Source organism: Komagataeibacter saccharivorans (assembly GCF_003207825.1).
GTDB classification, from domain to species: Bacteria; Pseudomonadota; Alphaproteobacteria; order Acetobacterales; family Acetobacteraceae; genus Komagataeibacter; species Komagataeibacter saccharivorans.
In genome coordinates this window covers 1-57,671 of record NZ_NKTY01000009.1, presented here as the reverse complement: position 1 = coordinate 57,671, position 57,671 = coordinate 1, and the positions used below count along the sequence as shown (strand labels likewise).

41 protein-coding genes and 1 pseudogene (1 of these 42 running past the window's edge) are annotated in these 57,671 nt (G+C 58.0%); 26 read left to right on the top strand and 16 right to left on the bottom strand.

All coding sequences use genetic code 11. The annotated features are described in order from the left end of the window. The 5 genes from CFR79_RS07355 to CFR79_RS07335 all read left to right on the top strand — a co-directional run. Window positions 1-699 carry the 3' portion of a VIT1/CCC1 transporter family protein gene (locus tag CFR79_RS07355; RefSeq protein ID WP_110547443.1) on the top strand. 9 nt of this gene lie to the left of the window's left edge, so 699 of the gene's 708 nt are visible here — the last part of the coding sequence; its start codon lies beyond the left edge, outside the window; its stop codon occupies window positions 697-699. A 444-nt stretch (window positions 700-1,143) separates the two neighbouring features. Next, on the top strand, window positions 1,144-1,332 hold the full coding sequence (locus CFR79_RS07350) for a YtcA family lipoprotein (protein WP_258373453.1): 189 nt from the start codon (window positions 1,144-1,146) through the stop codon (window positions 1,330-1,332). Next, on the top strand, window positions 1,332-2,381 hold the full coding sequence (gene mdtN, locus CFR79_RS07345; protein WP_110547441.1) for a multidrug transporter subunit MdtN: 1,050 nt from the start codon (window positions 1,332-1,334) through the stop codon (window positions 2,379-2,381). The genes CFR79_RS07350 and mdtN overlap by 1 nt, the downstream gene beginning before the upstream one ends. Continuing rightward, on the top strand, window positions 2,362-4,185 hold the full coding sequence (locus CFR79_RS07340; RefSeq protein WP_110547440.1) for an FUSC family protein: 1,824 nt from the start codon (window positions 2,362-2,364) through the stop codon (window positions 4,183-4,185). The genes mdtN and CFR79_RS07340 overlap by 20 nt, the downstream gene beginning before the upstream one ends. Further along, window positions 4,182-5,804, top strand: a complete 1,623-nt coding sequence (locus CFR79_RS07335; protein WP_110547439.1) for a TolC family protein — start codon at window positions 4,182-4,184, stop codon at window positions 5,802-5,804. Before CFR79_RS07340 ends, CFR79_RS07335 begins: the two co-directional genes overlap by 4 nt. A gap of 457 nt (window positions 5,805-6,261) precedes the next feature. Here CFR79_RS07335 and CFR79_RS15630 read toward each other — a convergent pair whose 3' ends face one another. The 3 genes from CFR79_RS15630 to CFR79_RS07320 all read right to left on the bottom strand — a co-directional run bounded on the left by CFR79_RS15630 (window position 6,262) and on the right by CFR79_RS07320 (window position 9,071). Next, window positions 6,262-6,522, bottom strand: coding sequence for a hypothetical protein (locus tag CFR79_RS15630; protein WP_146220120.1), 261 nt, complete (start codon window positions 6,520-6,522; stop codon window positions 6,262-6,264). A gap of 81 nt (window positions 6,523-6,603) precedes the next feature. Next, the gene (locus CFR79_RS07325) at window positions 6,604-7,860 is read right to left on the bottom strand and encodes a Zn-dependent hydrolase (RefSeq protein WP_110547437.1); all 1,257 of its coding nucleotides are present in this window, start codon (window positions 7,858-7,860) and stop codon (window positions 6,604-6,606) included. Between the two features lie 5 nt (window positions 7,861-7,865). After that, window positions 7,866-9,071: a diaminopropionate ammonia-lyase gene (locus tag CFR79_RS07320; protein ID WP_110547436.1), complete on the bottom strand. Its 1,206-nt coding sequence runs from the start codon at window positions 9,069-9,071 to the stop codon at window positions 7,866-7,868. Window positions 9,072-9,181: 110 nt separating this feature from the next. Between CFR79_RS07320 and CFR79_RS07315 the strand changes: the two genes are divergently transcribed. Together CFR79_RS07315 and CFR79_RS07310 are read left to right on the top strand one after the other, a co-directional pair. After that, on the top strand, window positions 9,182-9,670 hold the full coding sequence (locus CFR79_RS07315) for an Lrp/AsnC family transcriptional regulator (RefSeq protein ID WP_110547435.1): 489 nt from the start codon (window positions 9,182-9,184) through the stop codon (window positions 9,668-9,670). Between the two features lie 184 nt (window positions 9,671-9,854). After that, window positions 9,855-11,033, top strand: a complete 1,179-nt coding sequence (locus CFR79_RS07310) for a M24 family metallopeptidase (protein WP_110547434.1) — start codon at window positions 9,855-9,857, stop codon at window positions 11,031-11,033. A 141-nt stretch (window positions 11,034-11,174) separates the two neighbouring features. On the opposite strand, the gene CFR79_RS07305 is transcribed toward CFR79_RS07310, so the two are convergent. Then, window positions 11,175-13,418 (bottom strand): prolyl oligopeptidase family serine peptidase, encoded by a 2,244-nt coding sequence (locus tag CFR79_RS07305; protein ID WP_181417388.1) that lies wholly within the window; start codon window positions 13,416-13,418, stop codon window positions 11,175-11,177. Between the two features lie 285 nt (window positions 13,419-13,703). Here CFR79_RS07305 and CFR79_RS07300 point away from each other — a divergent pair, with 285 nt between their 5' ends. After that, window positions 13,704-15,398: a DUF885 family protein gene (locus tag CFR79_RS07300; protein ID WP_110547432.1), complete on the top strand. Its 1,695-nt coding sequence runs from the start codon at window positions 13,704-13,706 to the stop codon at window positions 15,396-15,398. A gap of 111 nt (window positions 15,399-15,509) precedes the next feature. On the opposite strand, the gene CFR79_RS07295 is transcribed toward CFR79_RS07300, so the two are convergent. The 4 genes from CFR79_RS07295 to CFR79_RS07280 are packed head-to-tail and all read right to left on the bottom strand — an operon-like array spanning window position 15,510 to window position 20,564. After that, window positions 15,510-16,340 (bottom strand): ATP-binding cassette domain-containing protein, encoded by an 831-nt coding sequence (locus CFR79_RS07295; protein WP_110547431.1) that lies wholly within the window; start codon window positions 16,338-16,340, stop codon window positions 15,510-15,512. Next, window positions 16,340-17,362, bottom strand: coding sequence for a FecCD family ABC transporter permease (locus CFR79_RS07290; RefSeq protein WP_110547430.1), 1,023 nt, complete (start codon window positions 17,360-17,362; stop codon window positions 16,340-16,342). Before CFR79_RS07290 ends, CFR79_RS07295 begins: the two co-directional genes overlap by 1 nt. Then, on the bottom strand, window positions 17,359-18,288 hold the full coding sequence (locus CFR79_RS07285) for a heme/hemin ABC transporter substrate-binding protein (protein WP_258373452.1): 930 nt from the start codon (window positions 18,286-18,288) through the stop codon (window positions 17,359-17,361). The genes CFR79_RS07290 and CFR79_RS07285 overlap by 4 nt, the downstream gene beginning before the upstream one ends. After that, complete coding sequence (locus CFR79_RS07280; protein ID WP_110547428.1) at window positions 18,288-20,564, bottom strand: TonB-dependent hemoglobin/transferrin/lactoferrin family receptor; 2,277 nt, start codon at window positions 20,562-20,564, stop codon at window positions 18,288-18,290. The genes CFR79_RS07285 and CFR79_RS07280 overlap by 1 nt, the downstream gene beginning before the upstream one ends. 234 nt (window positions 20,565-20,798) lie before the next feature. Here CFR79_RS07280 and CFR79_RS07275 point away from each other — a divergent pair, with 234 nt between their 5' ends. Beyond that, window positions 20,799-21,404, top strand: a complete 606-nt coding sequence (locus CFR79_RS07275) for a biliverdin-producing heme oxygenase (protein ID WP_110547427.1) — start codon at window positions 20,799-20,801, stop codon at window positions 21,402-21,404. 151 nt (window positions 21,405-21,555) lie between these two features. Here CFR79_RS07275 and CFR79_RS07270 read toward each other — a convergent pair whose 3' ends face one another. After that, the gene (locus tag CFR79_RS07270; RefSeq protein WP_102324205.1) at window positions 21,556-22,233 is read right to left on the bottom strand and encodes a GntR family transcriptional regulator; all 678 of its coding nucleotides are present in this window, start codon (window positions 22,231-22,233) and stop codon (window positions 21,556-21,558) included. A 176-nt stretch (window positions 22,234-22,409) separates the two neighbouring features. On the opposite strand from CFR79_RS07270, the gene CFR79_RS07265 reads away from it, so the two are divergent. From CFR79_RS07265 to CFR79_RS07250, 4 genes are all read left to right on the top strand, one after another. After that, window positions 22,410-23,165, top strand: coding sequence for an aspartate/glutamate racemase family protein (locus tag CFR79_RS07265; RefSeq protein ID WP_258373451.1), 756 nt, complete (start codon window positions 22,410-22,412; stop codon window positions 23,163-23,165). Between the two features lie 145 nt (window positions 23,166-23,310). Further along, window positions 23,311-25,803, top strand: a complete 2,493-nt coding sequence (locus tag CFR79_RS07260) for a TonB-dependent receptor (protein WP_110547425.1) — start codon at window positions 23,311-23,313, stop codon at window positions 25,801-25,803. Window positions 25,804-25,891: 88 nt separating this feature from the next. Beyond that, on the top strand, window positions 25,892-27,391 hold the full coding sequence (locus CFR79_RS07255) for an NCS1 family nucleobase:cation symporter-1 (RefSeq protein ID WP_110547475.1): 1,500 nt from the start codon (window positions 25,892-25,894) through the stop codon (window positions 27,389-27,391). 735 nt (window positions 27,392-28,126) lie between these two features. Then, entirely contained in the window at window positions 28,127-30,037 is a 1,911-nt protein-coding gene (locus tag CFR79_RS07250) for an HAD-IIIC family phosphatase (RefSeq protein ID WP_110547424.1), read from the top strand. A 199-nt stretch (window positions 30,038-30,236) separates the two neighbouring features. Here CFR79_RS07250 and CFR79_RS07245 read toward each other — a convergent pair whose 3' ends face one another. Continuing rightward, complete coding sequence (locus CFR79_RS07245; protein WP_110547423.1) at window positions 30,237-32,504, bottom strand: TonB-dependent receptor; 2,268 nt, start codon at window positions 32,502-32,504, stop codon at window positions 30,237-30,239. A 519-nt stretch (window positions 32,505-33,023) separates the two neighbouring features. After that, window positions 33,024-33,680 carry a TetR/AcrR family transcriptional regulator gene (locus CFR79_RS07240; RefSeq protein ID WP_110547422.1) on the bottom strand — a complete coding sequence of 219 codons (657 nt, stop codon included), beginning with the start codon at window positions 33,678-33,680 and terminating at the stop codon, window positions 33,024-33,026. A 100-nt stretch (window positions 33,681-33,780) separates the two neighbouring features. Between CFR79_RS07240 and CFR79_RS07235 the strand changes: the two genes are divergently transcribed. Then, the gene (locus tag CFR79_RS07235; RefSeq protein WP_110547421.1) at window positions 33,781-35,202 is read left to right on the top strand and encodes a coniferyl aldehyde dehydrogenase; all 1,422 of its coding nucleotides are present in this window, start codon (window positions 33,781-33,783) and stop codon (window positions 35,200-35,202) included. A gap of 120 nt (window positions 35,203-35,322) precedes the next feature. Here CFR79_RS07235 and CFR79_RS07230 read toward each other — a convergent pair whose 3' ends face one another. Further along, window positions 35,323-37,830, bottom strand: coding sequence for a TonB-dependent receptor (locus CFR79_RS07230; protein ID WP_220030252.1), 2,508 nt, complete (start codon window positions 37,828-37,830; stop codon window positions 35,323-35,325). Between the two features lie 284 nt (window positions 37,831-38,114). Here CFR79_RS07230 and CFR79_RS07225 point away from each other — a divergent pair, with 284 nt between their 5' ends. The 4 genes from CFR79_RS07225 to CFR79_RS07210 all read left to right on the top strand — a co-directional run bounded on the left by CFR79_RS07225 (window position 38,115) and on the right by CFR79_RS07210 (window position 41,945). Then, window positions 38,115-38,978, top strand: coding sequence for an ABC transporter permease (locus CFR79_RS07225; RefSeq protein WP_110547420.1), 864 nt, complete (start codon window positions 38,115-38,117; stop codon window positions 38,976-38,978). A gap of 38 nt (window positions 38,979-39,016) precedes the next feature. After that, a complete protein-coding gene (locus tag CFR79_RS07220) occupies window positions 39,017-39,733 on the top strand; it encodes an ABC transporter ATP-binding protein (protein WP_258373458.1) in 717 nt (238 codons plus the stop codon). Between the two features lie 36 nt (window positions 39,734-39,769). Then, window positions 39,770-40,714, top strand: coding sequence for an aliphatic sulfonate ABC transporter substrate-binding protein (locus CFR79_RS07215; RefSeq protein ID WP_258373450.1), 945 nt, complete (start codon window positions 39,770-39,772; stop codon window positions 40,712-40,714). A gap of 736 nt (window positions 40,715-41,450) precedes the next feature. Beyond that, window positions 41,451-41,945: a hypothetical protein gene (locus CFR79_RS07210; protein WP_146220119.1), complete on the top strand. Its 495-nt coding sequence runs from the start codon at window positions 41,451-41,453 to the stop codon at window positions 41,943-41,945. 248 nt (window positions 41,946-42,193) lie between these two features. On the opposite strand, the gene CFR79_RS07205 is transcribed toward CFR79_RS07210, so the two are convergent. After that, the gene (locus CFR79_RS07205; RefSeq protein ID WP_102323667.1) at window positions 42,194-43,795 is read right to left on the bottom strand and encodes a B12-binding domain-containing radical SAM protein; all 1,602 of its coding nucleotides are present in this window, start codon (window positions 43,793-43,795) and stop codon (window positions 42,194-42,196) included. 408 nt (window positions 43,796-44,203) lie between these two features. Between CFR79_RS07205 and CFR79_RS07200 the strand changes: the two genes are divergently transcribed. Further along, window positions 44,204-44,509, top strand: coding sequence for a plasmid stabilization protein (locus CFR79_RS07200; RefSeq protein WP_110547416.1), 306 nt, complete (start codon window positions 44,204-44,206; stop codon window positions 44,507-44,509). 182 nt (window positions 44,510-44,691) lie between these two features. Then, window positions 44,692-45,492, top strand: a complete 801-nt coding sequence (gene ku, locus CFR79_RS07195; RefSeq protein ID WP_110547415.1) for a non-homologous end joining protein Ku — start codon at window positions 44,692-44,694, stop codon at window positions 45,490-45,492. Here ku (CFR79_RS07195) and ligD read toward each other — a convergent pair. The 3 genes from ligD to ku (CFR79_RS07180) form a co-directional block, all read right to left on the bottom strand. Continuing rightward, on the bottom strand, window positions 45,489-46,406 hold the full coding sequence (gene ligD, locus CFR79_RS07190; protein WP_110547414.1) for a non-homologous end-joining DNA ligase: 918 nt from the start codon (window positions 46,404-46,406) through the stop codon (window positions 45,489-45,491). The two genes, ku (CFR79_RS07195) and ligD, sit on opposite strands and share 4 nt — an antisense overlap. A 148-nt stretch (window positions 46,407-46,554) precedes the next feature. Further along, on the bottom strand, window positions 46,555-47,136 hold the full coding sequence (locus CFR79_RS07185) for a DNA polymerase ligase N-terminal domain-containing protein (protein WP_181417387.1): 582 nt from the start codon (window positions 47,134-47,136) through the stop codon (window positions 46,555-46,557). Then, window positions 47,045-47,986: a non-homologous end joining protein Ku gene (gene ku, locus CFR79_RS07180; protein WP_220030250.1), complete on the bottom strand. Its 942-nt coding sequence runs from the start codon at window positions 47,984-47,986 to the stop codon at window positions 47,045-47,047. Before ku (CFR79_RS07180) ends, CFR79_RS07185 begins: the two co-directional genes overlap by 92 nt. 779 nt (window positions 47,987-48,765) lie before the next feature. On the opposite strand from ku (CFR79_RS07180), the gene CFR79_RS07175 reads away from it, so the two are divergent. From CFR79_RS07175 to CFR79_RS07150, 6 genes and pseudogenes are all read left to right on the top strand, one after another. Continuing rightward, entirely contained in the window at window positions 48,766-49,467 is a 702-nt protein-coding gene (locus CFR79_RS07175) for a response regulator transcription factor (RefSeq protein ID WP_258373449.1), read from the top strand. After that, window positions 49,464-50,840 (top strand): ATP-binding protein, encoded by a 1,377-nt coding sequence (locus CFR79_RS07170; RefSeq protein WP_110547412.1) that lies wholly within the window; start codon window positions 49,464-49,466, stop codon window positions 50,838-50,840. Before CFR79_RS07175 ends, CFR79_RS07170 begins: the two co-directional genes overlap by 4 nt. A gap of 170 nt (window positions 50,841-51,010) precedes the next feature. Next, the gene (locus CFR79_RS07165) at window positions 51,011-52,081 is read left to right on the top strand and encodes an MdtA/MuxA family multidrug efflux RND transporter periplasmic adaptor subunit (protein WP_258373457.1); all 1,071 of its coding nucleotides are present in this window, start codon (window positions 51,011-51,013) and stop codon (window positions 52,079-52,081) included. Continuing rightward, complete coding sequence (locus tag CFR79_RS07160) at window positions 52,081-55,251, top strand: efflux RND transporter permease subunit (RefSeq protein ID WP_110547411.1); 3,171 nt, start codon at window positions 52,081-52,083, stop codon at window positions 55,249-55,251. The genes CFR79_RS07165 and CFR79_RS07160 overlap by 1 nt, the downstream gene beginning before the upstream one ends. 1 nt (window position 55,252) lies before the next feature. After that, window positions 55,253-57,496 (top strand): efflux RND transporter permease subunit, encoded by a 2,244-nt coding sequence (locus tag CFR79_RS07155; protein ID WP_258373448.1) that lies wholly within the window; start codon window positions 55,253-55,255, stop codon window positions 57,494-57,496. Window positions 57,497-57,513: 17 nt separating this feature from the next. Further along, window positions 57,514-57,671 (top strand): annotated as a pseudogene (locus CFR79_RS07150) (IS5/IS1182 family transposase); the annotation flags it as partial.

Below are 57,671 nucleotides of genomic sequence, written 5' to 3'. Positions count from 1 at the left end.
ATTGATAAGGGCATATCTGGTTCGGGAGAGGTACATGCAACAGCCCGTCTGGGCTGGCTGCGGGCTTCCGTTCTTGGGGCAAATGATGGAATACTGTCTACTTCCAGCCTTATTATTGGCGTTGCAAGTGCCCATACATCGCAGGCTGGAATACTACTGTCTGGCATATCCAGTCTGATAGCTGGTGCCATGTCCATGGCCGCGGGGGAATATGTGTCTGTCAGTTCCCAGGCAGATTCGGAAAAGGCGGATCTGACCCGTGAAAAAAGGGAACTCGGTAGTAGCTGGGATTCTGAAGTCAGCGAACTGGCTGGCATATATCGTCAGCGTGGACTTGATGATCTTCTGGCGCATCGGGTCGCCGTCGCCTTGATGAAACATGATGCGCTGGGTGCCCATGCCCGTGACGAACTGGGTATTTCCGAGGCAACGGCGGCGCGTCCGATACAGGCTGCCCTGGCATCCGCATGTGCCTTTGCGCTTGGTGCCATACTGCCGGTGCTTACGGTCGTGGTATCACCGCTCAGGCTGGTATCATGGAGTGTCTCTATTGTTTCGCTGATCTGTCTTGCAATTCTGGGGACTGTCGGCGCTCTGGCTGGAGGTACGCCACCCTGGCGTCCAGCGTTGCGGGTGATATTCTGGGGCGTGATGGCTATGGTTTTTACATCAGTTATTGGAAACGTATTTAATAATTAAAAAATGTGTTTTATTTTGAAATTGGTATTATTGATTATTTAAATATTTATTGTATTTAAAAATTATGATTACCGCAAGGTATCTGGCAGGACAGCATATCTGGGCGTTGCAGTCATAACGCGTTGCGATACGGTGCGCTGTATGGTTGGCGACAGAATGTTTCAGCACTGCTTTGCGGATGGTTTTTGGAAAATCGTTCTTAACAAAATGACGCTGGTCAATCCATTCAATGGACTGAATTAACAATTTGTTTATATTTAAATAATCTGGAATAGAAATATTTTTGTGACTATTTTTTAATAGAAAATATGATAACAGGGAATTTCCGACACGATTGAGGAAGATTTTTCCCCTGTCATGATATCAGTGCGTCCACTAACGACCTTGCCATTTTTTCCCCTGTTGCTTGGGGGATGTGCATTCCGGGGGGCGCCCTCTTTTCCAGTGGTGGGCGCCTATTTCCCGGCATGGATGGTGTGCGGGCTGACCGGGGTTGCGGTGTCGCTGGGCCTGCGGGTGGTATTTGTGCTGACCGGGGTGGATGCCATCCTCAGCTTCCGGCTTTTTACCTATGTTGCACTGGGTATCCTTGCCGCGCTGGCGGTCTGGCTGGTGGCCTTCGGACCCGGATGATGCAGCGCGTCCGTATTTCAGGCAGGAAGCCGCTTGGCATGCTCATTGCCGCAGGCTGCATCGGTGCTGCCGTCGTGCTGGGTTTTTATGTGGCTCACCGGGAAAATGCCTATCCCGGGTCCGATAGCGCAAGCATTGATGCCGAACTGGTTCATATCGCCTCAACGGTTGGTGGACGGCTGGCAGACCTTCCGGTTCAGGTCAACCAGCATGTTCATAAGGGCGATGTGCTGTACCGTCTCGATCCCGAGCCTTACATGCTGGGCGTGCAGCAGGCACAGGCCAATCTGGACCTTGCCAGCGCGGAGGTGGAGAACCAGAAGCGTCTGGTTGGCGTTAAAACGGCAACCGCCGCCGCCGCGCGTGACCAGGTGACCCGCGCCCGGACCAACCGCGATCTTGCAGCCCGTACGACCGAGCGCCTGCAGCCGCTGGCCGGTAAGTCCTATATTCCATGGCAGGAATACGACCAGGCCCGCGTTGCCCTGCGTGATGCCGAAGTCTCGCTGGCACAGGCGCGACAGCAGTCGGAAGCGGCGGATATGGCCGTGGGTGATCTGAAAAGCGCACAGGCCGCACAGGCCGCAAGCCAGGCGATGCTGGATCATGCCCGTTACGAACTGCGCCAGACAGTTGTCACCGCGCCTGCGGATGGGTACGTGACCAGCCTTAGTGTAAAGCCGGGCGAAGTGCTGGCCCCGTCACAGGTGCTGTTTACGTTGATTGTGGATGAGGCATGGTACGTGACCGCCACCATCCGGGAAGTCGACCTTGCCCCCGTGCATCCCGGTGACTGTGTTACGGTCTATTCCATGATCGACCGCCACACCCCCCTGCGGGGCCATGTGGAAAGCATTGGGTGGGGCGTCATGTCCGCCGATACGACCGGCCTTGCACGCACGCTGCCCCTCGTGCCACGGCAGATGGACTGGGTTCACGTCGCCCAGCGTTTTCCGGTCCGGATCCGGCTCGATGACATCCGCCCTGCCCTGCTGCGCATGGGCGCCACCGCTACCGTCGAGATCCGTTATGGCGCCGCCTGCCACTAACGTCCCTACCGCACAGGGGGCGCGCACGGGCATGCCCCATGGTTTGTCCCTGTCGCGCCTGTGGGCGCTGGTCTGTAATCCGGCACCCGGTCGGCTGGGTTATGCCCTGCGTATGGCGGCGGGGTGTACCACCACCGTGCTGGTGGGGGAAATATGGCAGGTGCCCGATCTGGCCGTGCCTGCTCTGGTGACCATGGCGCTGTGGCAGAAAGACCGGGTGACGAATGTGCTGGCGGCAGTGGGCCTCAACATCTTCGTCGTGTTCCTGCTGGCTTTCGTGTTCGGGCTGGTCCGTCTGACGCTGGACCACCCGATGGGACTGGTCATCATCATTGCGCTGCTGTCGTTCGGCTTTTTCTTTCTCGGCTCGGCAAGCAGGCTCAGGCCAGTCGCCTACGTGCTCGGCCTGACCGTCGTGTATGCGCTGATCGCCATTGATCAGGTACCGGTGGGTGAAATCGTGACCCGTGCCGTGCTGTATACCGATCTGTTCCTCGCCGTGCCCGGCGCGGTGATGATTGTGCTCGGGCTGCTGATCTGTCCTTCGCCCAAAACGCTTCTGACCGACGGCATTGCAGCGCGTCTCAACCTGTCCATTAGCCTGCTGCGAAACCCTGATGACAGGCTGATCGACCATGCCACGGGTCTGCTACGCGCCGGGTCTGCCGAAATGATGGGCAATGTGAAAATGGCGGGACTGGAAAAGGTCTGGTCCCCCCATGATCTTGCCTGCCTGCAGCAGGCCGCCAATGCCAGTGTCGCGATGCTGGCGCTGTCGATTGATGCAGCACGCGCGCAGGCCACAGCACCGCCCGAACTGGTCGCAACACTGGGCGATATGGCGGCCATGTTCGAAGAAGGCGACTATCCTGTCGATATCCCCCTTCCCGCTCCCATCGGGGACAGCGCCATCCTGCATGACCTTGCGGCCCTGTTGCCGACATTTACAACGCCTGCGGGAGCGCAACCGGAAAAAACGGGCGGTCCTGCAGGTTTCTTTGCCCCTGATGCATTCACCAGCCCCACTCATGTCCGCTTCGCGGTCAAGGGCACGGCTGCGGTCATGAGCAGCTATCTTTTGTTCAAGATGCTGGACTGGCCGGGCATCCATACCTGCGTCATCACCTGTTTCATCGTGGCGCTCCCCACTATGGGCGAAATGATCTCCAAACTGACGCTGCGCATCACCGGGGCGCTGATCGGGGGTATGATCGGGATCTTGGGCATCATTTTCGTCATGCCGCACCTGGATGGCATTACGGGCTTTCTGGTTCTTGTCTTTGTCGTTTCCCTGCTCGGAGCATGGATCAAGACAGGTGATGCACGGATCGCCTATGCCGGTTTCCAGATTGGTCTTGCCTTCTACCTGACCGATCTCAAGGGCTATGGACCAACCAGTGATATGGCGACGGCGCGGGACCGTATTGTAGGCATCATGATCGGCAATTTCATCACGTACGCCATCTTCACCAGTTTCTGGCCCGCCAGTGCGCGTGATGCGATACCGGAGAAACTTGCAGCCCTGTTCGGCCTTCTGCGCCGGCAGGCGGATGCGCCTGTTCTCCAGCATCGCGAAGCCCTGTTTGCCCGGGTACAGGGCGCGATGGAAACTGCGGAGCTGGCGGTAGAATATACGTGGGCCGAACCAGTGCCCCCGGGCGACGATGCGGACCAGCGCAATACCCAGCTTATAACATGGCGCGACACGCTGGCGCAGGCCGGATGCCTGGGCACCATGCTGCTGGGCCACGCCCCGTCTGATACGGCCGCACGGATCGAACAACTGGAACACAGCGCCCGATGAACCGTCATGCTTTTTCCATACTGGCCGGCTGCGCGATTGTTGTCCTGTGCGGGTGCGCCACGCATGAACTGGCCAGTGCCCCGGCCAGTCCGGACAGCCCATGGCAGCCCGGTCAGACCGCCAGCGGCGAAATCCAGCCCGGTCGTGCGGCCCGACATGGGCTGCTGATGCCACCGGGTTTCACCCTGCCCTCCAACAGCCAGATTCAGGTGCGCCCCCCTGATACGGCCATTACCGCACAGGCCGGGCATGCCTACGGGCTGGCGGAACTGATTGACATTGCCCAGTCGGCCAACCCCGATACGCGTCGGGCGTGGGATACGGCGCGCGATGCGGCTCTGGCTGTGGGCATTACCAGAAGCACCTACCTGCCCCGGCTGACGGCAACTGTGGTGGGTGGCTACAATCACACCCGCAACAATGGTGACAACCCTTCCATCAGCAATGGCGGCGCGGCGGGCGATGCTTTCAATGGCGGGGTGACCAGTTTCAACAATCTTGTCGGTGGCGTTCGCAACGCCGGTTCAGGTGCGGGTGAAATCCAGACGGTAGGACTGGAATGGCTTCTGTTTGATTTTGGCAAACGTGAAGCCGTGCTGGCCGCGATGCGGCAGGGACAGATCGGGGCCAATATCCTGTTTACCGCCGCCCACCAGAAAATCATTTATGGTGTTACCATCGCCTTCTATGCCCACGCGGCGGCGGCTTCCCGCGTGCGCTGGCTGGAACAGGCGCTGGAAAATGCCCGGCGGGTGGAGGATGCCGCACAGGCGCGGCTGAAACATGGGCAGGGCACGATCGTGGATGCGACACAGGCCCGCCAGGCCACGGCCCAGACCGAACTCCGTCTTGTGCAGGCGCAGGGCGATGTGGAAAATACCTATCTGGAACTGGTCAATGCGATGGGCATTTCCCCCCGCACCCGCCTGCAGACCGAGAATGTATCGGACCGGCCCCTTACGCTGGATGATACCCGACTGAGTGATGCCTTTGTCCAGCAGGCGGTTGCACGCCGGGCGGATGTACTGGCGGCTTACGCCAGCGTAAAAGCTACCCAAAGTGAGGTTACCGCAGCCAGGAGCGAATTCCTGCCCAAGATCTTCGTGACTGGCAATGTTGCCTATACCACCGGTCGGCTGGCGCTGTCTTCCGTGCCGGGGGTCGGCAGTGATAGTCCGCCCACCCTCAACCTGTCTTCCAATGCGCTCAGCAGCGTGATTCTGGGCGGGATCAGCGTACCGATCTTTGATGGCGGCATGCGGGCGGCCCAGCTCAGGCAGGCACAGGACCGGGCGGATAGCGCCAGCGCCACATTACAGAAAACGGTGGATGCATCCGTCAAGCAGATCGTGGCGGCAGAAAACGCCCTGCATACCAGCCTGAGCGCCTACAGCGCATCCGGCAGGCTGGAGGCTGCGACACGGACAGCGTTCGATGCAGCGTATGCTGCCTATCGCAATGGTGTGGGGTCTATCATACAGACATCCATGGCCCAGAACGGCCTTCTGGATGCGACCCTCAGTCATTCCGATGCCTATTACGCCGCCCTGATCGCGGCGGCCAGCCTGGCATTTTCTACCGGGTCACTTGATCAGGCCCCGGCTGAATATGCCCCCTGAGCGTGGGGACGGAGCACGGTCCCTGAGATGAAAAAAAACGCTCATTTACCGACAGGCGCTGCCTTTGCTGGGCCTGTCCGCCTCGGGTATCAGAACGGCAGCGTTCCGTGGAGCAGAAAGGGCGAGAGGAGTGCGCCGGATGGATACGGTCGTAAACCGTGCTCAGGTCATGGATTCATCTTTAGTCGCTCTCCACGAAAGGCAGCCGCTTTAGGACCAACCGACATTCAGGCGGTGCGAGTTGAATGTAGCGTAATGGCGGCGGATTGCGCCTCTGCTTCCCGGCTGGGGTGGGGATGCAGGCCCAGTGGGGCAGACGTGCCATGCGTTTGAATAAACGATTGAACCAGAACGTATTTTCTTTCGAATGACCGCATGGGCGTCCTGCTTCCCGCATCAGGGATCATCACGGTATGGGCGCGTCGGCACGCTGGAGGAGTTGGAAAACGGCGACTTTTCAGGCAACACCCCGGCCTCTTTTGTCTTTGCGATGTCCGCCGAAATAGCTTTCATCGACTTCGACCTTCCCTTCGAGAGACCCTTCCAGGGCATTGTGCCCGACGATAATTTGCCGACTCTTACTACAGGATAGGGTCGCGGTATTGCGATTGACACCGATAATCTCCGTAGCACTGCGCGCGGGCGTACCTGCAACGAAATGCTCCAGAAAGTGTCTTGGGGTGGAAAGTGCCAGACGGCTGCGGCGACGTGCTTTCATATGACATATCAATACATCATTTGATTACCTAAGCCCGCCTCTAACTTAATGCTGTGATAGTCGTCTCCCCCTTTATGTATTTCATTCGCTCTTTCGGTATGATGACGCGTCTGCAAGATGCTGAGTCACATCAAGCAGCACGTTCGCCCCTGCAATCAGCCCTTCGTTCGATGTAAATTCGGCCGGGTTATGGCTAATGCCCTTGTGGCTGGGAACGAAAATCATCGCAGTTGGTGCCATGCTGGCGATCATCTGTGCATCATGCCCTGCACCGGAAGTCATGCGCCGGGCGGTCAGGCCGCGTTTCAATGTCGCCTCTTCGATCAGGTCAATAATACGGGCATCAAATGTAACGGGTCGGGAGCGGGCAAGTATTTCGACGTGGATTTTTACATCTCCCGAGGTCTCCAGATCAGACAGGAATGCGGCCAACGCATTTTCCTCCTCCTGCAGTCCCGTTTCATCGGGATTGCGCAGATCGACTGTCAGGGTTGCCCGGGCGGGGATGACATTTATGGCGTTGGGTTCAAAAGCAACGCTGCCCACAGTGGCAACACCAGACGGTTCTGAAGCCATGGCGCGGTCATGCACGAAGGTCATGATCCGTGCTGCAGTGTATCCGGCGTCGTGCCGTAGGGCCATGGGGGTTGTACCCGCATGGTTGGCCTGCCCTTCTATCGTGATGCGCTGCCATGAAATGCCCTGCAGATCCTCCACCGCGCCGATGGGGATGCCGGAATATTCCAGCACAGGCCCCTGCTCGATATGAAGCTCTACATACGCATGGGGACGCATGAAACCGACAGCATGATCGCCAGCATAACCAATACGGGCAAGCTCCTGCCCCAGCACCGCACCATCGGTGCTGCGTGTGGCAAGCGCCGTTTCCAATTCCAGTTCCCCTGCGTAAACCAGCGATCCCATCATGTCCGGTGCAAAGCGGACCCCTTCCTCATTCGTAAACGCGGCCACGGCGATGGGCCGATCGGGAACGAAGCCTGCTTCGCGAAGTGTCTGGATAACCTCCAGCCCGGCGAGAACGCCGTAACACCCATCATAAATGCCTGCATCCATGACGGTATCAATATGCGAACCCAGCAGGACCGGTTGCTGGCTACCATATTTGTTCCCACCCCATATGCCAAAAATATTGCCAATCCGGTCTATCGCCACTTCCAGACCCGCAGCCCTGATCCACGCAACAAGGTGATCACGGGCCTGTCTGTCAGCATCGGACAGGGCGAGGCGCGTCAATCTGCCATCCGCGTCTCTGCCAATACTGCCCAGTTCCTGAATGCGGGCCAGAAGACGGGTGCTGTTGACTGATAACGGCTTCATGATTTTCAGGCCCGGACGCTTGCGGCAGGACGGATCTGATCGGGGTGGCATCCCACAATTTCGCCATATCGCACGGGGTCCGTAGCGCCTTCGGTATTGATGACAAAAATACGCGATGCAGCATCAAGCCCAAGTACAGTACGTATTTCGGGCGAGGTCGCTGCACGGATAAGCCCCGCAAGCCCGACGCCTCCGCTTTCCCCTGCCACGATAGCCGGATCACGCCCCTGGGGATAAGCAAGGCGCTTCATGACATTTACAGCATCATCCTCATCGACCGTCATGAAGGCATCCGCCGTATGGGACAGGATGCGCCACGCGGCGAGAGAGGGACTATAACATTCAAGCATGGCCATGATGGTGGGCTGCGTGGCCGGAACCGTCACGGGTTCGCCTTTCAGTGCTGATTGATAAAGACACGCGGCGCGGGCCGGTTCCACTACCGTGAAAACCGGACGCGCCGCACCCATGACAACCGCCAGATGGCCAGCAACGGCGGCTGCAATTCCCCCTACCCCGGCCTGTACGAATACATGCGTAGGCGGAGCGGGCATCTGACGCAGCGCCTCACGCACGAGGTTCATGTAACCCTGCATGACCAGACCGGGAATATATTCGTAACCCGGCCATGACGTATCCGATATCGTGATCCAGCCCTTCTCGGCCGCCGTCTGCGCCGCCACTGTCACAGAGTGATCGTAGGTTCCATCCACATGTACGATTTCCGCGCCAAAGCGGGCAATGGCCGCAATGCGGTCGTGACTGACACCTTTATGAACAAAAATGACCGCTTTCGCCCCGACTGCCTGCGCGCCCTGTGCGACCGCGCGCCCGTGGTTTCCGTCTGTGGCGCAGGCGAATGTCATTCCCATGGCTACCGCACGTACCATCGGGCTATGCAGTTCGGATACATCCACCTTCCGCCCTTCCTGCTGGGCTGCTTTTTCCAGCACGAGCCGGGTGACCGCGTAGCCACCGCCAAGCGCCTTGAAGCTGCCCAGTCCCAGTCTCTGCCCCTCATCCTTTACGTGAATGACACCCACTTTCAGCGCCTCCGCCATCTCTGGCAGGTTGTAGAGTGGTGTGGGCGCGCTGTTTTCCCGGTAGGTCAGGAAGCGTTCCACGTCCTGCGCTGCCTCTTTACCCAGCAGCGCCGCATCAGATACAGGCAGAGGTTGCTTATGGAGCGTACTGTTGTTTTCAAGAAACATTTTTACACGATCCCTGTCATGATGCGTGCAAATATATTGCAACGTCACTGAAATATCTGCTGTATTATACAGTGTATTTTGCACATTTTTTGCATGAAGGACGCTGTTTTATGTCTTCATCTACAGGTCGGTCCGATCTTGACCAGTTTGACCTTGCCATTCTCGATATACTGCAGCGCGACAATACGACGCCGCAACGTGTCATAGGCGAAGCGGTCAACCTGTCCGCCCCATCGGTGCAGCGCCGGATCAGGCGACTGGAGGAATGTGGCGTGATCGAAGCGAATGTATCGGTAATCAATCCGGTTTCAGTCGGACGCACCATAACGGTTCTGGTGGAAGTAGAAGTCATAACCGAGACCGTCGAACTGATTGCGGCAGCCAAGCAGAGCTTTGCAACATGCCCACAGGTCCAGCAATGCTATTATATAACTGGCAATGCCGATTTTTTCCTCGTCATGCTCGTTTCGACCATGGCTGAATATGAAGAACTGACCAAAACTCTTTTTTTCGGGAATAACAATGTGAAGCGGTTTCGTACGACCGTGGTCATGGACCGGGTCAAGACCGGCATGGCCGTATCGCGCCCCGATGCCTGACAGACCTGACGATAATTACGTATTTTTGGGTTGATACCGAAATAAAGTTTCATATCTCCATCAAAAATAGAGCGCTTTTCTTGTCTGTTCTGCAATATTTATAAAGGCGGGACATGTCCGCCGCATCAGGCAGAATATCATATCCGTACATGAAATTTATATATCCATGCCAGGGTGAAGATAGATGACAATACTTCGTAATCCCCCCCGCAGAGGGTTCTGCGCCGATGAGTTCGCCTTGCGTGTACACAGGATGCAGTCCATCCTGCGGGCAGAAGAACTGGACGCGGTATTTGTCACGTCACCATCGAATATTCGCTATTTTACGGGTTTTGATTCCCAGTTCTGGGAAAGTCCAACCCGCCCGTGGTTTGTGGTTGTCCCGCGTGAAGGGGCCATTATTGCCGTAATACCGGAAATTGGCGCACCGGAGATGGCGCGAACCTGGGTGAATGACATCCGTACATGGCCCGCGCCATGCCCGGAAGATGATGGTGTTTCCCTTTTGGCAGACACGCTGTCTGCCGTTCCGCGCCGTTTCGGGCGCGTCGGGGCGGAAATGGGGCGCGAGATGGCGCTGCGCATGCCGGTTTCGGATTTTCTGGACCTGGGCACCCGCATGCCCGAAATGAAGATTGTGGACGGGACACCGGCTCTATGGCAGGCCCGCATGATAAAGACGGAGGCGGAAATCGATCATATCCGCTTTATCTGTGAGGTGGCGAGTGACGCCTATATCGGATTGCCAGACCTGATTTCCATTGGCGATACCGAGCGGACGGCCGTCAAGCGCCTGCGGGCCGATATGTGTGCGCGGGGTGCTGACAGCGTGCCCTTCATGCCTGCGATTTCCGGTCCCGGTGGTGTTGCGCAGATCGTCTGTGGTCCACAGGACCGCGTGCTGACGCAGGGCGATGTCCTGTTCATCGATACCGGTGCAACCTATGACGGGTATTTCTGTGATTTCGATCGTGTCTATGCCGTGGGCAGCATTGATGATGCCGCGCGCCGCGCCAATGAGGCCGTCTGGCAGGCGACGGAGTTGGGAATTCAGGCCGCCCGGCCCGGTGCGACGATGGAATCCGTATGGAAAATAATGGCCACCGCGCTACAGGATGCCGGATCAATCGGTAATAATGTGGGCCGACTGGGGCATGGGCTGGGGATGCAGTTGACGGAGCCCCCGTCCTTCCGGGAAGGCGAGGAAACCATCATCCAGCCGGGCATGGTCCTGACAATCGAACCGGGCATGGAATACGCCCCGGGTAAGATGATCGTTCACGAGGAAGACGTGGTGATTACGGAAGATGGCGCACATCTCCTGACCATTCGTGCGCCACGGGAAATGCCCGTCATTTCCTGACCGGGACCTGTAAATGCAGTGGAATGCCTTCATCAGCGCATACGGTAATATGGAGGCATTCCATGACATGCAGATCAATTACAGTGAAGTCTGCCTGATGTAAAAGCGCAGGCAGATCGCTGAAATCGTGATCTGTTTCATCTACTGTGCCGGGCTGACGGCTGCCGCCGGATGCAGATAAAGGTCTAAAAACCGCACCAGTCTGGTATAGGCAAAGCGTGTCTGTGGCAGATTTTCCGTATCCCATGGATGGTTTGCACCGGGTAGCGTGACCAGTTCGAACATTCGGTCCTGTGCGATCATGCGCTGTGCCATGGCCATGGTATCGGCATACAGAACGACCTCGTCCCGCGTGCCGTGGATGATCATCAGCGGGTCACGCAGGCCATCCGTGTGGTAGAGCGCCGACTGCCGCTGGTAACGGGCGGGGAAATCCCGGCCCGATGGTGGGCCCATGATCCATTCCTGTTCGGGATAGGCATGGGCCACGTTGCTGGCCGGTGCGCCCGCTACCCCTGCGGCATAGAAACCGGGTTTGGTGAACAGCGACATCAACGTCATCAACCCGCCATAGCTTGATCCCCAGATGCCGATACGCGCCGGATCGGCATAGCCCTGATTGATCATGAACTGCGCTCCGTCCTGCAGGTCATCAATGTCAAGCACGCCGTATTTACCCAGCATTGGCCGGTTCCATGCCTTTCCTCGGCCAAAGCTGCCCCGTATGCCCGGATTGATCACGATATACCCACGCGACACCAGATACTGATCCAGTCCCCATGTCGGATGGGCGGTCCGTCCACCCCACTGGTCGCGCACCGCGTCGGAATAGACCGAACCGACGATCAGGGGATAGCGGCGGCTGGAATCATAATCCGGGGGCAGCATGACACGCATCGTCAGCAGTGCGTTATCAACATGGCTTCTGTAGTCCATGTAGCGCACGTCCGCCCATGTTCGTGTATCAAACGATGGCAGCGGCGAATGTGTCACACGGATGGAAGGCGGCGTATTGGCGTCCAGCGCCGTGACATACAGGTCCGGCGGCGTGGTATCGTTGCTGAACCGGTCGGCCATATGGTCGAACCGGGGTGAGAAGACGGGTTCGTGGGTGCCATGTATCTGGGTGATGCGTTCAGGCATCCCGCCATCCAGACCGATGCGATAGACCTGGCGCTGTGCATACCCTGCTTCGTTAGAAGTAAAATACAGCCGCCCATGTATCGGATCGGGTACGAAGGATTCGATTTCCCATGTTCCCTGTTTCCCGGCCCTGCCCGTGATCGGATGCGGTCGCGCCCCTGCGGTGGGGATGTGGTAAAGCTGGTTATACCCGTACCGGTTTGTCAGCAGTACCAGTCCCCTGCCCCGTGGCGCCCATGCGGCCTGCCAGTCGGGACGGATCTGGGTGGGGTCGGCAAATTGGTAGAACCTTTGCCGATGTCCGGTGGATACGTCATAGACATCAAGGGCATGATGCTTGACCGTCAGGTCGCTGGCATTCACAAACAGGGATCGACCGTCCGGCGACAGGCCGAAATTCCATACCGGGTCCTGCTCGTTGTCGCGTGCCATCCAGCGCGGTGGTCCACCCGCAACATCGACGACGCCAACAGGGAACCCGGTATTGGAATCGCCGGGAAAGGCGCGGGTCACGTGGTCGTGGTGGTTCTGCCCATCAAGGGTATAATCGATCTCCACCTTATGGACGGCGCGGTTGTCAGCCATGACGAAAGCTATGCGGTCGGATGTGGGACTCCATTCCATCCGGTCCACACCGAAATCAGCAGATCCCGTAACCATGATGTTCGCGGGCATCCGTGCCTTCATGTCACGCAGCCACAGTGATCCATCGGATACGAAGGCCAGCCACCGCCCGTCCGGTGAGGTCGACAGCAGTCTGACCCCATGGTGTGCCGCTTCCAGCACGCTTACATGGCCCTGCATGTCCGTAACCCGTAACATGCCATCGGTTACAAAGGCGATGCGTCCGTCCGGCAACCATGCAAGCTGTGTCACGCCCGGATCAGGCGCGGGCGTTTTCGCCGTATTATGGCCGTCTTTCGCATCGTCCAGATGCGTTACCTGCCGTTTTATGTCCGATGCAGTATCGTAGACCCAGATATCACGAAACGTGGTTGCGTGATCATTCCATGCAAAAGCCAGTCGTGCGCCGTCAGCGGACCATGCGTAATGTTCAGGTGAGGTGCCGATTATGCTGTGATCCGCATACAGTCCTGCAATCGTCAGCGGTGCCGGTGATTGATTACCCGATGACCGTGCCGCAGCGACAGATGTCGCAGGCGTGGCGGACAGGACGGGCGTTGTTGCCGCAACCGATGCCAGTAGCAGCAGCCCTGCGGACAACCGGCATGAGGCCTTCACGCTCCCCATCCCGTTTCATGACATTTCGTTTCCATCATGATTCATCTAACGGCCCGCTGGCCCGGATGGCAATATCGTTTCTTTCTTGTCGGGTATCGTACTTTTCACGCTATGCCCCATCTGGAGTGGGTCCAGGATGTTGTGGTTTCGAAAAGACACACCAGACATCTGGTATAGGCCGGGGCAGAATTGACAGTCCGCGTGTGGTGCGGGCAACGTGAAACAAAGCTGCCGCGGGCGATGCGTCACGGTGGAGGGGAAATACCGCAGAGATCGGGAACACGAATGCTGCAAGAAATTCTAAAGCACCGCACGACGGTCCTGCTATGTGCCGGTGCCATGGTTCTGTTGCCGCAATGCAATGTCATGGCCACCTCGGCGCAGGCCGCCAGTCCGCAGTTGCAGACACTGTTTTCCGACTGGCGCACGTTTGCCGCGCCAGAACAGCGCGATGGCGCGCCAGACTATGATGTGAAGGCGCTGTCACATAAAAAGGACGGCCTGAAGCGGATGCAGAAGCGTCTTGCCGCGCTGGATCGAACGGGCTGGACTACCGAGGATGATATCGACGCGCGCCTGATCGCTGCGGAAATGAACGGGCTGGATTTCGACCTGCGGGTGCGTCGTCCATGGGCGCGTGATCCCGGTTATTTCGCCACCATCTTTGCCGAGGAAAGTGACGTGCCTGCGCATGAAGGTCCGTCGGCGGATACGATCGACCTGTTCCGCTACAGCTATCCGCTGTCACCGCAGGCGGCACAGGATCTTGCGACGCGTCTGTCGGGTGTGCCGGTGCTGTTACAGCGTGCGCGCGGGTGGCTGGCGAAAAGCAATACCGCCGATCTGTGGAAATATGGCGATCGAGAATTCCGCCGTCAGGAAAAAGTGCTGTCCGCATTGCTCGACGGTTCCCTGAAGATGCGCACGCTGGAGGGACAGAAGGCGGCCACTTTGGAAGGTGCAGGGCCACAGGTGCGTGATGCCGCGCAAAAAGCGCTGATCGCAACACGGGACTTCGCGGACTGGATCGAAGCCGAAGCCCCGCACAAGACCGGCCCATCGGGCGTGGGCAAGGTGAATTATGACTGGTACATGAAGAACGTCCAGCTTGTTCCCTACACCTGGGATGAGCAGGTCAGTCTGTTGCGGCGCGAACTGGAGCGCGCGCAGGCCTCCCTGCGGCTGGAGGAACTGCATAACCGCGACCTGCCGCAGTTGAAGCCTGTTGATGATGCCGTGGCCTATCGTAAATACGCCACGACGAAGATGCAGCAGTTCACTGATTTCATCATCAAATCAGGTCTGGTGCCGGATCAGCCCTATTACCGCGCGGCGATGGCGGCGCAGACGCTGGATTACACCCCGCCGGATGAGCGCAACTTCTTTCTGAAAGTTACGGCGCTGGACCCGTGGCCGCTCTATTCCCATGACATTCACTGGACGGAACTGGCGCGGATCAAGGATGACCCCAATCCCGACCCGATCCGTCGTGGCGCGCCGCTGTTCAACATCTATGCCGCCCGGTCCGAAGGGTTTGCTACCGCGTTCGAGGAAATCGTGATGCAGGCGGGGCTGTATGACCATGAACGGCGCGGGCGTGAACTGGTCTGGATCATGTTGGCCAACCGTGCCGCGCGCGGTCTGGCATCGCTGTATGTGCAGGCGAACCAGATGGACCTCGCCACGGCGGGACGGTTCCATGCGACATGGACGCCACGCGGCTATTCTGATCCCAACAATGCGCTGGTTGGTTTCGAGCAGCTTCTTTATCTGCGCCAGCCCGGCTATGGCACCAGCTATGTGACCGGAAAACTGATGCTGGACCAGTTGATATCGCGTCAGGCACATGATGCGGAGGCCGCAGGCCGCCCGTTTGATGTCCGCACCACGTTTGCAGGCATCGCGTCAGCGGGGATCGTCCCATGGCCACTGGTGGAGGAAGCGCTGCTGCCCGCAAAAACACTCGCTACCGCGCCGTAAAGGCGCGTTTCGGAAGTGAGCGGGTATGGAGGGCGGCGCGGATCGCGGTGGCAGTCGGATAAAGTCGTTCTCCTTGATCTACCTGCCTGTGCGCCTGATCGTGCAGGTAGGTTATGACGATGCACGGATATTGGCTTTCCTACCAATATTATCATGGGGAAGGATGAAGGGGCGGCCCGTTTTTGCATGAAGATGGATGCAGCCATCCTTGAGACCGAAAATGGAGCAGGCCAGATCCTGTGTCATTACAGCTTCGACGGTATCATACGCATGGACCCTGCCCTGATGAACCACAACCAGTCGGTCTGCGCAGGCGGCGGCCCAGTTGAGATCATGCAGGACAACAGCGACGCCACCGCCCCGGGCGGCATGCTGGCATGCCAGTTGCAGGACAAGCGCCTGATGGGCGGGGTCCTGCGCTGAAATCGGTTCGTCGAGCAGGAGAAAACCCGCAGGTAAGTCCTTCGCCCGGGCAACTTCCAGTTGCATGAGGACACGGGCAAGATTTGCACGCTGGCGTTCCCCGCCGGACAGGGTCATCATCTGCCGCCCGGCCAACTGTGCCAGCCCTACCTGCTGCAGTAGCATATCAGCCAGTGCCACCTGCCGGTCGATGGCCATCCCGCGGGCAGACATCCCTGCCCCCATCACGACCATCTGGCGTACCAGAAACTGGCCTGCAGTTTCATTTTCCTGTGTCAGCATGGCGCGGCGGGTGGCCAGATGCCGTGGCGACATGGCAGCGACCGGCTGGCCATCCAGCAGCACGTCTCCACCGGTCGGCCTGGACAGTCCACTGGCGAGACGCAGCAGCGAACTCTTGCCCGCACCGTTAGGGCCAATGATTGCCGTGACCAGCCCCCTGCCGAAAGACAGGGTGACGTCGCGCAGGATTTCACGCTCACCCCGCCGCCATGTTACGTTGCGCAATTCCAGTGTCATCACGAAACATCCGTACGGTGGCTACGTGCCAGCAGCCAGACAAAAGCCGGCGTGCCGAGCAGTGCCGTCACGACGCCAACCGGGATCTCCGCAGGGCTGGCCAGCGTGCGGGCCATGGTGTCTGCTCCCGTCAGCAATATTGCCCCCAGCATTGCACTGGCGGGCAGGACAATCCGATGGTCAGGACCTGCGGCCAGTCGTACCAGATGCGGCACGACCACCCCCACAAAACCGATGGCTCCCACCAGGGATACGGTCGGCCCCGTGGCGCAGGCGACCGCCAGAATGGACAGGCTTTTGATCCGTTCTACCGGGTAGCCAATCAGCAACGCGTTGTGTTCGTTGAGCAGCATGGCGTTCAGTGGGGCGGCAAGACAGGTGGCAAGTGCGCCCGCAATCAGCACAAACGGCACCAGCAGGCTGACACTGCGCCATGTGGCCCCGGAAAAGCTGCCCATTGTCCAGAAAGTCAGATCACGCAGGGCTGCATCATTTGCCCGGAAGATCAGGATACCCGTCAGCGCACCGGAAAAAGCCCCAAACGCCACGCCCGCCAGCAGCATTGCGGTGATCGATGTGACCCCACCGCGCGTAGCGAAAAGATAGAGCAGTCCCATGCCAGCAAAACTGCCCACGATGCCCGCACACGGGATTGTCCACATGCCAAGCCACGTCGCCCACTGCCACGAACTGCCAAGGATAATGACGCAGGCCGTCGCCAGCGCCGCAGCGGACGAAACCCCGGCCAGTCCCGGATCGGCCAGCGGGTTGCGAAACAGTCCCTGCATGATCGTGCCGGCAACCGCCAGCGCCGCGCCGGTCAGGCAGGCCATGACGATGCGCGGTCCCCGGATGTCGCGCAGCACCAGCCGTGTCGCCTGATCCTGTGTTCCAGCCGGATGCCACAGGTCGCGCAGGTGAACCGTCGTGGCCCCCGTATCAAGGGCCACAAGCATGGTCAGCAACAGCAGGACCGACAGTAGGCTGAAAAGCCAGACCGTGCGGGATATTTCCCTCGTCATGCGGGCGTGCTCAGGTGGCGGGCCAGTTCCAGTGCCGCATCGGGCGTACGGGGGCCAAAACCCAGCAGGCGTTCGCCTTCCATGGCGATGATCGTCTGGCTACTGCCTGCAGGCGTCAACCGGAATCCCGCATTGGCAAGCAGGGCGGCGCGGACCTGCGGGGCGTCCTGTTCCATGGTCAGTACCGCATCCGGTCGCAGGCCGATCAGGGCTTCCTGATCCAGTATCCTGTAGCCTTCAAATGTTGCGGGGTTGGTGCCACCGGCCAGACGGATCACGGCATCCGCGGCCGTGCCCGTACCTGCTACCATCAGGCGGTTATTGCTCATGCGCATGACGAACAGCACCCGCTTTGTTTCAGGGTGGGCCGCGCGCCATTGTGACAGCATATCGAAATGCCGCGATATGTCCGCGCAGATCCGGTCGCCAGCCATTTGCGCATGTATCAGTTTCGCCAGAAAGCGCGTGCGTGCCAGAATGGCATTTTCCGATGGTGTGGCGTCAACAAACACGACCGGCACATCTGATGCCATCAACTGCTCCAGAACCTGTGGTGGTCCACAATCGTTCATGGCCAGGATCAGGTCAGGCTGAAGCGAAAGAATGCCTTCGGCGGACAGGGCGCGCATGTAGCCCACGGATTTCTTCTCGCGCAATGCCTGTGCGGGCCATGTGGAGGTAATATCGACCGCGATGATACGTGCATCCGCACCCAGCGCATACAGCGTTTCGGTAATGGTGCCGCCAATACTGGCTATGCGCGTTGCAGGGCCAGTTTTTACCTGTCGCCCCCGACAGTCGGTGAACAGGTCATCTCCGGCGCTCCGGCTGATGCGTGGCATGGTCAGCACGCCGCCAGCCAGCAGGCAGGCAAATAGTCGGCGTCCCATTTCCACCCGACCGTGGCCTGCAGGTTTATATGTCATCAGAACTCGATCCTCGCGGTTACCTTGAAGGAGCGGCCAGGCTGCGTGTAATACCGCTCCGAAAGTGAACTGGATGACTGGCCATAGGGAAGCGAGGCTGCGTTGTAGTAAGCCTTGTCAAAGATGTTGTACATGCCCGCCTGTATGCGCAGCGGACGGTAGAATGTGGGGCTGTACCAGCCTGTCAGGTCAAAAATGACGTAGCCGGGCGTTTTCCACTGGTTCTGTAGCGATCCCGTGGTGGTCAGGTATTTGGCGTCATCGCGTGAAGTGGCGAATGTGCCCGACAGGTCGGTGCCCCAGTTATCCGTCTTGTAGCCGAAGCCGATGATGCCACGGAAAGGTGCGACCGAACTGAGGTGGAAGTTCATGTCCGTATCGCGCCCGTCGGCATAGGCAAACGAACCCCATGTATGCCAGTGCCGGTCAAACGCCCAGTTGACGCTCGCTTCCACACCATAAATGCGGACATGCGCCAGATTGGTATAGCCATAACACAGGTAGTACCCCGAACAGCCACTGACCCCCTCCATATCGATGAAGTTATGGTAGTGATTGTCATAAAACGAGATATTGGCCCCGCGTTCGGAATTGCCGTATTTCATGCCAACTTCCCATCCCCGGCTGCTTTCGGGTTTGAGGTTGGGATTCCCTGTTACCTGATAGTACGGCGGGGTGCTGTAATTCAGGTATTCCTCCGTCGCTGATGGGGCGCGGTAGGCTTCGGAATACTGTCCATATAATGTCAGGTTGTGGGCCACCCGCGCTTCCACCAGCACCTTGGGCGAGAAGTGTGAGCCATGGGCACCATGAGGCAGGCCGCTATATCCTGCATTTGCCATGTAGGACGTGGTATTATGCGGATCACGCTGGAAGTAATCGAAGCGGAAGCCCGGCGTGATATGGAACCATTCATTGCGCCCGATGCCGATACGGTCCTGAACGATTGCCCCCATGTCCGTCCCGTGTACCTTGGGCATGTCCGAGAAGTTGTCATGCAGGTACGGACTGGAGACCGCCTGCTGGCCGGTCTGGGTCTGGTAGGTATCGGTCAGGAAGACTTCGCCGCCATAAGTAATCTTATGGTGCAGCGGGCCGGTGAAGATGTTGTTTGTGGCTGACCCGGTAACACCATAGGACTGCACGGGCAGGCTCAGATGTTCGTGGGTATATGTGGAAGCATTGGCTGAATCCCGGTTCGTGATATCGGTATCGGTCTTGATGCTTTGCCAGTAGGCCAGAAAATGGGCCTCGCTGAACAGTGCGGTCGGACTGTCAGCCTGATAATCATAATTGGCTGAAACACGCGAACGCTGGTTTTCGCTGCGGGTATAATAGCGATCGGTCGCTGTGGTTTCGGAGGTTTTGGTCTCCTCGTTATAATTGCGGTCATACCATTCGCCCGTCAGGCCGATCCGATGGCCGCCAGCGAAATAATGCCGGACCTTGCCCAGAAAGTTGCCCACCTGATAGGACGCCGGATCTTTCATGGTCCGGGTCCGGCCATAACCACCCGTATCGCCACGGTTGCCCGTTTCGCTGCCGTTCTGGTAGCCTCCCTGAAGCAGGAACACGGTATTCCCGTAACGCGCAGCGAAAGCCTGATTGAGCAATGCGGCTTCGCTTGCGCCATTATAGGTCATCTTCGTCAGGCCCCCGAAGTTTTTACCGGGCTTGAGGATGTCTTCAGGGTCCAGCGTCCGCAGGGCAATCACCCCGCCTAGCGCACCCGTGCCGAAGAAACTGGAATCAGCACTTTTGACCACGTCAATGGCCCCGAGTGAATTGAAATCGAAATCACTTACGCCCCCCTGTGCGGTATTGAAGCTGCCTGCGTAGGCACCGTCATTTGCCCATGGCATACGCACGCCATCAATTGTGGTCAGTATCCGATTCTGGTCCAGACCACGAATATTGATGCTGGAGTTTCCGTTACTATAGTTTACAGAGGCATCCACGCGCCGTGAATAATCCTCCAGACTGTCGATCTGCCTGTCGCGGAAGGTTTTGTAGGTGGTTGTGGTGGTCAGGACCGCCGGTTTGCCCACTTCGCTATGATCCTTGTCGGGATCAAATTTCATCAGGTCGATGATGTCCGTACCGCCCTGCACTTTTACGGGGGAAAGCCGGATCGGCGCGGCGGGTGAAAGGGAAACCTGCGCTGGTGGAGAGGACTGTTTTACTGCCGTTTTTGGGGATGTTGTCGTATCTGTTGCCTGTGATGCGGCAAAGGCGGGGGTCATCCACGCACAGGCCAGAGCCGTGGTTGCAAGCATGTGACGGCGGCGTGCCTGCCCTCGTCGGAAGAAGAGCTTTATCATCATTCACCATTGCTACTGAGAATCATTAGCACAACGATATGCGTGCGATCACGAGGCGGCAAGGATTTTGTTGCGCCTGATTCTTAGTTGCACTAATGGAGGAAATGTTGGATTCCAGCGGTCTGCGCATGTGAAACGCAAGAATCAGTCCGTTGGACTCTAAGTATAAAATTGTAACAGGAAGAAAACATGACTCTGTTAAACGACGGGAACATTCACGTCCCCCTGTCCGGCTACCTGCGGGAAGCCACTCACCAGATCCACAATGATCTCAATCACACCGTCATGTCACGGGGCATGTTTACGGATGCCGCAGGCTATCGGGACTTTGTGTTGATGCAGTACCTGTTCCATCGTGACCTCGATCTCCTGTACAACAGCGATGACCTTGCGCGCATCGTGCCGGATCTGGCCACCAGAAACAGGTTCCAGCAGGTTTCGGCCGATATGAACGATCTGGACATCGCCATACCTGCCCCTGGCGTGCCTGTGGGCATGATGGACCCTTCCACCGCGATTGGATGGCTGTATGTCGCGGAAGGATCAAAGCTCGGCGCTAATTTTCTGACCCGGCTTGTTGAAAAAATGGGCTTTGACGACAGTTTTGGTGCCCGGCATATGGCGGCGGACCCGATGGGGCGTGGTCCTTCATGGACTGCATTCCGCAAGGCGATCGATCATGCGGGTCTTGACCCGGAACGTTGCGTACAGGGCGTGCGTGAAAGTTATGCCCGCGTAAGAAGCTATATCCCGGCACGGAAAAATAATACGGCGGCAACGGTGACGGCCACCTGACCAGTCCCTTCAGGTCACGACGCCTTTTGATGCGCAATACGTAAGTCAGCGGAGACGCGGCCGGAGCCGTTCCCTCTGGCTTGCGTAAGGGCCGTGAACTACAGGCGAGCGGTGTTGATTTCAGAAAATACCGTTCAGTTCACAGCGAAACTTAACACTTGAGTATCTGGCTGAGGATAGTGGTGGTCGCTGGTTCGCGGTTGAAATCAAGGCAGCTTTCAATCCCTTCCAGATGCCGTGCCATAAGGGCGGATGCCTCCGTATGGTTGTCGGCCAGTAGCAGTTCCAGCAGGTCATGATGATCGGAGGACAGGCAGCAGGTCGTGTTCTGGCGCTCATACATGGTAATGATAAGCGACATACGCAGGATCAGTTCATCGGTAATGCTTTTCAGCACCCTGTTGCCCAACTCCTCAATCAGCGTCAGGTGAAACTGACCTGAAAGATAGATCATGGCAATTGCGTCGTGCTTCTCATGCGCCTCCGCTTCCTGCGCCATGATGTGGCGCAGGCGTGCTGCACCCTGTGCGGACAGCTTGCGGTAGGGCTGTGCCAGCAGGCTGACTTCGATCAGGCGGCGGCTGGCCAGCACGTCTCGCGCTTCCTGTGGGGAGGGACGGCTGACGAATGCGCCACGACCGGGTTCCAGCGTGACGATATGGGAACGCGATAGCGATAGCAGCACACGCCGGATCTTGGCCCGGTTGGAGCGGAAAATCTGTGCAAGCTCTTCCTCGGGCAGCTTGCTGCCGGGTGCAAGCCTGCGTTCAAGGACCGCCTTGCACAAGGCATCAGCAATGCGCGCTTCTTCCCTGGCAGATGATCCCATGGCCTGCGTCCCCCTCCCCTTTTGGCTGAAACGCATTTCTGTTGGGGCAGTCTGATGATTCCGTCAAGGGTATTCATATTGTAAACAATCCGGGTTGACGAAACACGTTTCCAAATCATACTGAATGGCGGAGGTCGCTGCTGTGACCCGTAATCTGATGATTGGATGCCCTGCCCTTGCCGCGCCTGCTGCTTATCAATCCCAATACCGATACAGACATGACGCAGCGCATGATGGCCCATGCCCGATTCCTGTTCGCCGATACGGTGGCTATTGAAGCGGTAACCGCCCGGTTTGGGGCACGCTACATTACCAATCCCGTTTCTCTCACCATTGCAGGCCATGCGGTGCTGGATGCGCTGGCGCGCGCGCGTGGGCCATTTGATGGGGTTCTGGTGGCCTGTTTTGGTGATCCGGGTCGGGAGGCGCTGTCCAGCATCTGTCCCGTGCCTGTTGCGGGCATGGCGCAGGCTGCCATCAGGCGGGCGGCACGACTGCCGGGGCGCTTTTCTATCGTGACCGGGGGGAAGGAATGGAAACCCATGCTGATCAGTCTGGTGCAGTCCATGGGACTGAGCGCGCGGCTGGCTTCCGTGCGTATCCTGCCCGAAGCGGGCAACGTTCTGGCGACCGGGGGGGATGCCGTCTGTCGCCAGATTGCGCATATCTGTAATGAGGCCGTGCGTCAGGATGGTGCAGCACGTGTGCTGCTTGGTGGTGCGGGACTGGCTGGTTTCTCTAAACGCGTCGCGCCCTATGTCGCCGTTCCTGTCATGTGTTCCCTGCATGAGAGTCTGCTGGAAATACGGGACCTGTTATCGCGCCCGGCACGATCCGTTTCCCATCGGGATGGTATGAAAACGGTGGGTCTGTCGCCCGAACTGCAGCGTTATCTGGCATCGGGAACCGATGCTGGCGTCGATCTGAATTGAAATCTCGTTTTGTAAACAATATCCGTTGACACACATTTTCCGTGTGTATTATTTTGTATCCGAAACGACGAACATTTCTTTCAAGTATCATTTCATGTCGCAATCCCGCCCTGTCGTGCGGTGGTAAAGCATAAGGACACCGGCAATGTGCCCTGACGGAAAAAGCCAGACCGGATCGTATTCTTCCAGACAACCCGCGCCGCTGCTCCGTTTTTCAGTGCAGTTTCCCGGACATCGGTTTTTTCTGGCGCTTACAACTGCGCTGGGACTGAGCGCGTCACACGGGGCAGCCTTCGCCCGTACGGTATCGAAGCATACCGCGAACGCCCAGCCCGCAGCCGCGCAGCACAAAGCCACCACCCCGCAGGACGGCATCCGGGCCACGGGCAGTGCGGAACAGATCCGGGTGGGTGCGAATGTGGTCCATTCAGCCGATGGCGTGACCGGACGCGCACCCGGCGGCGGCCTGATCCAGAAGCAGACCGCACCCAAGGCCCGCAGCACTGTCACGCCCGATTACATCATGAAGCAGTCTCCGGCGCAGAATGCCTATAATGCCGTCAAGCTGCTGCCGGGCATAGTGGTGGCGAATACGGACCCTGCGGGCCATGAAAAATCTGCCCTCAGCATGCGTGGCCTGACGCAGGACCAGATCGCCAATGTATGGGAAGGCATGCCGTTGAGCAGTATCGGCGGCTACAACCTCGATGTGGCATGGGTTACGGATAGCGAGAATATTGGCAGCGTTTCCGTGCAGCCCGGTTCATCCAACCTGGACACGCCCGCCATCAATGGTTCTGGCGGCATGTTCGAGTTCAAGACCCGTGATCCCTCCAGAAAATTTGGCGGACTGGGGGATGTGGGCGTGGGAAACCGGGATTATACCCGCCAGTTCCTGCGCGTGGATACGGGTGAATGGGGTAAAACGGGTATCCGCTCCTATATCTCGTTCTCCAACCAGCATGACACATTTTACCATGGTCCCGGTCAGGAAGACTTCAAGCATATCGATTTCAAGATCCTCAAGGAATGGGACAACGGGAACCGCGTCTCGCTGGTGGGTGGTTTTACGCGCGGCATCATCGGGAACGAGCCATACTGGGACATGACCATGGCGAGCTGGCGTCAGAAGGGTCTTAAAAACGAGCTGGCTGGCTCATACAACATCAATAACGCTGCTGGCGGCACCGATTACTGGAAGCTGAACTGGCTTCATTCCAAGACCTTCAATATCGCAGCCCCTTCCCACTTCAATTTCGGGCGGCTGGGACTGGATGTAACCCCTTATGTGGCGGCCAACCAGAAAGTTTATGGTTCAGGCTTTGAACTGAACGATCAGGTTTACAATGGATATGGCAGTAGCCCGCAGTCCATTTCCATCCCCGGACAGTTGCCGGGCCAGTCCTATGGCGTAACCGAGCAGTACAGCAGCCTGAACGAAATGCGCGGCGGTGTGAACGCGAAGCTGAGTTATAAGGTCGGTCAGCACCATATCTATCTTGGTTACTGGTTTGATTATGATAATTCGACCAATCTTGTGGGCTATACCGGCGTAAGCAGTGCGGGCAACCCGGCGACATCATGGGGCCGGGCGGGCCAGTCGCTACGGCTGGCAAATGGCCAGGTATTCTATTCCCAGAATTACAGCGATATTTCGACTGTTAACGGGATCTATGCCGGTGATACGGTTTCGCTGCTCGACGGTCGTCTGGTGCTTGATGGTGGCATGCGTGTCACCATGATCCACCGTGACGGGACCGACAATATTCCGGGCCTGCAGCGCAAGGTCAGCGCCAACGAAGTCATGCCGCTGCCAACGCTTGGTGGCCATTTCCAGTTGAACAAGTATGTGCAGATTTTCGGTGGGGTCTCGACCGGCGCCAAGGCGCCGCCTGACAGCGCCATGATCACCACCATCAACCCCAATACCGGCCAGATTGCCAATCAGGGCCAGACCCATATCCATGATGAATACAACATTACCGAAGAAGTGGGTATGCGCTATACCGGTAAATACATCATCGGGTCCTTTACATATTTCCATTATAACCTGTCACATCATCAGGTTTCTACGTCCATGTTCCTGGGTAACGAGGCGATCGGACAGGTCATTGATGCGGGTAACCAGACCACCAATGGTTTCGATGCGGAAATCGGCACGCGGCCCATTCATCATTTCCGTCCCTATGCGTCCATGCAGTACCTGCATTCGACAATCGACAACAATATTCAGGGCCTGCCCACCAAGGGCAAGATGGCGGTCAATACGCCCACATGGGCGGCCTCGCTTGGGATAGACTGGGATAATGGCATTTTCTTCTGGAATTATGGGCTGAACTATTTCTCCAAGCAGTATTCGACCTTCATGAATCAGGAAGCCCTGCCCTCCCTTTACACCATGAATGCAACAGTTGGTGCGCGGCTTCCCCGCAACAGTCTTGTCGGGCGTGGTCTGAGCTTTCTCAAAAGCCCGGAAATCATGCTGTGGGTCAACAACATGATCGATACCCATGCCTATTCCGCCATCAACAGCGTCAGCCTGACCAATACGACCATTGGCAGGATTCAGGGCACGGCGCCCACGTATAATACGCTGGGTCGCTTCTCGGCGGTTGTGACTTTCCGGGCCGGATTCTGAGCAGGAAGCTGGGAACAGGGTCCACAGGCCGGCATGACCTTCACATGGCGGGAAGACCCAAGCATAGTAGCCTGCGGGGATGATGCGGATGAACATGCAGACACGACCGGAAGCGGTGCCACCTGTCCTGATCACGCAGGCGAGAGAACAGGACAGCAGGCTGCGTAACCGTGACCTGCTACCTGCTGCCAGGCAGGACTGGAACTGGTACGATTACCTGTCTTTCTGGATGTCGGATGTGCATAGTGTCGGCGGCTATGTGACAGCGGGCAACCTCTTTACGCTCGGCCTGCCGTCGGGGCTGGTTTTTGCATCCCTGCTTGCTGGTGTGCTGATCGTAAACGTGTTGTGTAATCTTGTGGCGGTGCCCAGCCAGCGCACGGGTACGCCGTTTCCGGTTATATGTCGCATGTCCTTCGGCGTGCTGGGTGCCAATATCCCTGCACTTATACGTGGTGTGATAGCTGTGTGCTGGTACGGGATACAGACATGGCTGGCATCCAATGCGCTGGTGGTGCTCGCCCTGCGGCTTTCGCCCGCCCTGACACCGTGGGCGGAAGTCCGGATGCATGGTATGCTGGGGCTTTCCACCGTGGGATGGGGGGCATTTGGTCTGCTATGGCTGGTGCAGGCCGCCATTTTCTGGCGGGGGATCGAGACGATCCGCCGGTTTATCGAACTGGCGGGGCCTGCCGTCTATGCCATCATGATTGCGCTGGACCTGTATCTTCTCCAGCGCGTGGGATGGAGCCATTTTTCATTCCAGATTACGGGTGCTGGCGGCCCACTGCATGGGGGAGCACTGGCATGGGCCAGTATAAATGCGGTGGCGCTGGTGGTTTCCTATTTCTCGGGACCCATGCTTAATTTTGGTGATTTCGCGCGGTACGGGCGGAGTGCATCGGATATCAGGCGCGGTAATTTCTGGGGGTTGCCGTTCAATTTTATCGGGTTTTCAGCACTGACGATCTGTACCATCGCCCTGACTGCTCCTGCTTTTGGGCATGTCATGATCGATCCGGTGGAAACAGTGGCGCATATAGATAGCCTGACCGCTGTCATATTCGGCATGTTGACCTTCATCATTGCTACGGCAGGGATCAATATCGTAGCCAATTTTGTTTCGGCTTCATTCGATTTCTCCAATCTTGCGCCACGATCCATCAGCCTGCGCAGAGGCGGCATGATCGCTGCCGTGGGCTCCATTCTCATCATGCCCTGGAAGCTGTACGGAAGTCCGCGGGTCATGCATCTGACGCTGGATGTGCTGGCGACATTTATTGGGCCGTTGTTCGGTATTCTTGTGGTTGACTATTATATTATACGCCGTCGTCAGGTCGACATAGCAGCACTTTATACAACCAGTCCGCAGGGTCGCTACTGGTACCGCAACGGGGTCAATCTGGCGGCGGTCCTTGCCCTGCTTATCGCGGTGATGGCGGGCAGCGCGAGTGTATTTGTGCCGGCGTTATCAACCCTGTCCGGATTTGCGTGGTTTATAGGCTGCCTGACAGGGGGATTATCTTACCTCATCCTGATGCATTCGGGACGTGATGCCCGTTCGGTGTTTTCGTCCATCAGATCCTGAAGGGCAGCGAAACGCCCGGTTTAGGCGCGATCATCCTGATCGACAGGGATACATGCGGGGCCAGCAGGTGACCCGGCGGGTTCAGCGGCATATGTAGCTTTGATCCCCGTTTGCGCTTGCCCCCCATCTATCCGATGCGGGACCTGTTTTCCTGTGTCGAACGCAAAAGGCTGCTGGTTCAGCCCTATGACCAGACTTAATACGCAGTGAAGCGCGTACGTAGATTAGGCACAGCGCTTCGAATCAGCCAGCCTCTATACAGAGACAGGCTTGCTGACAGACTGCCAGTCACAGCGGGAGGTCGTTCGGCATCGTGCGCCACGCAATCCTGTTGCTGATCATATAACGCAACCCATTAAGTAATTCATGCAATGCATGATGCCGCCATTTTGCATTCCCGCATATCAGGGACAGTCAGAGACCATTCTTCGCCTGCTATGTCAGAGGGATACGGTTTGCATGCAGGTATCATCCCACATTCATGCGCCAGTCAGCCATGACAGGACATTACACCGTCTTGTGATCTGACCGTAACGGGAACGCAGGACAGCTTTTATGGTTCGTAACACCTGTCCGTAATCATTCAGTTCCATGGAATCCTGACGCCTTTTTCTCCTGTCTGGTTGATTCCTGGTCACAGGATCATGAAGCGAAGAGCTTTGTTATAATTTGTGCCATTGTGTTATTTAATGTAACTTTTGTAAGGTGGTTCAGTTATAACATCAGAGCGATTCAATGATCAAAAAGCTGTCCAGAAAAATAAAAAAAATAATTAACCTTCCAAACGAAGTTAAATATCAGCATTACAAACTTGATCGTGTATCATCGAATGGACTGAAGGGGTTTCCCTTCCACAGACTGGAACCTGAAACGGAGCAAAAGCTCCATGTTGCGTTTTTTGGTCCCTGCGCACTTTTGCCCATCATCAATTACGCAACAAATCACGGGCATGATGTCATCCATGTGACGATGGGTGTGGATGAAAGTCGGCAGATTCATTTTTCCCCGCCCCTGTCAGAAGTAAATCATGAAAAAGCAGAGGTGAACGTCATCGGCTTGCCGCTCCGTTCGGTTATGGCCGCCGGAGCCCTACCCTTTGACGGTTTTGAAAATGAGGTGTTCTGGCCTCGCCTCAAGACCGAAGAAGACCATGAAAATTATCTGAAATACTGTATTGACTATATTTCAGAATTCGTCACATCCATTTCCGACCTTCTTGACGGAAAGCCGACATTCTTCCTGTCATTCTGGGAGCCGAGGCAGAATTTCATGGGGTCACTTTTCCCCCGTTTTGATCTGTCCAATCCACAGTATTTCGTGACACGGCTTAATGCTGAAATGGAACGGATTATTCGGACCTATCCTAATACTTTCCTTCTGGACGTGAACGACGTTCTCAATTCGATGGGTCGTTTCCGGATACAGGATGACTACGCGCGCGAACTTTCGCATGCATCGAATATATTCGATACCACCTTCGAGGATGATGGCAGGCGTATCCGCAACAGTACGCCTGTTTCCCATATATATGATGTGGACGGCCAACCCGATGTTTACGGCCACTGCGTCTTTAACGTCATCCGTAATAATCTTGCCATTATAAACGCGGCAGCCCCGATCAAGCTTATTATCATGGATCTTGATGATACCATGTGGCGTGGTGTGCTGGCAGATGGCGACCGCACGCCTTATGAACGTACGGATTACTGGCCCATGGGTCTTGCCGAAGCCTTGCTTGTGTATAAGGCCAGAGGGGGGCTGCTGGCCATCTGCAGCAAGAATGATCCCGAACTGGCCCGCGCCGAGTTCGATCGCGTGTGGCGTGGACGCCTGAAGCTGGAAGATTTTGTATCGGTAAAGATCAATTTTCAGCCCAAATCAGAAAATATTCTGGAAATACTGGACGAGGTAAATCTTTTGCCTGCCAACGTCCTGTTTGTGGATGACAATCCGCGTGAGATTGATGAAGTCCGCTGCGTGATTCCCGAACTGCGGTTCCTGAGCGAGGAGCATATGGACTGGCGGCGTGCGATCCTGCTTTCTCCCAGCACGCAGGTACCCCGGATCAGTACGGAATCCCGGCAACGTACCCAGACGCTGCGGGCCAAGATCAGTCGCGACCAGACGCGGCAGAAAATGAGCCGCGAGGAATGGCTCCGTTCCCTTCATATCCAGCAGCGGTACACCGTGGTGCGTTCGGACAATGACCGGAACTTTGCACGGGCATTTGAGCTTCTGAACAAGACCAACCAGTTCAATACCACCGGACAGCGCTGGTCGCTGGATGCCATAAAGAAATTGTTTGCGCAGGATGGATATATATTCTGCGTGTTCCTGCGGGACAGGCAGACGGATAACGGCCTGATCGGGTTGCATCTTGTTCAGAAGAACAGGATCATCCAGTCCATCCTGTCATGTCGTGTATTCGGCCTGTGCTCGGAATACGCGTCCATGCAGGTGCTGGCACAGCATATCCTGGAAAAATACCCGACCGTAACGGGGGGCTTCATAGCAACCGGGCGCAACTTTTATTGTGAAAATTATCTGGAGAAGTGTGGCTTTACCAGGGAAGGGAATGATTTCGTCACCCGTATTGCGCCAGCCTGTCCCCCCGAAGTCACCAATGAGGATAAAATTGCATGGTGATATATAGCTGAAGCCGACGGCAAGAGTGTGCGATCCCGATAAGGCACCAGGTCGAGCGACAGACCGTTCGCAGTAGGGGCTGAACATCTCCCCTTATGGCAGACAAAAAAGGTTTGTACCCTGTTTTATTCGACTGTCATCCTGCCTTCCTGAATATCAGGAAGGCAGGCATCGCAGTTTGTATGATCCGTAATGAAGATCAGAGATCGGCGCTGATCGAGAATTTGAACGTCTCGGGGTCTCCCATAACCAGATCGCTCTGGTAAACGGAGGCCCAGTAACGCTGGTTGCCTATATTGTCGACTTCAAAGCGTGCAGTGAGCGGCTTTTTGGCCGCCAGGAAAGTGTATCGTGCGCCCAGATCGAAACGGGACCATGCGGGCAGATGCGTCGTATTGGCGTTGTTGAACTGCTGCTTGCCCGTGCTGATCACGCGGCCAACCAGTGTCAGCCCCTTTACGAAGGGGACATCGTATTCAAGGTTGCCATTGATGGTGTAGTTCGGCACGCCGATCACGGTCTTGCCATCATACGTGCCGCCCGTCGTATGCATCTGCTTGGCGTCAATCAGGGTCAGGCCACCGTTAAAGCGCAGGCCACGCAGGATTTCACCATTGAAGGTCAGTTCCATGCCCCGATTACGCTGCTTGCCATCCTGGGTGTAAATTTCCTGACCGGTATTGCCGTAGGCTTCGGTCATGCCCTGCGGCATGGAGGTCTGGAAAAAGGCCACGCCAGCCGCAAACCGTCCCACGTCATACTTGGCACCGACTTCGTACTGGGTGCTCTGGTACGGGGCGAAAACCTGTCCGGCATTGACGTAGGTTGCCCCCACGGTCTGCCCTGCCGACAGGCCCTGAATACGGTTGAAATACAGGGCAGCGTGTTTGACCGGATGGATGACAAGCCCGATGACCGGTGAGAACGCAGCAGCATCGTAATGCGTACTCAGGGTTCCCGTGCCATAGGCATATGAATCCGACAGGATATCCTGATAACGGAAGCCGCCTGTCAGCGCGATGCGATCATGCCAGAACGTCATCGTATCGGACAGGAAGAAACTATACAGCTTGTTCCATGCCACACGACCGGGATTGTTCAGGCTGCCCCCGCTATAAGTTTCCGACGGCGTGAACTGCGTGGGGTGATAGATGTTACCTGCGTTGGAGACGAGGCTCATGGAATAGGCCGCGTCCGATTCTTCCCATATCGCGGACCCGCCCGCATTGATTTCGTGCTTGATGGGGCCAGTGTTGACGTGCGCGCGCACGCCAGCCTGGGTTGCTTCGTTCATGACATTATACGCATCCGCCATGGCGCCCACCGTGCCGTCACCGGTGCGGGAGTTGGTAAGCGTGGTGGTCGCGTAATTGCCCATTTCATTGCCGCTCTGGGCGCCGAATTTGCCATATGCCGTTATGTGGCTGCCAAAATCATGTTCAATGTTCAGCGTGCCAAACAGATAGCTCAGATCGGTATAGGCCCAGCGCTGGCCCCAGTTTTCCGAAGGGGACGTTGCTTTTGGCGCAGGCATGTCCGTCGCCAGACTGGAAACGATGATCGCGCTGCGTCCACCAAAAACCTGCTGTTTCTGGTAGTTCATGTTCATGTCGATGCGCGTATCGTCATTATGCCAGTCGAAGGCCGCACCAAGGGCGACATCGTCATGCCGCTCGTCCTTGATTGCCGTTTCCCCATCCATGCCGGCGGCGTTGAAGCGGAATCCAAAGGCATGGTCCTTTCCAAACCGGCGGCTTATGTCAAACGCACCACCGCCCTGCCCGCTGCTGGTATAATCGCCGGTGATGCGGGTGATATCCGTCGCCCCCGCCCGTTTGGGGATCAGGTTGACATTACCACCAATGGCCGAGCCACCGGGGGCCGCGCCATTGAGGAAGGCGCTGGCGCCATTGAGCACCTGCACTGAGTCATAAAGCTGTGGAGACACAAGCTGGCGCGGCGTCACGCCATACAGGCCATCAATCGCCACATCATCCCCATACAGGGTGAACCCGCGGATCTGGAAAAGCTGGGCGTAATTGCCATACCCCATTGTGGTACGCACGGTGGGATCGTTCAGCAGGACATCGCCCAGCGTCTGTGACTGCTGGTTCAGGATCAGGCTGGAATTGTAGCTGCGGATGTTGAAGGGCACATCCAGTCCCTTCTTGTTGCCCAGCGCGCCCAGATCACCGCCGCTGCTTACATACATTCGGTTCTTGCGCGCGGCCGTGACGACAATGTCCTCATGCTGGCCGGGCGTGGCATCCGGTGTGTTTTCAGCCGTCTGGTCCGCGTTTTTCACCGGAGTATGGGCAGGCTGCGTGCGCAGTGCGGAAGACGGTTTCACCTTCTGTGGCACGGGGCTGGACTCGTCTGTTGCAGCGAGGGAAATCACCGGGTTGGCAAGACCCGCCAGCAGGCTGGAGGCGCAGATGGTGCTGAGGCAAAGCGCACGAAGACTCATTATCAAAGCTCACGATATGACGTTCCCGACCGCTTATTTAGTAAATGATAGTGAATTGCAATATCAAATATGTCTTTTATGGGACAAACATCCCGAAGGGTTTTCCGGCCGCGTTCTGATGATTCTTTCCGGCTGAGGCTCTGGGGTCTGAGCAACAGACAGTGGGCGCGGATGTCACGCTCTTACGACGATGCCGGATTGTTCCAACGTGGTGTTCGCCTGGTTCTATGGTAGGCTGCTTTGCCTGATCTGGCCTTATTCCCTGTATGGGAAAGCCAACCGGCGGAGTTCCGGTATTCTTTGTGGGAAATACGCTCACCGGACGGTTCGGCACTCCGGGAACTGGTCGATCGTCCTGCATGTGGCATGCGTCGGTTTGCCGGTCGCCAGTGGGCATTGACCCTGTCCATGCTGCGACGGATGCAGAAGGACACGTTGGAACGTGTGCATGCAGAACTGTTTGAAATGCCTTATGATGTAGTCAAAATTTGGCGTCAAAAGATGCCGGTATCAATTTCATTATATTACTTTTGGATATGGTTCCGGATCATAAACTGATCCTGTATGACCATCCCGCTGACATAAGCCATCCAGCAGCACGTCCAGCGCCGCACGGACTGGCTCCATTCCTACCTTTTCTTCAAGAAGCTGGCCATTAATGGCCAGCATGGCCAGTCCGTGTACCTGCGCCCAGCTTGCCGCCGCCAGTGCGCTGATGGCAGCCGGGCGGAAACAGCCGTTCTGTTGCCCCTCCTCCAGAAGGCGTAAAAGGATCCCGAAAGTGTCCATGGCTGCGTCATGCAGGTGCGTGTCCGCCGTCTTGTCCGCATCTGCGCTGAACATCAGGCGGTAAAGGCCGGGATTGTGGAGTGCGAAATCAATACAGGCCCCTGCTCCGACAATGAATTTTTCACGCACGGAAAGACCCTTTGCCCCCACGGCTTCCGTCATGCCCTGTCCCAGCCGGATAAAACCGATCCGCGCCAGTTCCCGCAGCAGGTCCTCGCGATCGCGGAAATGCTTGTAGGGGGCAGCGTGACTGACACCGGTGCGGCGGGCGACCTCGCGCAGGGTAAAGGTCCAGTTCTGATCCGTGGCCAGTATGCCAAGGGCCGTGTCGATCAGGGCGCGGCGCAGGTCGCCATGATGATAGGGACGGTCTGTCGTTTCACTCATTCGCGATAGCCATGTTTACAGAAGAAACTTTCGTTGACACCGGATCATTCTACTCCATATCCTGCCTGCATAAGTTTCTCCTGTAAACATGGAGGTCGCAATGTCCAATACTGTTTCAGAAAATGTTACCCCCGATGACCTGCGCCGTATCCTCGACCGTCAGCGGGCTGCGTTCGTCAATGACGGACCGCCCGTCCTGAAGCAGCGCCGGGCCGATCTGCGCCGCCTGAAATCTGAAATCCTGAAGCGGCGGACGGACATCACGCACGCCCTGAAAACGGATTTTGGCCAGCGATCAGAACGCGAAAGCGCAATTGTGGAGCTGATTCCGCTGGTGCAGTCGATCAATTATATGATCTGTCATCTGGGACAGTGGATGAAACCGGAACGCCGCCACGTTTCCGCCTATTTCCGGTCGGGTCGTTCGTGGGTGATCCATCAGCCCGTTGGCGTGGTGGGCATTATCGCGCCATGGAATTATCCGCTATCCCTTGCTCTTGTACCATTGGCCACCGCGATTGCTGCTGGCAACCGCGCCATGGTCAAGCCATCGGAACTCACACCCGCCACATCGGCTGTGATCGGACAGATCGTGCAGGCTGCCTTTGCGTCGGAACAGGTGTCCGTCGTAACGGGGGATGCCGAACTGGGTGCCGCGTTCTCCGCCCTGCCCTTTGACCATATCCTGTTTACCGGCAGCACGGCGGTGGGAAAGAAGGTCGCCGCTGCGGCCGCAAACAACCTGACCCCGGTGACGCTTGAACTCGGCGGGAAGTCACCGGTAGTGATTGAGCCCGGTTTTACCATACCGCTTGTGGCGGATCGGGTGGCATTCGGCAAACTGACCAATGCGGGACAGACCTGTATCGCACCGGATTACGTGCTGGTTCACGAAGCGGATCAACACGCTTTCGCCACGGCGTATCAGGCCGCTGTGGAAAAGCTTCATCCGGGCGGTTACGCTGGTTCACCCGATTACACCGCCATCCTGAACCAGCATCATTACGAGCGGCTGACTGCTCTGGTCCGCGATGCCGAGGAACAGGGCGCGCGCGTCATCCGGATGGGCAGCGACTCAGCATCCAGTCATGTCCTTGCCCCGGTTCTGCTGCTGGGCGTCACAGCAGAAATGGCGGTCATGCAGCAGGAAATCTTCGGGCCTGTCCTGCCTGTACTGACATATCGGACACTCGATGAAGCGATCGCCTTCATTAACGCCCGCCCCCGACCTCTGGCTTTGTATTACTTCGGTAGAAAACGCGCTGACCGGGACAGGGTGCTGAAGCGCACGGTATCGGGGAGTGTGACCATTAACGGTACGTTGCTGCATTATGCGCAGGACGACCTGCCGTTTGGTGGTGTGGGGGATAGCGGGATCGGCGCGTATCATGGGAAAGAAGGCTTCATGACCCTCACCCATTCCCGGGGCATTTACCGGCAGGGTCGTTTTAATGCCGCCACGCTTCTTAAGCCTCCCTTTGGCAAACTGACCGATGCCATCACGAATTTTATTCTACGGTGAGAAAAAACGCACTCTGAAGACAGAATTCCCTGTGATGGGGGATCACGGTTGCTGGACCGGCGGGGCAGTCACGTCATGGCTTCCCGCCGGTAATGAACGTCGTGAACGATTTCCCCGACACTACAGACGATAGCTGAATTCACCACCGAACATCGCCGGGTCGCCGAGTTGCCCGTAAAACACGGCTCCGGCGGCAAGGGGTGTCATGGTAATGAAATACCGCTTGTCCAGCATGTTATGTCCCCAGAAACTGAGGTCCCATTTGCCCGATTCAGGCCGTATGCCGATATGACCATCCAGCAGCCCGTACGGTCTTATGCGCGTATAGGAAGATTCGGATGCGTCGGCATAATAACTGCTGCGATAGGTATAATCCGCACCCACAAAGAACACGAGCTGTCGCCAGAACCGACCGGATACATTGCCGATGTTTCTGAGATGCGTAGTATATTCCAGACCGGCGGACAGGTTCCATCGGGAATTCAGCGGAATCTGGTTTCCCGTCAGACTGTACAGTCCTGACACGTTGGAAGATTCCAGCGGATGGGACGCGTTATTGAATGATGCGAAGAAGGCATCGGTATAGGATGCGGACAGGCGGCCCTCCAGCCCGGGGAGGATGGTGCCGCGTGTTTCAAGTTCCAGCCCGCGCGAAACAACGTGTTTGGCGTTTGTCAGATATGAAATCGTGGTGCCAGCCGAAGTATAATATGCGGCACTGGTGATGTAATCATGCACGTTGTTCCAGAATGCGTCGAAATTGACCACGAGCCGTTTGTTGAAAAACGCATTCTTGCTTCCGACCTCGAACATGTCGTCGAGTTCCGGTTTCACGTCCGGATTGGCGCCCTGCGCGATGTTCAGGCTGACCAGATTGATCCCGCCATTCCTCAATCCGCGACTGTAGGTGGCATAGACCAGATTGTTGCCGGTTGGACGGTACACAAGGCTTAGCGTGCCGCTGGGTTCGCTTTCCCGATGGAATGCGTGATAGGACGTCGCCGCCCCCAGCACCCCCGCAGCAAGTGACGGGTTGGATGAGTTGACGATGGTTGATGTATAGCTGCCTGACTTGGTGACAAAGGAATACCGGAATCCCCCTTCAATGGAGAGTTTCGATGTAATGTCGTATTTCGCGCGCACATAGCCCGCAAGGTCGTTGGTGATCGGATTATCCGATGATCTGAACAGCGCACCATTATAGGCGGAATTGTACACGGCAGGCGACAGGCCGTAGCCATAATACTTTGCACCCTGCGCAGAAATCTGCCAGCGCGTATAATCCGGCACTTCCTCATACATGTAGAAAGCACCGGCGGATATGTGGAAACGGCGTCCTTCGGGGGACGATATCTTCAGTTCTTCCGTGGCGTGCTGTTCATATACCTGATTGTTGCCAGCGGTCAGCGTCCGCAACCCCGGTATGGTGCCAAGACCACCGGAAAATCCGTTATGCGGGTACCACAGCCATGAATGCCATGCCGCGGTATTTTCCAGTTTCCATCCATGCGGCAGCCGATAGGTAACATCCAGCGAGACACCGTACGTTTCCTGATCCACGGCCTGACTGCCGGTGGATGGCAGGGCCACCAGCATGTCACGGACGCCATGGGCGGGCAGCGTCTCAGCCCCCGCAAAGGCAGCGCGTTGCCAGTAATTTCCCACCACGGCCGCCCCGTTGGCATAGTGGGTAAGTGCCGTGGAAAAAGGTGTGACGCAGCAGCTTTCCTTAAGATGCGAATAATCGACGATCAGGCGGATTGTCAGCCTGTCAGTCGGAACCGCCAGTATCTGCCCCTTTACGCCAATATCGTGATAATCCTGATAATCCCGCCCTGTCGTGACGTTTTTTATATAACCGTCATGATTGATCGAAAATCCGGACAGGCTATAGGCGACCTTGTCGCTGCTGCCGATCGGGCCGGTGGCCCGTAGCCGGACATTGGCGGTATTGTAACTGCCATAATCGCCGGTGACGGAGTAGCCCCGCGTAAAGGATGGCGCGAGCGTGGTGATGTTGATCGCGCCGCCATCGTTATCCACCCCACCACGCGTAGCCTGCGGGCCCTTGAGAACCTCCATGCCCGCCAGATCGCTGATGTCGCCCAGTACGGCGCCGGGCCGTGTCTGGTACACGCCGTCGATATAGACAGCCGTACCGTTTTCCAGCCCGTCCTGCGCGCTGGAACTGAAATTGCCAAGGCCGCGCACGTTGATGGCCGTGTTACGGGGATTGGTGACCTGAAGCGAGACCGCGGGCAGCAGTTTTACAGCCTGCTGTATGTTGGTGATCTGGTGGGATTGCAGATCGTGTTCGGTGATGGTCGTCACAGCCACGGGGTCGTTCTGCCGTGCAAGGATCTGACGCCGCGACAGGGAGCGCGTGGCGGTGACCTTCATTTCCTCGGGATGCGTAGCGATCACGGCGTTCGTGCTGCGCGTTGCCGGGGAATGGGACTTTACGGCTTTCGGGGCGCGCTGCGGATTGCTCGGGCTGTCGGCGGCATGGCCGGGGTTGATGACGCCCGTCGTCACCAGCAGCGAGAAGGCCAGGGAACAATGCGCGACCAGACGCCTGTCCGATGATGGCCATCGTAAATTCTGCTGTCCGTCCGGTATGGCGCGCATTGCATCCCTCAAAATAAACGAATCATATGTGCATATATGATTACCACTACATATAATCGTTCATAAGTTCGGATACGAGTCAATATGACAATACGAATCGTTTTAATATCGGTTGATCTGCCCGGCGAAAGGCATGTGTGTATCCGAGATAATGTTGGAATGATGCGATCTCGATTAATTTAATCATATTAAATGTGAAAACCAATTGAACTACGATCAGTGATGTGGAACAATTCCATCATTGGTAATGATGATATAGATTAAAAACTACAGCGGGTGATCGTATGTTAAAGGCATCCCAGCCTACTGGTATCCACACGCATGGTCTGTCAACGGATGTGCTGTCCGGCCTTCTGTCCCGACATGGCCGCCTGCCCCGATGGCGCGATATTGTGCGTTACGTTTCGCCGCTGGCGCTTGTGGCGTTGTGGCAGGGTAGCTGTTCGGTGGGTATTCTCTCGACGCATCTCGTCGCCTCGCCAGCCCAGATCGTCACGACGGCATGGTCGCTGATGCGCGATGGTACGCTGGAGGCCAATCTTGGCATCTCCCTGCTTCGCGCGGTGTCGGGACTGTCGATCGCGCTGCTGGTGGGTATGGTCCTTGCCCTGATTTCCGGCCTGTCGCGTATCGGCGAGGATATTGTCGATGCCCCGCTGCAGATTATGCGTACGCTGCCGGTGCTGGCGCTGGTGCCGCTGTTCATCCTGTGGTTCGGGATCGGGGAGACGCCAAAGGTACTTCTGGTGGCGCTCGGCGCGACCTTTCCCGTCTATCTGAATTTTCATAAGGGCATCCGCACGGTTGATCCGAAACTGCTGGAAATGGCGCAGACGCTGGGGCTTTCGCGGGGGCAGACGGTTCGTGATGTCGTTCTTCCCGCGGCCCTGCCCGATTTGCTGGTCGGCGTGCGTTATGCCGTAGGGGTCGCGTGGCTGATGCTTGTCGTGGCCGAACAGATCAACGCCGAAAGTGGCATCGGGCACATGATGATGGATGCGGAAGATTTTCTGCGCACGGACATCATCCTGGTGGGGCTGATGGTGTACGGCCTGCTGGGCCTGCTGTCGGATAATCTGGTCCGTGGGCTGGAAACGTGGCTGCTGGCCTGGCGTCCGCTTTCGCCGCGACGGGGAGAGAACGCATGAGCACCCTTTCCTCCCCCGCACAGACGCGACCCGGACCCATGGTCAATGCTGTCGACGCTACTGTGACGGTCACCGGCCTTACCCGCCGTTTCGCCAATGGTCCGGCGGTGCTCGACGGGCTGGACCTGCATATCGCGCCGGGCGAATTCGTCGCGCTTCTGGGCCGGAGCGGATCGGGGAAATCAACGTTACTGCGTATGCTGTCAGGACTTGACCCGGTCACGGAAGGTTCAGTCCACCGTCCCGATGATGTGGCGGTCGTGTTTCAGGAAAGCCGGCTCCTGCCCTGGCGACGTGTATGGCAGAACGTGGTGCTGGGACAGAAAAAGGACGATTCGGTCCGTGCGCGTGCCGAAGCGGTCTTGCAGGAAGTGGGGCTGGCCCACCGTAGCGAAGCCTGGCCGCTTACGCTGTCGGGGGGCGAGGCCCAGCGCGCGGCGCTGGCACGGGCGCTGGTGCGGGAGCCGGACCTGCTGATGCTGGACGAGCCGTTCGCGGCACTGGACGCGCTGAGCCGGCTCAGGATGCAGCGTCTGGTTGCCGGGCTATGGCAGCGCCATCGCTGCGCCGTGCTCCTTGTCACTCATGATGTGGATGAGGCCGTGCTGCTGGCGGACCGGGCGGTGGTTCTGGAATCGGGACGTATCAGGACGGATCTGGCTATCCCCCTCGACCGGCCAAGACGGCACACCGACCCGCAGTTCGAACAGTTCCGCCAGACGCTGCTGGATGCGTTGGGTGTTCACGATGACTGACACGTCAGACGCGCAATAATGGAAGGAAGGCAGAAAGTGTTATTTTCGAGACGTCGCGTTCTGGCCGCATTCGTGGCGCAGGGGATCATGGCCGGTATGACACGGCGCGCCCATGCCGCATCCCGGACCGTTCGGATTGGCTATCAGAAATACGGTACGCTTGTCCTGCTGAAAAACAGGGGATTTCTTGAGGATGCGCTGCGTCCCCTTGGGGTGTCGGTGGAATGGGCGCTGTTTCCTGCCGGGCCGCCGCTGTTGCAGGCGCTGGTGGCCGGCGCGCTGGATTTCGGGCAGACGGGGGACCTGCCGCCCGTCTTCGTGCAGGCGGCCTCGCCCGACGCTCTGGTCTATGTCGGGCATGAAGCCCCGACGGGCACCAGCGAGGCCATCATTGTTCCCTCCTCAAGCCCCATTCACTCGGTGGCTGATCTGAAGGGCAGGCGTGTTGCGGTGACCCGGGGGGCGGATGCCCACTGGCTTCTGGTTGCCTCCCTGCGCAAATATGGCCTGAGCCTGAACGATATATCGGTATCCTATCTTCTGCCTGCCGCAGCGCGACCGGCTTTTGAGACGGGACAGGTCGACGCATGGGCAATCTGGGACCCGTATCTGTCTGGGGCCAATGCCGATACCCGTGTCATTGCGACCGGCGATGATGTGAATGGCGGCACCCAGTTCTATCTCGCCCGTCGGGGATTTTTCGAGGAGAGTCCGGATCTGGTGCGCGCCATTCTTGCGGCGATCGCACAATGCGATGACTGGGCGACGAACCACAGGGACGATGTCATCGCCCTGCTGGCCCACAGCACAGGACTGCCCTCGGAAGTCGTTGCCCGTTCGGTTGCGAAACTGCATTACGGCCTGCTACCCATGACCCCCGAAGTGATCGCAGGGCAGCAGAGGATAGCTGACAGTTTTCATGCGGCTGGTTTGCTGGCCACCTCCACTGAAGTGGCGGCCGCAGTGCCCAGGATTCCTTGAGAGAATAGTAGGCCCATACGTTCATTAATTGAGATTATCTTCAATAATTACAATAGACAGGGTACCTGCATGCCATGGCGTTCTATCTGGCCCGGATTGATGCAGTCGGTCGGCTGGTGTGGGAAATCCATGCTGTGTGTAGTCAGGGGTGCATGCTTTTGTGGTAGCGGCAACCGCATGGATTTTCGATACAGGCATCCCTTTTCCTTTTACGGTATGTTGCTCTGCTATCCAGAAACCATATTTTATGATGGGCATGGATAAGCGATTGCATCACGGCGGCCTTCCCTTCTCAAACATACGACGGAATGCTTCTGTGTGAAGAATACCGTAAGAAATGTAACCGCCCGCTCTTCTCGGCAGACTTTTCCGGCGATGTCGGATGGGTCGGAAAAATAGACCAGTCCCCGTTATGGTGAACGGGTAGCCTGTGTCCCTCGGCTGTTGTCCGTACGATTTTGAGAGATACGTCTCATGTGACCTTCAGCGCCCATCACTATCCTGCCGGTCTGTATCTATTCATCCGTATTTTCACAGGAATTCATCGGGCCCCCTCTCCCGTCCTGTGGGACGGATATGGCGGAACGGGAAGATATTTCATTTCATATTGACAGTATGACTGCCGCCTCATAAGGAACGATACGGGATCGTTCAGTAATGGAATGATCCTTGTTTCGACCATATCAGGCAGGAGAAGTCGTATGATGTGACGACGCCTGTCGGGGCCTCATATGCAATGAATCTATCCCGGACTATTGGCCTGTGTTTCCTCATGGGGGCGCTGCCCCTTTATGATAAGGCGCAGGCCCAGACGCACTGCGCGCCAACCGATGCAGTTATGGATATATCCGCGCGCCAGATCAGTGCGGGTGTTGGATATCTGTGGGGCCATGGCGCATTGTCCGCCGGTGAACATGTTTACGCGTTTACGGTGCGTGGTGGCGGAATGCCGAGCATAGGCAGCATCTCCCTGTTCGGGCGCGGGTGTGTCCACAATCTGGGACGCGTGCAGGATTTCAACGGTACATACTGGACGCTTGGCGGAACCCTTACCGTCCATCATGGTACGATCGGGATTGTTATGGAAAATGCCCGTGGGGTCGATATCGACCTTCATGCCCGGACCAGAGGCGCGCAACTGTCAGGCCAGATTTCGCGGCTGTCCTTCCGTCTGGTGAACCGGCCATCACAGCCCGCGATCCCCACGGTGGATAAGATACATCTGAACTGAGGCTGGCTGCCCTTTTCATCGGCTGTGGCCATGTAGTCGGGGCGGTTTTGCGTAATACCCGCTGGGGGCTTGCACGCAGGATCATTTGCGCATTTATCCGCAAGCCACAGCAGAACGTTCGGATACAGCCCCCCTTCGGCTCGATTTTAGATATGGAAACCGTAGGGATAATCCGTTCTTCGGAAAGGGGGCATCCGGGGGGAAGCTCCCCTTTCCAAAGGGCCACTTTATTTCATGCAGTACAAAAGTTACGCCTCGATTGGCTGCAGGGGCTGGACGGGCTGGAGGGACGGCGGGGCCTGCCAGCGTCCTGAATCCACATTCCCGATTTCCTGATCGATTTCCTTGATAACCTGTCGCGAAAATGGACCAAGATGCAGGTAAAGGGCGCTCGTCATCACCACATAGGGCAGCGCCTTGGGGTTGTGCAGGGCGCAGTCCAGCAGCATGCGCCAGAACTGCCCTGCGGTGCCCGGTCCGGCCCGGTTGATCCGGAACAGCAGTCGGACAAAGCTGCGCAGATCACCCTTCACCATTTTATGGGTCCGCTCGCGCTTCAGCATGCGGCCAAGCCTGCGCACACGACCGAAATAGGCAACCGGATCATAGATCGCCTTGAGAACCGTCCTGTAGTCATTCAGCACGTCGCGACGCGGGCGCCTGGTCTCGAAGTTCAGGCCCGCCGTACACTGGTCGCCTGATTGCGTCTGTTCACTGCCGGAAAAAAGACGTCCCTCCGCCAGCAGGCGGCGCGTCAACTGGGTCGTAGGCAGGGCGTAAAGCAGGCCGACCATGCAGACCGGTATGGACGTGTCCTCGATACAGTCGATCATACCCTGGGCGACGCTGCCCTTTTCGCTGTCGAAGCCGACGATGAAGCCTGCATTGACGAAAATGCCCGCCTTGTGGATCGTCTCGATGCTTTGTTGCAGGCTGCGGCGCGTGTTCTGCTTTTTCTGCATAAGCACGAGGGAGTCCGTATCCGGGCTTTCGATGCCGACGAAGATGGCGAAGAAATTGGTGTCGGACAGGCTGCGCAGCAGGTCGGCATCGTCGGCAAGGTTGATCGATGCCTCGGTCGAGAACTCGAAGGGAAAGTTCTTCTCGTTCTGCCAGCGTTTCAGGTCAGGCAGGAATTTCTTGAGCGCCTTCTTGTTGCCAATCAGGTTGTCATCGACAAAATCCACATGTCCGCGATAGCCAAGCGCGTACAGGGCATCGAGTTCGGCCATGACCTGTGCATTCGTCTTGGTGCGCGGAACCCGACCATACAGTTCGATGATATCGCAGAATTCGCAACTGAACGGGCACCCGCGCGAAAACTGGACGCCGACATGCAGGTACTGGTCCAGTTTCAGCAGGTCGAAGCGGGGCAGCGGGCTTTTTGTAACGTCCGTTTTGCCCATCGGGGCTTCAAACACACCTTCGCGCTCTCCCCTGCGCCAGGCCGCGATGAAATCAACCATGATTTCCTCGGCTTCGCCCAGAACCTGAAAATTCGCGGCCGCGTATAGCGCCGGGCTGGATGTGACATCGGGACCGCCAACCACCACCGGCTTGTTGGCGGCACGGCACATTTCAATGATATGAAGGGCATCGTTGCGCTGCGGCAGCATGCCGCCGGTCATCACGATATCGGCCCAGCCGAAATCGTCATCGTCCAGTTGCTCGGTATTGCGATTGACCAGCCGGACCTCCCAGTTTTTGGGCAGCAGGGCCGCAACTGTAATCAGGCCAAGCGGTGCGGCAGGATAGCGCGCGCCAGACAGATCGCAGGCTTCCTTGTAATTCCAGAATGAATTTGCATTGAAAAGCGGGAAGATCATCAAGACCTTGCAGGTGTCGGTCATTATGGTGAAATCCTTCGATTTACCCCCTCTTCACGATCGAAACGGCCTCCCCGGTTGGTAGCAAGGTATATGCGGGCGGACTGATCCATTTCGGGTGAAATGGGAATATTCCGGCGAAGGGTCGTCATATGGATCTTCCATCTGGATGAAAGGGTGTTTCTACACCTCCTGCCCCGCAATAGCGATAGAAGAGCTTCAGGTCGGCGGGATACCATTTTTGCGAAATGTAACACAAACACGACTGCCCGGAGCCTGCCTTCCGCCCCTTACACTCGAAATGGTTTTCTTCCCCATACCATGCCGGCCATTGCGAAAACTTTTCCTGTCAGCCGACATTGTCATTGCAAAGGGGTTCTCCGTCTCCCCAAACGGCACCCCTGTCACTCGCGGGAAACGGGAGCATGGATCATGCCACGTGGAGACAAGTCCGCTTATACGGACAAACAGAAGCGACAGGCCCAACATATCGAGGAAAGCTACGAGCAGCGCGGTATCGACGAGGATGAGGCCGAGCGCCGCGCCTGGGCTACGGTCAACAAGGAGACGGGCGGCGGCAAGAAAAGTGGCTCAGGCAGGGGGCATACCGTAACGCACGAACCCTCCCGCAGGGGCGGAAAGATCGGCGGGGCAGCCTCAGCCCATCGCCCGGCGGAGGAACGCTCCGCTTCCGCCCGGAAAGCCGCTGAAACGCGCCGGGAAAACGAAGAGAAATAGCGGAATACCTATCCCGGCCGACCAGATACGCGGCGGCGTTCCCGCTTGGCGCGGTTGAGAACCCGGCGGCGTCGGGGCGGGAGCGAGCGCCCTGCCCACGAACAGGATGCCGGTCAGGGATATGCAACGCGTCACCCGGTCAGGCATCAGAATCAGGCGGCATGAGCGGGAGGGACTGGACAATGGCAGGCAGGCCGTTCTGGGCTGGGCATCTCAGGCTCTCCCTCGTAACCTGTGCCGTATCCATGATACCGGCCAGAACGGAAGCCGAGCGTATCCGCTTCCATATGATGAACCGGCAGACGGGAAACCGGGTGTTCGTTCAGTATGTGGATGCCGTAACCAGTACGCCGGTCGATGATGGTGATCTTGTAAAGGGTTATCCGTGCGGTGATGACCAGTATGTTGTGCTGGAGGACGACGAACTCGACGCCATTGCGCTGGAAAGCACACGTACCATTGATATCGAATGTTTTGTGGATAGGGAGGCGATTGGCTGGGTCTGGTACGATACGCCGCATTATCTGCTGCCGGATGATGAAATCGGCACCGAAGCCTTCACCGTCATCCGTGATGCCATGCGTCATACCGGCACGGTCGGTATTGCGCGACTGGTTCTTTATCGACGGGAACATGCCGTATTGCTGGAGCCAAGGGATAACGGGATTGTGGTATGGACGCTCCGTTACGGTGTGGACATGCGCGATCCGGCGGATTCCCTTCCGGCGGGGGACATCCCCGCCCTGAACAGGCAGGATGTTGCGCAGCTTGGGAAGGTCATGGCCGGGCTTACCCGTCCCTGGAATGCGGCCATGGTCCATGATCCGGTGCAGGCGCGCCTGAAGGGAATCATTGATGCCCGCAGACGGTCGCGCAGAAGCAGGCCAGTCAGGCGGTCCGAACCACCGGCGGAAGAAAAAATCGTGAACATCGTGGATACGCTCAGGGCAAGCCTCAAATCATCTGACAGGAACGGTTCCTAATGACCCGGCCGGGAAAGCATTGCTGTCGTGATCGGCTGACGCGCCGCTGGAAAATCCTCCCACGGGTCCGTGCGGAGTGAGGCAAGCCGTTCCATGGCGTTGTTTACCGTGAATTGCGCCGGACCGGTAATCGTATCCAGTTCTTCCCACCCAACAGGCATCGAGACCGGGGCACCGGTGCGGGCACGCGTTGAATAGGGGGATACGGAGGTCGCGCCCCGTTGATTGCGCAGGTAATCAATCAGGATTCTGCCATGGCGCTTCGCTTTGGACACAGTCGCGACAAAGCGGTCCGGACTGTCGGCTGCCATCGCCTGCGCCATGGTGTGGGAGAAGGTTTTTGCCATATCCCAGTCGGCTGCGGGTTGCAAAGGCGCTACGACATGCAGCCCTTTGCCCCCGGACGTCTTGACGAATGCCGCCAGGCCACTGGCTTCAAGCCGTTCGCGCACTTCCTGCGCAGCCGTGATGACGGCCTGCCACTCAACCCCTTCCCCCGGATCAAGGTCCATGACCAGTGTATCGGGATGGTCCCAGTCGCGGCAGGATGCCCCCCAGGGATGAATTTCCAGCGTTGCCCCCTGCACCAGCCCCATAAGGCCATCAAGCTCATGAATCCCGATCAGATGCCCCGCGGCATCTCCCATCGGGTCATCCAGCGGCACGATATGGGTGTTCATGCCTTTCCATGCGTTTTTCTGGAAAAAGTGCGGTCCTTCCATCCCCTCCGGGCAGCGCAGCAGCGCAAGTGGCCGGTCGATAATAAACGGCGCGATACGGGGCCATATCGCCGTATAGTAGTCGGCCAGCCCTGCCTTGGTAATACCGGCATCGGGCCAGTAAACCCGGTCGGGATGGGTCAGGGTGACAGTGCGTGCGGGTTGTTTTTCGGGCTGGGCCGATGATGTGTCCATGACTGGCATCTCACGAATGATCTCCTCAGCCGGTCTGTCGTCCCGGACACCGCGAAAGGCAGCATGGCGAAGCCGGTTATCCGCGGTCCAGCCCGTGCTGCTTTCCTGACGGAATGGCTGGTGCCCTGGATGAAGAAACCGGCGTTTTTTATGCTTTACCTATCTTTGGGAAAGGCGGCATGCTTTCCGCAATTTCGGTGATGGTCCGACCGCTTTTGACCGACAGGGGCTGTTCTTTGAGGATATCGGGATCATCCGCACTACGGGCGGCCTCATCATCGGCCTTGATCAGAAGCCAGTTGTCATGCCTGTCGCGTGGCCTGCCTTTCATCCGGACCAGATGCCAGTGCCCGGTGAGCTTCTGCCCGTGCAGTTCAAAATCAAGATGCCCCTTGGCCAGACCCTGTCCTGCGTCCCCTGTCGGGGTCCATGTGCCCCGATCCCATATGGCCACCGTGCCGCCCCCGTACTGGCCTGCGGGGATGGTGCCTTCAAAATCACCATAATCCAGCGGGTGGTCTTCCACCTGGACGGCCAGACGCTTTTCACCCGGCACAAGGCTTGGTCCTCTGGTTACAGCCCAGCTTTTCAGCACGCCATCCAGTTCAAGACGAAAATCATAATGCAGTCTTCGGGCATCATGCTTCTGGACAACGAAGTGCTGCCCTTCGCCTGCTGGTTCCTGCGTTTTGTGGAAGTCGCGCTTCTGGCGATAGGTATCGAGCGACACGGTCAGCCTGCCCTACGCCGGGTACGGGATGGGCGGGGACTGTTTTGGTCCCTGTGGGGCGATGGTGTGCCACTTTCTGGCGTGCCGGCACTTTCACGCAGGGCGTCCAGCAGGCTGACGACCCCGCCTGCTGCCGGACGCCGTGCGAGGCGCGGCTTTTTGCCGGCCAGTTTTGCCCGTACCAGATCCGCAAGAAGGGCTTCATAACGGTCGGTATAGTCTGCCGGTGTGAAATGCCCCTTTTTCGTTTCAATAATATGGGCTGCCAGATCCAGCATTTCCCGCGACAGTCTCGGCCCGGAATATCGCGAAAAGCGTCCTGTGCCGGGCGGACTTCATCATCAAAGTTCAGCGTTGTTGCAATCAGCCTGTCATCGTGCGCCCGGATCAGCAACGTCCGCACGCGACGGAACAGGACTGTGGTGGTCAGGGCCGCGACCTTCTGGCGGGCAAGACTGTCGTGGATCAGTGCAAGGGTCGCTCCTGCCGCCGGTTCCGCCGGGCAGAGGTAATAGGGCCGGTCCAGATAGACATCGTCAACTTCGCTGCATCGCACGAAGGCGGAAAGCGCCAGCCTTCTGTCGCTGTCCGGAACGGCGGCGGCGATTTCCCCGGGCTCAAGCAGAATGATCTCGCCATCTTGCGTCTCGTAGCCCCTGACCTGATCGTCCCGGTCCACTTCAGTGCCGTCCTTGCTGTCGATATAGTGGCGATGCACCCGATTGCCCGTGCGACGGTTGATCAGATGCAGGGTAACCCGTTCGGAAGCCGAGACTGCCGCATAGAGGGCAACCGGACATGTGAGTTCCCCGATCGCAAGAATACCTTTCCAGCTTGCCCGTGCGACCATGGCGACACCTGCTGTTGGGATTATGGACGTTATCTTACGCTGTGACTGTCTTTATCTGGTGCATCGGGATGGCTGCCGGGTTCTTCTTGCCTGCTGTGCCCGTGATGCAATGCCTGTCCTCCATGACCTGCCGTATTTTCGGGCAGTCGGCGGCAGGTAAAGCTGCGGAGGCGTGACATGGGCTGTCCTTTCGGTCGCCATGAATCATGCTTTATGCCGCTATAAAGCGTCGTGACTGGCGGGAGTTTCGCCGCAAAGGTATCAAACAGGGATCGCTTTCATCGCAGATGAGTTGTGACTTCCATTAATGCGGCGCCGGGCCGCCCATTGCCTTGATGCGGTGGTTGTCTGCGTCATGAAGTGACATTGCCCGCTGTCATGTCTGCGACGCTGCAAAGTTCGGAAGTGAACTGTATGACCACCGGGTGATGCTGAAACACGCAGAGTATTCATCCTTCCTTTTCTGGCACTGCGCCTGTGGAATTGTACAAAATAAATACAAAATGAATTAATCCGTTACATACAATATCACATAAACTTTCTTTTAATTCTCATGCTTTTTTTGTCATTTTTGAAATAAAAATTCCTCCCCGCTTCTATCTGCTAGGCCGGAGTGGCGGCATGATTATACTTTGCCCCGTCGAATGAATGCGAATGTAATGGCGCGGAGTATCGGATTGATAGCGGGGCAGTCAGGCCATGATCTTCCATACAGGCAGGGAACAGGTGTTTCCCCGGCTGAAAAAGGGCGGAATTTCGTCCTTGTCGTGGAAGATGACATGGATATCCGCAACCTGCTGACACGTTTCCTGTCACAGCAGGGTTATGCGGTAGCGTCCGCCATGACGGCGGCGGAGGTGCTGGCCATCCTCGCTGGGCGCACGCCTGATATTGTCCTGCTTGATCTCATGCTGCCGCAGGAAAGTGGCCATGCCATCTGCCGCCTGATCCGCGAGCGGAGCGTTGCCCCCATCATCATGGTTACGGCCCTGGCCGATGTCCGTGACCGGATTGCGGGGCTTGATCTCGGGGCGGACGATTACGTCAGCAAGCCTTTCGATCTTGGGGAGCTTGCGGCCCGCATCCGGGCAGTCCTGCGTCGCCCGTCGGGTAACGCAGCCGCTGTCACGCACGAACCAAAGCATGGCTACAGCTTTGGAAACTGGACTTTCGTTCCGGAAAAACGCGCCCTTTACAGCACGGAGGGCATACGCATGACCCTGACCGGGGCTGAAACCGACCTTCTCCTGCTATTGTGGAACCATGCGCGGGAATTGCTGAGCAGGCAGCGGATTATTGAACTGCTCTATAATACGCCGGGGGCCGTTGAAGAACGCACCATTGACCTGCTTGTCAGCCGCCTGCGGCGCAAGCTGGCCCATGGCGGTCGCCAGCTTGAGATGCTGCGGACGGTACGTGGCGACGGCTATGTGTTCGACCCAGGCCCGGCAGCGTCCCACAAGGGAGCTGCCGACCGATGAAAACCCGCTTTTCCCTACTGCCCCGCACCGTTTACGGGCAGATGGTTGCGATCGTGATTTCCAGCATGATGGTCACCATTTTTGTTGTTGCCTTTCTGGTATTCGTGTTGCGGCCAACCGTGCCGCCCCTGCCCGAAGGACCATGGCCAAACGCGCTGGCCATTGAGACCGCTATTGACGCATTGCGTGCAGGCCCGCCCGAAATACGCGCAGTGATTGCGCGTGGCATGTCTACGCCGGATGTATCGTTCCAGACGACCGGCCCCTTCCCCTGCGAGCCCATTCCGACCGAACATTTTTCGGTCCTGCTGCGCCGTATCCTCAAGGCGCAGATGAACAACCGGAATGCCGTCATCAAGGAATCCACCTGTGCCGCGGATTCCAGCGGTATGACCTCCACCCATATCGACATGCCGCGCGAGGGGATATTCATTACCGCCCATAACGGGATCAATCATCACCTGCCCCAGCTCATGCGTGCAACGCTGCCGCTGATCGTGTCATTCCTGTCGCTGCTGGTCATAATGGGCACGCTGTCGTTGTGGAGCCTGTGGCGCATCAACCGCCCGCTTAAGGTACTTGCGAATAAGGCGGAAACCTTTGGCTATGACATTACGCCCGAACCGCTGACGGAACAGGGGCCTGTGGAACTGCGCCGCGTGGCCCGCGCCTTCAACCGCATGCAGGCCCGTATCGCGGCAGCAGCGGAGGAGCGCACCCGCATGCTTATGGCGATTGGCCACGACCTGCGCACGCCGCTTACCCGCCTGTCCATGCGGATTGAAATGGGGGGGACGGATGCTTCGCCTGCGGCCCTGCGTAATGATCTGTGGCTCATGAACCGGATGCTGAACGGGGCACTGTCTTTCCTGAAGGGTCAGGGTGACACGGAACCGGCGGAACGGGTTGATATCGGCGCATTGGTGGAAAGTGTCTGCGCGGAATTCGAGGCGACCGGCCGGAATGTGATCTATCAGGGCGACCTGGGCCTGACCTGTCTGTGCCAGCCGGTGGCAGTCTCCCGCATGGTCAACAACCTGATCGACAATGCCTGCAAATTCGGTAGCACGGTGCAGGTTGATACAAGACGCAATGGCAATGAAGCCATTATCGAGGTCGCGGATGACGGTCCGGGCATCCCCACTGAAATGCACGATGTCGTCCTGCTACCCTTCGCGCGGCTGGACCCGGCCCGTAGTTCGGACGGTGGGCTGGGGCTGGGTCTGTCGATCATCCATGACATCGTGCAGCGCCATCGCGGCAGCCTGAACTTTCAGTCCAATCAGCCACACGGATTGCGGGTGTGTATCGCCCTGCCCCTTGACCCGCAGCGGTTCACGCACGCGCGCAGCCGGACACATTCAGTGCATTGATGCCCCTGCATCCACCAGGCAATACAGAGACGGATATAAGAAGAATGCAGCGTATTGATGATTTTACTTCGTCTACGGTTCCATGGAGTGGTGTTTCCGGTTGCACGGACCGGGGAATGCCGACTGGATACCGTAACCTGACGGGCATGGCCCTGCTGGCGGCGCTGCTTATGATCGGTTCCCATCCGATGCGGGCGGCTACAAAAGCGGTGGATGAAGGTATTCCCGTCTCTGTTGCGATCATAAAATCAGGCGACATGCCCGTGGTGCTGAGCGAACTGGGTACGGTCATTCCCGTCACCAATGTGACCGTGCAGAACCGCGTGGAAGGCTATCTGACACAGGTGCTCTTTACCGAAGGGCAGGAAGTGCATGAGGGTGACCTGCTGGCGGTCATCGACCCCCGCCCCTATGAGGCCGAACTGAAGCAGTATTCCGGGCAGCTCGCAGCCGATCAGGCCCAGCTTGATGAAGCGCGGATGGATAACGTCCGGTACCAGAAGCTGCTCAGACGCGACAGTATCGATACCCAGACGGCACAGGACCAGCAGTACAAGGTCAAGCAGCTTGAAGGCACGGTGGAAGCCGATCAGGGGCTGGTCGATACCTACAGGCTGGACATTGAATACTGCCACATCACAGCGCCGGTCAGTGGCCGTGTGGGCATCCGTGCGGTGGACCGGGGCAATTATGTGACCGCGGCACAGTCCGGCGGCCTTGCGGTCCTGACGCAGATGCAGCCGATTTCAGTTATCTTTACCCTGCCGCAGGACAAGCTTGGCATGGTCTGGAAACGGCTGCGTACTGCAAAGTCGCTGCCGGTCGAGGCATGGGACAGCACGGACACCACGAAGCTGACCGATGGCGCGGTCAGCAGTCTGGACAGCCAGATCGATACCTCGACCGGCACGGTCCGGCTGCGCGCCCTGTTCCCTAACAAGGATGAGGACCTGTTCCCCAACCAGTTCGTCAATGCCCACCTTCTGGTTGATACCGAGCATGATGTGCTGCTTGCCCCAGCCAGCGCCATCCAGTCCGGTCCCAATGGTTCATTTGTTTATGTGGTGCAGCCTGACAGCACCGTGGCCGTGCGTCTGGTCAAAACCGGTGTCAGTCAGGGGGATACGGTCGTTGTCACATCCGGCCTGAAGGCGGATGAGCAGGTGGTGACATCGGGCATCGACCGCCTGCACGCAGGGGCGAAAGTCACCATTCCCGCCACCACGACGCAGGGGGGATAATGAATCTCTCCCGTCTTTTCATACAGCGGCCCGTCGCCACCACGCTGCTCATGTTCGCGTTGATGCTGGCGGGTCTGATCGGCTATCGGTTCCTGCCGATTTCGGCCCTGCCGGAAGTGGATTATCCCACCATTGTAGTCCGCACCTTCTACCCCGGCGCCAGCGCGGATGTGATGATGACCTCCGTCACCGCGCCACTGGAAGGGCAGATGGGCGAAATGGCGGGGCTGGACCAGATGACATCCCAGTCCTCGGCCGGGGCGTCGGTCATCACGCTGCGTTTCGGGCTGACCACGTCGCTGGATGTTGCCGAGCAGGAGGTGCAGGAGGCCATCAACGCCGCCAATTCCCTGCTGCCAACCGCCCTGCCCGCGCCGCCCATCTATTCCAAGGTCAATCCGGCTGATACGCCCATCATGATCCTGGGGGTCACGTCCACCACCCTGTCCCTGCCTGAAGTGCAGGATTACGTGACGACACGCCTGCAGCAGAAAATCAGCGAGATTTCCGGCGTGGGTGAAGTCTCCCTGTCCGGTGGCAACAAGAAGGCTTACCGCGTCCGCGTGAATGTGCCCAAAGCCACCTCGCTGGGCATTGATCTTGATACGCTGCGCACCACGATCGGCAACGTGAACGTCAATTCACCTACCGGCAGCTTCAATGGCAAAAAGCTGAACCGCACCATCCATATCGACAGCCAGATTTCCAGCACCGACCAGCTGCTCAATCAGGTTGTCGGCTGGTCGGATACCAGTCAGGGCCCGGTCCGGCTGCGTGATATCGCAACGGTGGTGGAAGGGGCGGAAGACACCCAGCTTGCCGGATGGTCGAACCAGACCCCGGCCATCATCCTGAACATCCGCCGTCAGCCTTCGGCCAACATCATCAACACCGTCAACGCCATCAAGGCCACGCTGCCATCACTGCAGCAGGACATGCCCGGCGGCGTCACCATCACGCCGCTGACCGACCGGACCACCACCATCCGCGCATCCGTGGCGGATGTGGAGTTCGAACTGGCTCTTGCGCTGGCGCTGGTTGTGGGCGTGATCTTCGTGTTCCTGCATGATCCATCGGCCACCGTCATTCCGGCGCTGTCCGTGCCGCTGTCCATTATCGGCACGCTGGCGGTGATGGATATGATGGGCTTCTCGCTCGACAACCTCTCTCTCATGTCGCTCACCATTTCGACAGGTTTCGTGGTGGATGATGCGATTGTCATGATCGAGAACATCGCCCGCTATATCGAGATGGGACGTGACCGGATGACTGCGGCGCTGGAAGGTGCCGGCGAGATCGGCTTTACCATCGTCTCGCTGACCATCTCGCTCATCGCCGTGCTGATCCCGCTTCTGTTCATGGGCGATGTGATCGGGCGGCTGTTTTATGAATTCGCAGTGACACTGGCGGTCACCATCATCCTGTCCGCCGTGGTCTCTCTCACGCTGGTCCCGATGATGTGCGCCCGTCTGCTCAAGGACAGGGCCCACGCCGTAACCAAGCCGCGCTGGGCACAGACGACCGACCGGCTGATCGTCTCGGTCATCGATGCCTATGACCGGGGGCTGACACGCGTGCTGCGTCACCAGCGGGCGACACTTGCCCTGTTCGTGGCGACGCTGGCGCTGACCGGCCTGCTTGTGGCTGTCATTCCCAAGGGGCTGTTTCCTGAACAGGATACCGGGGTGATTCAGGGTGTGTCCGTGATGGATGCCTCCATCTCGTTCGATGCGATGCGTGAACTGCAGCAGCAGTTGGGGGCAGCGATTGCGAAGGATGCGGATGTTGTCAGCCTGTCCTCCTATATCGGGGTGGATGGGGACAACACCACGCTCAACCGGGGGCGTTTTGAAATCAACCTGACGCCACATGACAAACGCAGCCTGTCGGCGGCAAAGGTGGCGCAGCGTATCCAGCGCGAGACAGCCGCCATAGCCGGTACGCAGCTTTACCTGCAGCCGGTGCAGGATCTGACATTGAACACCAATGTATCGGCCACCCAGTACCAGTTTCTGGTGGCGGATTCCGACACGAACCGCCTTGCCATATGGGTGCCGCGCCTGACTGACGCCCTGCGCAGGGAACCGGCACTGGCCGATGTCACCTCCGATCTGCAGGCGCAGGGACTGGCGGCCAGTGTGACGTTGGACCGGGCCACGGGCGCACGCTTCTCGATCACGCCGGAAACGGTGGACAATCTGCTGTATGATTCCTTTGGCCAGCGTCAGATTTCCACCATCTATACCCAGTCCAACCAGTACAGGGTGATCCTTGAGGCCGAACCGTCGCTTCAGAACACGCCGGAGGCTCTGGACAGGCTGTATCTTGCCGCCAGCGGCAGCGGGGCCGCAAGCACGTCCGGCCCGACCCGTGACCCGTCATCCGGCCTTGTGCCGATGAGTACGGTGACACGTATGACAGCATCCACCGCGCCGCTGCTGATTACCCATGTGGCGCAGTTTCCGGCATCGACCATCTCGTTCAACGTCGCACCCGGCTATTCCCTCGGTGCTGCGACCGATGCGATCGAGCGGGTGGAAAAATCGCTGCATCTGCCCGCCACCATGCAGACATCGTTTCAGGGCACGGCCGCCGTGTTTGCGGGCAGCATGAGCAACGAGGCCTGGCTGATACTGGCGGCCCTTGTTGCGGTCTATATCGTGCTGGGTGTTCTGTATGAAAGCTTCATCCACCCGCTGACCATCCTGTCCACCCTGCCCTCGGCCGCCATTGGCGCGCTGCTGGTGCTGTGGGTATCGGGGTCCGGGCTGGATGTGATGGGGGTGATCGGGATCGTCCTGCTGATCGGCATCGTGAAGAAGAACGCCATCATGATGATCGATTTCGCGCTGGAGGCCGAACGGCAGGAAGGCATGGATTCCATGCAGTCCATAACCCGGGCGGCCCGGCTGCGTTTCCGCCCGATCCTGATGACGACGCTGGCCGCCATGCTGGGGGCCATTCCCATGGTGATCGGCACCGGAACGGGATCGGAACTGCGGCGGCCGCTGGGTTACGCCATTGTGGGTGGTCTGGCTGTCAGCCAGTTGCTGACACTGTTTACCACGCCGGTCATCTACCTGTTCATGGAGCGGGTGCGCCTGCGCTTTGCCGCCTTTCGCGCCCGCCATACGTCCCCGCCGCCCGCGCCTTCCGGGGGGGCACACTGACATGTCGATCGTCGCCCTGTGCATAAAACGTCCGATCGGCACCACGCTTATCGTGATCGGCATGATGATTGCCGGTGCCATCGGCTACTGGCTGCTGCCTGTATCCGATCTGCCCAATGTCGACCTGCCGGTCATTCAGGTGCAGGCCCAGCAGGCCGGTGGCACGCCTGAGCAGATTGCCAGCACGATTGCCGAACCGCTGGAGCGGCATCTGGGCACGATTGCCGGGCTGAGCGAGATGACATCGCAATCCGTGACCGGGCAGGTCAGCATTGCCCTGCAGTTTGATACCTCCCGCGACATCAACAGCGCCGCGCGTGACGTGCAGGCGGCCATCGTGGCCGCGCGCGCGGACCTTCCCGCCACCCTGCGGCAGAATCCGACCTATGTCGAAGCCAATACCGCCGGCATGCCGGTCATGGTTCTTGCGCTCACTTCGGCCACCAGAACGCCCGCGCAGGTCTATGACGTGGCGACCAATGTGCTTGAACAGCATCTGTCCCAGATCAGTGGCGTGGGGCAGCTCATGCTGGGTGGGGCGGCGCTGCCTGCCGTGCGGGTGGAACTCAACCCCCTCGCCCTGTTCAAATACGGCATCGGGTTCGAGGATATCCGTGCTGCCCTGTCCTCCGCCAATGCCAATACGCCCAAGGGGTTCCTCAATCGCGGCAGGCAGCGCCTGATCCTGCAGACCAATGATCAGGTTCATGGCGCGCAGGATCTCAAGGGTCTGATCGTGGCCTATCGCAGCATGCGTCCCGTGCGGCTGGAGGACGTGGCACAGGTGACTGACGGGGTGGAAAATGTCGAAAATGGCGGATTTTTCAACCGTAAGCCCGCCGTTCTGGCCATTGTCTTTCCCCGTGCGGGGGCCAATGTGGTCCAGACCATCAATCAGATCAGGGCGCAGTTTCCGACCCTGAAGGCCGCTCTGCCCGCTGATGTGGAACTGCATGTCGGCATGGACCGCTCCGCCACCATTCAGGCGGCCCTGACCGATACCAAAAGCACGCTGGTCCTGTCGGTCCTGCTGGTGGTTGGCGTGGTGCTGGTGTTCCTGCGTTCACCGCGCACGACCATCGTGCCCGCCCTGGTCATTCCCGCATCGCTGGTCACGACCTTTGGCGTGATGAAGCTCATGAACTATTCGCTCGACAGTCTCTCGCTCATGGCTCTGACCATTGCGACGGGCTTCGTGGTGGATGACGCCATTGTGGTGATCGAGAATATCAGCCGCCATATGGAACAGGGGGCGAGCCGCGCCGATGCCGTGCTGCAGGGCGCGCAGGAAGTGGCCTTTACCGTGCTGTCGGTGTCCATATCACTGGTGGCTGTGTTCCTGCCCATTCTCATGCTGGGGGGGCTGATGGGCAGCCTGCTGCATGAGTTCGCCGTGACCATTTCGGTGACGGTGCTCGTCTCCATGGTGCTGTCGCTTACGCTTACGCCCATGATGTGCGCGCGTATCCTGCCATCGGGCGCGGTGCGGGCCGACCGGCAGCCAGCCTTCTGGTCACACTTGTCGGCGCGGATGGAACGGGCGTTTGCTTACGTGGAAAACGCCTATGGCCGGTCACTGGGCGCGGCCCTGCGCCATCGCAGGCTGGTGCTGCTGTCACTGCCCGTAACCATCGGGGTAATGGGACTGCTGTTCGTAATCATGCCCAAAGGTCTGTTTCCGACCGAAGATACCGGCATGATGATGGCGCATCTTGTCGCCGATCAGGCCACCTCCTTCGATGAGATGCTGGCGAAGGTCGATCAGGTGGAAAAGAATATTATGGAGAACGGACAGGTCTCCGGCGTGACCGGCTTTGTCGGTGGCCGCAATTCCAGCAACCAGGCCAATATCTTCATTGACCTGATCGACAAGGCGCAGCGTAAGACCACCATCAGCCAGACACTGGCCGATCTGACCCATCGCACGCATGATCTTGTGGGCGGGCAGTTCATTGCCATGCTGCCCAGCCTGCTGCCCTCGGGCGGGCGGCAGGCCAACGGGGCCTATCAGTACACATTGCAAAGCGATGATGCGGCGACGCTGTATCACTGGATTCCCCGCCTGCAGGCGGCATTGCAGAAGCATGCGGAACTGCGGGATGTCTCATCCGACGTGCAGCAGGGCGGACTGTCCACCAATGTCATGATCAACCGTGACGTATCGGGGCGGACGAGTCTGACTCCGCAACTGATTTCCAACACGATTTATCAGCCTGTCGGGTTGGGGTACCCTGTGAAGGGGTAAGGCTGTAGAGTGTCGCGATGAGCCGCTTCATCCCGTTTGACCGATCCCAGCCGTATCTTCTGCCGCCTGATCTGACGTCGTGGCTTCCGGCTGACGATATGGCGCATTTCATTGTCGCAGCTGTTGAGCGGGTTCCGATGAGTGCGTTCTGCGTGCCAGTGCGCACGGGAGGCAA

Excerpts from the sequence above, each read along its gene's own strand:
- CFR79_RS07225 (WP_110547420.1), top strand. The coding sequence starts at position 38,115 with ATGTTAAAGGCATCCCAGCCTACTGGTATCCACACGCATGGTCTGTCA.
- CFR79_RS07200 (WP_110547416.1), top strand. The coding sequence starts at position 44,204 with ATGCCACGTGGAGACAAGTCCGCTTATACGGACAAACAGAAGCGACAG.
- CFR79_RS07170 (WP_110547412.1), top strand. The coding sequence starts at position 49,464 with ATGAAAACCCGCTTTTCCCTACTGCCCCGCACCGTTTACGGGCAGATG.
- CFR79_RS07295 (WP_110547431.1), bottom strand. The coding sequence starts at position 16,340 with ATGACACTGGAATTGCGCAACGTAACATGGCGGCGGGGTGAGCGTGAA.
- CFR79_RS07315 (WP_110547435.1), top strand. The coding sequence starts at position 9,182 with ATGTCTTCATCTACAGGTCGGTCCGATCTTGACCAGTTTGACCTTGCC.
- ku (WP_220030250.1), bottom strand. The coding sequence starts at position 47,986 with ATGGTCGCACGGGCAAGCTGGAAAGGTATTCTTGCGATCGGGGAACTC.
- CFR79_RS07285 (WP_258373452.1), bottom strand. The coding sequence starts at position 18,288 with ATGACATATAAACCTGCAGGCCACGGTCGGGTGGAAATGGGACGCCGA.
- CFR79_RS07280 (WP_110547428.1), bottom strand. The coding sequence starts at position 20,564 with ATGCTTGCAACCACGGCTCTGGCCTGTGCGTGGATGACCCCCGCCTTT.
- CFR79_RS07270 (WP_102324205.1), bottom strand. The coding sequence starts at position 22,233 with ATGGGATCATCTGCCAGGGAAGAAGCGCGCATTGCTGATGCCTTGTGC.
- CFR79_RS07155 (WP_258373448.1), top strand. The coding sequence starts at position 55,253 with ATGTCGATCGTCGCCCTGTGCATAAAACGTCCGATCGGCACCACGCTT.
- CFR79_RS07335 (WP_110547439.1), top strand. The coding sequence starts at position 4,182 with ATGAACCGTCATGCTTTTTCCATACTGGCCGGCTGCGCGATTGTTGTC.
- CFR79_RS07210 (WP_146220119.1), top strand. The coding sequence starts at position 41,451 with ATGAATCTATCCCGGACTATTGGCCTGTGTTTCCTCATGGGGGCGCTG.
- CFR79_RS07205 (WP_102323667.1), bottom strand. The coding sequence starts at position 43,795 with ATGACCGACACCTGCAAGGTCTTGATGATCTTCCCGCTTTTCAATGCA.
- CFR79_RS07240 (WP_110547422.1), bottom strand. The coding sequence starts at position 33,680 with ATGAGTGAAACGACAGACCGTCCCTATCATCATGGCGACCTGCGCCGC.
- ligD (WP_110547414.1), bottom strand. The coding sequence starts at position 46,406 with ATGGACACATCATCGGCCCAGCCCGAAAAACAACCCGCACGCACTGTC.
- CFR79_RS07300 (WP_110547432.1), top strand. The coding sequence starts at position 13,704 with ATGCTGCAAGAAATTCTAAAGCACCGCACGACGGTCCTGCTATGTGCC.
- CFR79_RS07235 (WP_110547421.1), top strand. The coding sequence starts at position 33,781 with ATGTCCAATACTGTTTCAGAAAATGTTACCCCCGATGACCTGCGCCGT.
- CFR79_RS07230 (WP_220030252.1), bottom strand. The coding sequence starts at position 37,830 with ATGCGCGCCATACCGGACGGACAGCAGAATTTACGATGGCCATCATCG.
- CFR79_RS07165 (WP_258373457.1), top strand. The coding sequence starts at position 51,011 with ATGATCGGTTCCCATCCGATGCGGGCGGCTACAAAAGCGGTGGATGAA.
- CFR79_RS07175 (WP_258373449.1), top strand. The coding sequence starts at position 48,766 with ATGGATATCCGCAACCTGCTGACACGTTTCCTGTCACAGCAGGGTTAT.
- CFR79_RS07320 (WP_110547436.1), bottom strand. The coding sequence starts at position 9,071 with ATGTTTCTTGAAAACAACAGTACGCTCCATAAGCAACCTCTGCCTGTA.
- CFR79_RS07260 (WP_110547425.1), top strand. The coding sequence starts at position 23,311 with ATGTGCCCTGACGGAAAAAGCCAGACCGGATCGTATTCTTCCAGACAA.
- CFR79_RS07250 (WP_110547424.1), top strand. The coding sequence starts at position 28,127 with ATGATCAAAAAGCTGTCCAGAAAAATAAAAAAAATAATTAACCTTCCA.
- CFR79_RS07310 (WP_110547434.1), top strand. The coding sequence starts at position 9,855 with ATGACAATACTTCGTAATCCCCCCCGCAGAGGGTTCTGCGCCGATGAG.
- CFR79_RS07160 (WP_110547411.1), top strand. The coding sequence starts at position 52,081 with ATGAATCTCTCCCGTCTTTTCATACAGCGGCCCGTCGCCACCACGCTG.
- ku (WP_110547415.1), top strand. The coding sequence starts at position 44,692 with ATGGCAGGCAGGCCGTTCTGGGCTGGGCATCTCAGGCTCTCCCTCGTA.
- CFR79_RS07290 (WP_110547430.1), bottom strand. The coding sequence starts at position 17,362 with ATGACGAGGGAAATATCCCGCACGGTCTGGCTTTTCAGCCTACTGTCG.
- CFR79_RS07340 (WP_110547440.1), top strand. The coding sequence starts at position 2,362 with ATGGCGCCGCCTGCCACTAACGTCCCTACCGCACAGGGGGCGCGCACG.
- mdtN (WP_110547441.1), top strand. The coding sequence starts at position 1,332 with ATGCAGCGCGTCCGTATTTCAGGCAGGAAGCCGCTTGGCATGCTCATT.
- CFR79_RS07245 (WP_110547423.1), bottom strand. The coding sequence starts at position 32,504 with ATGAGTCTTCGTGCGCTTTGCCTCAGCACCATCTGCGCCTCCAGCCTG.
- CFR79_RS07255 (WP_110547475.1), top strand. The coding sequence starts at position 25,892 with ATGAACATGCAGACACGACCGGAAGCGGTGCCACCTGTCCTGATCACG.
- CFR79_RS15630 (WP_146220120.1), bottom strand. The coding sequence starts at position 6,522 with ATGAAAGCACGTCGCCGCAGCCGTCTGGCACTTTCCACCCCAAGACAC.
- CFR79_RS07220 (WP_258373458.1), top strand. The coding sequence starts at position 39,017 with ATGGTCAATGCTGTCGACGCTACTGTGACGGTCACCGGCCTTACCCGC.
- CFR79_RS07325 (WP_110547437.1), bottom strand. The coding sequence starts at position 7,860 with ATGAAGCCGTTATCAGTCAACAGCACCCGTCTTCTGGCCCGCATTCAG.
- CFR79_RS07275 (WP_110547427.1), top strand. The coding sequence starts at position 20,799 with ATGACTCTGTTAAACGACGGGAACATTCACGTCCCCCTGTCCGGCTAC.